Source organism: Nostoc sp., from assembly GCF_036918015.1.
GTDB lineage: Bacteria > Cyanobacteriota > Cyanobacteriia > Cyanobacteriales > Nostocaceae > Nostoc.
Genome location: NZ_JBALEO010000102.1, coordinates 1 through 57,671 on the forward strand (window position 1 = coordinate 1; position 57,671 = coordinate 57,671).

A 57,671-nucleotide genomic window follows, 5' to 3' on the forward strand; every position below is an offset into this window, starting at 1 on the left:
AAAAACTCGAATATTAAAAGTGAACTATAAACTGGATACTCATTTCTGAAGCATATCATGAGTTAAAATCTCATTTTTTAGTTCAAATCACAATGACTTTGGCATATCCTTTCTCAAAGCGATCGATAAACTCTTGGGAAGGTGGTGCTTCTGTCTGCGCTTGTTCTACCAAACGAATCACACGCTGAATCAAACTGCTTTGGGCTGGTTTGTGTACTTTAATCTGCAATGCACCATAACCATTGAGTGTACCGGCAAATACTTCTTCGCCCACTGTTTTCTCTACAGGTAAAGACTCGCCTGTAATTGCAGCTTGATTGAGGGTGCTGTAACCAGATAAAATTATCCCATCAGTAGGAATTAGCTCTCCAGGTTTGACGACAATCTCATCGCCCACTTTTAGCTGACTGATCGGAATTTCCTCTTCCCTCCCCTGAAGCAAAACCCTTGCTGTATCTGGTGTCAAACTCATCAAACTGCGGATACTCCGCTCAGTTCGCTGCATTGCATAGCCTTCTAATGCGCCACTGATGGCAAAGATCAGAATCAAAATTGCTCCATCAATAATTAGATGATATTCTCTTCGCCATAAGCCGAGACTAGCAGCACCAATAGCGGCGACAATCATCAGCAAATCTACATCGAGTTCTTTTTCTTTGAAGAGAGTAGTCAATCCCTCCCGCGCACTTTCGTAACCACCAATTACATAAGCAGCAGGTAACAGCAGCAACGCCAATCCCAAAGCGCCGAGATGCAAGGCGAACCATCCGAAAAATAGCAGTAAGCCACACAAAAGGGCTGCTACAGTATCTGCGTGTTCTCTAGTGAATTGGTTAAAACGTTGGGGGTAGAGCATGAGAGGTGAATTAACAAGGACTCTCTTACGCTAAACCTTGACATTAATGTTAATGTCAAGGTTTATAATGATTTTGAAACGCAGAGGGGAGGCAGCGCGTTGCGGGGGTTCCCCCCGTTGTAGCGACTGCCGTCGCGCTGAGGGAAGCGCAAAGGTACGCAGAGTTAGTTATGGGAGCATTTTTCAAAAGCGGGATGTGGGTAAATGGGACGATTTAACTGTTAGCTTTAAAATTGCACTAGTAGGAAAAAATCTATGCTAAAGCGAATATATATTGATAACTTTCGCGGGTTGGTAAATTTTGAGATGAACTTTGACTCGATTAACCTGTTTCTTGGCGGTAATGGAGCAGGTAAATCAACAGTTTTTGAAGTTTTACGGAAAATTCAAATTTTTATAAGTGGTGACGAAAAAGTAGAAGGAATTTTTAAATCTGCTGACTGTACTCGCTGGCAGACTTTACAAATTCAGCGTTTTGAGCTAGAAATTGCTGGAAATGGTGGTAGTTATAAATATGAATTTGCTATTAAACATAATCAAGATAAGAGTCATGTTGAATATGAGCGCCTCTGGTTTAATAACCAAGCTTTACTGAAGTCTGAGGGGGGCGAAGTTAAAATTTTTCAAGATGATCATGAAGAAGTAATGAAAACCTCATTACCTTCACGATTACAATTAGTCGGATCTTTACTATACTTATTTACGGTAGACAGTGACAGTACAAAATTAGCCTGGTTCACAAAACGTATACAGCGATTTATTATCGTACAAATTATTCCTAGTCTTATGCTTGATGGTAGTGAGAAGGAAGAAATTCATCTAACTTCGAGAATGGAAAATTTTGTTTCTTGGTATCGCTACATTTCCCAAGATCAGGGTAAAGTTGCTGAACTGATGAATGTTTTAAAAGATGTACTAGATGGGTTTGTAAGTTTTAAGTTTGAACAGTTCAGTGAAAACTATCGGACTCTAAAATTAAGATTTTCAACAGATAAAGATAGGACAAAGATTATTGATTATCGCTTTAGTGAATTATCCGATGGTCAAAAAGTGATAATTGCTCTGTACACCATTCTCTATTGCACTGAATCTGAAGATTATACACTTTGCATTGATGAGCCAGAAAGTTTTTTAGCTCTGCCGGAAATTCAACCTTGGCTAATTCAACTTTATGATTTCTGTATTGATGGGAAAATACAAGCTTTACTAATTTCACATCATCCTGTATTAATTAATTATCTTCTAGCTTCACCAATAGGTTATTGGTTTGAGCGTCAAAGTAATGCACCTGCACGAGTAAAACTAATTAGTAATGAAGAAACTCAAAATTCTGGATTACCAATTTCAGAACTGATTGCACGGGGCTGGCTGTATGACCCAGAATAGAGTACAGATAGTAATTTTGTGTGAGGATCTACAACAGCAAGTTTTTGCATACCATTTTTTAAAAAAGCGAGGCTTTAATATAGATCCAAAAAACCTCACAATTAGGACTTCTCCAAAAGGTAAAGGTGCAGGAGAGCAGTTTGTTAGAAACCATTATGCAGCAGAGGTTAAAGCATACCGGAGAAAAAACTATCGTTCAGGAATGCTAGTAGTGTTGATTGATGCAGATACTACGACAGTAAGGGCAACACTGAGAGAATTAGATAATGCACTGATAGAAAATTCACAGGAACTTCGGAAGCCTGATGAGAAAATAGCAATCTTTGTGCCAAAAAGAAATATCGAAACTTGGATACATTATTTACTAACAGGAGAAGTTGTTGAAGAAGAAGGAGAAAAATCCAAATATCCAAAATTCCCTAACAATGAGGCAATTTGTAAACCCGGTGTTGAAGAATTAGCAAACCAGTGTTCTCAAGGGAGTTTAGATGAAAATGCGCCACCATCTCTTCAGGCTGCTTGTGAAGAGTTACAAAGAATTTTGCTCTTGTTGGAGTAAATCATGAATGCTGGTTGCTTAACTATTAAAGAACTCACTGATGCGGTAGGCGGCGGTTTGACTCCGCGAATGGTGCGACATTATCATCAATTGGGACTATTACCGCAACCAGTGCGATCGCGCAGCAATTACCGTCTCTACACCCAAAAAGATGTTCTCCGGTTGCAACGAATTGTCGCGCTGAAGCAGCAAGGGTTTCAGCTAAATCATATCCGCAATATTTTGGAGGTGGAACCAGAAGCCGATACAACGGTTAACCTCATGGGACAACTCCAGCAGCAATATCGCGCGGTGATGCAACAAATTTCTCAACTGCGACAAACTGCATCAGCATTAGAAGGATTATTGGGGCGCGATCGCCATTGTCAAATTATCCAGGCGGAAGTTTTGGCGCAACTGAAGTTACTTGATGTTGAAACCCAAGCGGGATTGGGAGGATTGGAAAATCTCTGGAGTGGTTTGGATGCCGAAATTCATACCCATTCAGAAGCTTTTACCGAATCGCTACAACGCTTATTACCTGATTTATCTCACCGTTCGGAAATTGAACAACACTTAATCTCTCAGTTGGTTTTGGCTTGTGGCGATGTCAGTTTAGTATCCTTTATTAAATTGAGCCGAGATGCGATCGCAGCTAGTCGAGAAGCTTTATCTTCAAGTTGTCAAATTGTTGTCGATACTCAAACGGTTGCTGCTGCTTTGGATCAAACCCGATTACTTCACTTGGGATGCCGCACCGAAACCTTAATTGATAACCCCCATATTACTACCGCCACTGAAGCAGAACTCGCCTTTTGGCAACATCAAGAATGGCGAACAAAATTGCTGCAAGTAAGTAATGGTTGTGTGCTGGTAGTTGGTTATGCTCCCTCAGTACTTCTGGAAGCTTGTGAAGCGATTGCTAATCAAAAAATTCAGCCTGCATTAGTAATTGGAATGCCCATTGGCTTTAGTCATGCTCCCGCAGCCAAGCGACAACTGATGCAACAAGGTATACCTTATATTACAGTTGAAGGCACTTTGGGAGGTGGCGCATTAGCTGCAACTGCCCTAAATGCTTTGGTTGAGTCACTGATTGATAAGCCAGATTGTCATTGTTATCTTCATAACTCATAACTCATAACTCATAACTCAGCACTCAGACTCACCACTACTGAAAATAATATTGTTAAATAATATTGAATTTGCTACACTTTACCAGTTTTAGTAATTCAATAATTCATAATTGTGGCCATAAACTACCAACTTGGTATAAGTTGCAATATAACTTAGAAAAATTTATAGTAAACAGACTTTGGCAATTAGAGTATAAATTATCATGCTATCTAAGCTACAGCGAAGTATAAATCAGCATAAGTGCTTTGAAGCAATTAGAACTAAAGATAACTCAGATGTATAATTAGCCCGTCTCCTCCATTATCTTTATAAAGATCGCGATTTAGGACTGGCAGGCTTTCTATTTTTTACTTTAATTAAGGGGCTTATGTGGCAACAAGAAAAAAAAGATACTTCGATAGTCAGACTGTTATTATGGGTTGCCTTAGCTACAACCCCGATGGCAGCATCTCTGGTGGTATCAGCACCGATGCTGGCACAATCTACACCTGAAGCTACCTCTTCGCCACTGCCACAAACAGTGCGGAATGAACCGATAGTGCGGATTGACGGTTCCAGTAGCTTGAGTGCAATCAACCAAAGCCTGAAAGAAAGTTTTGAAAAACAGTTTGTTGGTAAAAAGGTTGAAGTTGCTGCTAACGGCACTGATAAAGCGCTGAAAGATTTGCTAGATGGCAAAATTGATATAGTCGCAATGGGGCGCGGGTTGACGCCAGCAGAAAAAGCTCAAGGACTAGAGCAAGTTCGTTTGCAGCGTGAGAAGATTGCGATCGTGGTTGGTGCAGACAATCCTTTCAAAGGAAGTTTGACTAGTAGGCAATTCGCCCGGATTTTTCGGGGGCAAATTACAAATTGGTCGCAACTGGGAGCGCCTTCAGCCAAGATTCGATTAATCGATCGCCCGAACACGAGCGAAACTCGCAATACTTTTCGTACTTATCCAGCCTTCAAAAATGCTGAATTTGCTACAGGGGCTAATGCTACCCAAGTAAGTGACGAAAACACCGCAGAAATCATCAAACAACTGGGCAAAGACGGCATCAGCTATGTGTTAGCTAATCAGGTGTCAAAGTTGAAAGGTGTGCGAGTTCTGCAATTACATCAAGCCTTGCCAGCTGATGCGAGATATCCCTTCTCGCAACCTTTAGTTTACGTTTACAAAAAAGATCAGAGTTTAACCACAGTAGATTTTCTTGGCTTTACCCTAGCACCCGCAGGACAGCAGGCTATAGAAAAAGGTAGAACTGCCGAAGCCGAGGCGATCGCAGCCAGCGTATTACAACCTGCTGTTGCAGCTTCTCCAGGTGTCCAAACGACACCAGCGCCTACGCCTTCCCCTAATGCCACTAGTTCTGTATTTGCCGAACAGCCCTTTGTGGCCGCTCCTCCACAAAGCGCTCCAATTGTAAATAAAGAAACACCATTGTGGTTGCTGCTACCTGTCTTTTTTATAACTGTGGGTGGCTCTGTACTATGGTGGATTCTGAAAAAACCCCCATTGCCCACCGAGAGAATAGACAATTTACCAGAATCAAATCCTCATCCACCCAATGGAGAAACGGCGGCGCTCGATGCCAGCACAACTTCCTCCCTGAATGGAACGACGCTGGAGGAGCAGGCAGTACCGCACTTCCAAGAGCAAGAAACCCCCGATCGCACTCCTTTCAACATCTACGCTCAAACAGAATCCGATCTGAACCAAAATGCTACTCAGGGGACAGGAAATTTAGTACAAGAGACAAGTAATGGTACTTCTAACCTCTATGAAGGCGCGACATCGGGCGTAGCGAATGGCTCAGAAAATAACAACTTAGGAGCCGCAGCTTTAGGTGGTGCGGCTATAGCAACAGGTATCGGGGCGGCTACCTGGTCTACCTTTAACAACAAAGAAACAGAACCAAATGCAATTGATGAGACAGTCGAGCTAAATAATTATACGGAGACATATACTCCTGATGCTGATGAAGTTGCATGGGATATAGAAGCTCCGGCAGCTGTAGTCAATACTTCATATCCTTACCCAGGTAATATTCCAGAAGAGGTGTCTGATGCGGAACTGCCTTCATCTGAGGTGACAGCCCCACTCCCAGAATTACCAGATGTGCCACAAGCAACATCTGATTTTGGATATTGGGACACAGCAATTAGTGAAGATGAGGCAGACGAGGAACTTCAGGCAGAATTGAACTGGCTAGAGAGTATCACCTCAAATGAAGATACAGCCTCAGTAGATGAATTGCCCTTAGCGGAATCTGACCAAGTGACAGCCGATGAGGAAGCATCCGCGACAGATACATCTTCACTGCTCGATTTACCGGAATTTCCAGAAGATTTATTGAGTAAAGATGCATTGAATGTGGTAGCGGACGCAGCCGAACCCACTTTAGCTTTGCCAGAGTCAGAACTTCCCACCGAGCCGACTGTTGGGGAAGCTAACTCCACAGATTTGGCCGCAGCCGCAGCTTTAGCAGCGGGCGCAGGAGTTGGCGCTTGGGCTAGCACTTTCGGAGCGGATGCTTCAAATGAGACGATCGCAGCCGAAACAACTAATGGTTTGGTTGATGTAGATGAAGAAAGTAGTATTGTACTCACACCACATACTTATACATCGGCTCATGTCTCTTGGGAGATTTCCGCAGCCAAGAAAGCAGAACTGTGGCAACAAGGCGGTACTCAATTGGTAGTGCGGCTGTCTGATGTGACTGGCATTGATTTGAGTTATCAAACTCCGCAGCTAGTAAAGCAGTATGAATGTGCAGAGACAGCACACGATCGCGTTGTAGAAATTCCCCAGGGCGATCGCGACTACATCGCTGAAATTGGCTATATCGCTTATGGCGAACACTGGTTATTCATCGCTCGTTCTGCAATTGTGCGTGTCTTCAGTCCTGTGAATCCAGATCCGATAGTTGATGATGTGGCAATGGCAGCCGAAACAGCTATTGGTTTGGTAGATGCAGATGAAGAAAGCAGTATTGTCCTCACACCAGATACTGATGGATCGGCTCATGTCTCTTGGGAGATTTCCGAAGCCAAGAAAGCAGCACTGCGGCAACAAGGCGGCTCTCAATTGCTCGTGCGGCTGTATGATGTGACTGGCATTGACTTGAGTTATCAAACTCCGCAGCTAGTAAAGCTGTATGAATCTGAGGAAACAGAAAACGACGGATTGGTGGACATTCCCCTCGGCGATCGCGACTACATAGCTGAAATTGGCTATCTGGCTGATGGCGAACGCTGGTTATTTATCGCCCGTTCTGCGATCGTTCGTGTCTTCAATCCTGTGAATCCAGATCCGGTAGTTGATGATGTCGCAATCGCGGATAAAACAGATGTTGATTTGGTAGATGTCCAACAAGAGAGCAGTATTGTCCTCACACCCCGCACTTTCCAATGGGCTGAAGTCTCTTGGGAGATTTCCGAAGCTAAGAAAGCAGCACTGCGACAACAGGGCGGCTCTCAATTGGTAGTGCGGCTGTCTGATGTGACTGGCATAGATTTGAGTTATCAAAATCCTCAGCTTGTCCAGCAGTATGAATGTGAAGAGACAGCACATGATCGCTTTGTGGAAATTCCCATCAGCGATCGCGACTACATAGCTGAAGTTGGCTATGTCGCTGATGGCGATTGCTGGTTATTCATAGCCCGTTCTGCGATCGTTCGTGTCTTTAGTCCAGTGCCTACAGAGCCGACAACAGATTCCACTGTTGAAAATGTACCATTAGTCAGCGAAACAGCTGTTGGCTTGGCAGGTGTAGAAGCAGAAACTGCCCCAGAAGAGAGCAGCATTATCCTCACACCCCGGACTCCCAAGTGGGCTTATGTCTCTTGGCACATCTCCAAAGCTCAATCTGAAGCACTACGACAACAAGGCGGTTCCCAATTAGTAGTGCGACTCTATGATGTCACCGGCATTGACTTGAGTTATCAAAGTCCCCAACTTGTCCAGCAGTATGAATCTGAAGAAGTAGCACGCGATCGCTTTGTGGCGATTCCCGTGAGCGATCGCGATTACATGGTTGAAATTGGCTATATTGCTGATGGCGATGGTTGGTTACTTATAGCCCGTTCCGCTAACGTCCGGGTATTCAGTCGTCCCTACGGAGATTTCTGGTTTGTGGCTGATGCTGAGTTAATTATTCACGGAGCAACTCAACCAAATACAAACGTAAACATTGGTGGTCATGCCATCAAAGTTAAACCCGATGGTACTTTCCACCTACGTCTTCCCTTTTCAGATGGTTTAATGGACTATCTCATCACGGTAGCTGCTGATGGGGAATCCACAAGAACTATTCATAAGAAGTTCTCTCAGGAAACTTCCGAAAGCTAATATTACCCTGAGTTATCCCCTCTAACCTGATTCTCCCTTTTTAGGGAGTGTAGGAAGGGGGGATTTTATTATGCCAAGTTTCGTTTTCATCCCTGTTATATCATGTCCGCCAAATTACCCATAATAAAAGAACCCCACCCCGCCAAAGCTGTGCTTTGTCTCCCCTGCCCCTAATCCCCAGAGGGGGCCCCGAGTTCCCCGCAGGCGGGGAGGGGTTGGGGGTGGGGTTCTTCGGGTTTAATAAGTAATCAAGCGGACATAATATAGGAATCCGGTTTGATTTCTGAAAAAAATTAAGTATTTGTAGGGTGCGTTATGACTTTAGTCTAACGCACCAAACCCTTGAAAATGGTGCGTTACGCTTCGCGATAACACACCCTACGTGTTGTTCAAAAATCAAATAGTAATCCTATATTAGGGGAAGTAATTATAATACGATTCCATTAAGGTTTTTTGATGAAAATTATAGATCGCAAAAATGTGATAAATCATCACAAAGACACGATTCATCGCATATTGTAGAGACGGCGATTCATCGCGTCTGTATTTTAAAGACAACGATTCATCGCGTCTCTTGCTTTGGAAAAATTTCTTGAGCTAGACATTTCCTAAATGCTAACGTCTACAAGGTGACACAGGATTTGGAGCGTTTTTTTTAACTATGAAGCATAGACACAAAGTAGCTTTTAGCTTAACATCGCTGATCGGTCTTAATTTAATCTCTAGCTTAGTCGCATTTGATGAGGCGAACGCTGCGCCACCGAGAACCCCAGACAAAAGTGTAAATTGCGAGATTTTAGTTGTGGGTGGTGGACTTTCTGGTGTAGCTACAGCTTACGAGGGCTTGCTAGCAGGGCGAACAGTTTGTCTCACAGAAATTACCGACTGGCTAGGAGGACAAATTTCTGCTCAAGGGACATCTGCGTTAGATGAACGCCCAACTCAACGATCTCTCAAATTCTATTCTCGCGGCTACCTAGAATTGCGAAACCGCATTGGGCGGAAATACGGTAAGCTTAACCCCGGTAACTGCTGGGTAAGTGAATCGTGTTTTCTTCCCCACGATGCTCACACAATTTTGACCCAGATGCTTAAAGATGCCGAAAAGCAGGGCAAAGGGAAGTTGCAATGGTTTCCCAACACAGTAATTAAGGATTTGGAAATCGCTGCTGATGGCAAAATAATTAATAGTGCGATCGCAATTCAATCTCAACCACCAAAAGGCGCACCACCTCTCAATACTTTTACGTTATCTCAAAGTATTGAAGATTCCTATCGCTACGAAAACTCATCTCGGTTTACTAAAACTATTGTCCGTTTCATCCCCAAAGCAACGGAAGAGAATGCTCCTAAATGGTATGTCGTAGACGCTAGCGAAACCGGAGAAATTATCGCCCTTGCTGATGTCCCTTACCGATTAGGCATTGATGCCCGTTCTTACCTAGAACCTTCTGCTTCCAGTGCCAATAATGACCCCTATTGCCCCCAAGGCTTTACCTACACCTTTGCAATGGAGGCCACTAAGGAACCGCAACCGCAGACAATGCCTGCATTTTATCCACAATATGCGCCATATTTCAGCTATGAATTAACGCGACTGGCTAACTTTGATTTAGTTTTTAGCTATCGTCGCATTTGGAGTCCAAACAAAGGAAAACCAGCAAAATTTGGCGGTGTAAGTTTTACTGCGGCTGCACCAGGGGATATCTCGATGCAAAACTGGACTTGGGGTAACGACTACCGCCCCGGAACAGCCCAGGATAACCTAGTTTACACTCGTCAACAGTTACAAAGTACTGGACAGTTAGAACCAGGGGGTTGGATGGGAGGACTGCGGACAGAAGCCCTCCGCAGCGCTGAGGAAAATGCCTTATCTTTCTATTACTGGTTGGTAGCTGGCACTACAGATTCTCAACTAGGGGATGGTGTCAAGAAGCCGCAAACTAATAACCGCTTTGTTTCCGGTTTAAATTCACCAATGGGGACAGTGCATGGTTTATCAAAATATCCCTATATGCGAGAAGGAAGGCGGATTATTGGCCGCCCCAGTTGGGGACAAACCGGAGGTTTTGGTATCTGGGAAATTGATATTTCCCGCCGAGATTATAATGACGAGTATTACTCCAAGACTCTCCCAGCAGATATGTATCGTCGCCTACGAGCAGCAGTTGCAGGTTTAGAAGCAATATCAGTAATTGACGGTAAAGTTCCACCAGACAAAGCAATGCGACGGACTCGTTCTACCGTTTTCCCCGATGCTGTGGGTATTGGTCACTACGCCATAGATTTCCATCCTTGCATGGTGAATAGTCCCCCAGAAGCACCTGGTAACACAGAACGTCCAGGCGAAAGACGTGGCGCTGGTCAAGCTTATCCCTTTCAAATTGCTTTGAGAGCGATGATTCCCCAGAAAATTGATAATTTACTCGTAGGTGGCAAAAGTATTGCGACTAGTCATATTGCTGCTGCTGCCTATCGAGTACACTCCTTTGAATGGTCGGCTGGCGCAGCTGCGGGAACTATTGCTAGTTTTGCACTTAAAAATGCGATCGCACCTTACCAACTTGTTGATGATTTACCTAAACAAGAGCCACAACTAGAAGCACTCAAGCGGCTTTTGCAACAAAATGGCAACCCTACCGCCTTCCCAGATACATCTATTTTTAACGAAAACTGGGATAATTGGAAATAGATTGTCATTTGTCATTTGTCATTGGTCATTTGTCATTGGTCATTGGTCATTTGTCATTTGTCATTGGTCATTGGTCATTTGTCATTTGTCATTTGTCATTTGTCATTTGTCACTTGTACTGAGCGTAGCCGTTGGCGCAGCCTCTCCAAGAGTTGTATTGGTCATTGGTCATTGGTCATATCAAGTCCGGCTAATCACTTATGATTACCAAATCTGTGCAAAACAAAAGCCTCTTCCCCCAGCAAGAACTGCGGTCTAAATGATAAGTCTTTAGCCGGACACGATATCATTAGTCATTGGTTAAGGATAAGGACAACGGACAAATGACAACGGACAAATGACAACGGACAAATGACAACTAAACAATGAACTAAACTAATTACTTGTAGTGTAGTTTTGTAAAATTATCTTGACCAATTGTTTTATGGTTATGACACTTTCAGCAGATGTTTACGGGATGTCCACGGCACCAACTATAGCTCCTGAACGGTCTAATCAAGTTATCCGTAAGACTTATCCGAATTACAAAGTGATTGTATTAAACGATGATTTTAATACATTCCAACACGTGTCTGAATGTTTGATGAAATATATTCCAGGAATGAGTGGCGATCGCGCGTGGGATTTGACTAATCAGGTACACTATGAAGGTCAAGCGATCGTCTGGGTCGGGCCCCAAGAACCTGCGGAACTCTATCACCAGCAACTGCGCCGAGCAGGTTTGACAATGGCACCTCTAGAAGCAGCTTAACCTTAATTATTATGGGCAAACCCTCCGTAGATCCCCTCCGCACGGCTTCTCTACGAGACGCTACGCGAACACAAAAAGCTGCCAGACTGGTTTGGAATCACTCAACACACCTTTCTGGTCTTATCCCTATTTTAGAACGTCTTTGTCAGCAAGATGGCATCCAAACTGTGACGCCGGGAGTGATTGGGCGATCGAAGGGTCACTGTCCAAAAATGCAACTACGCGTCTCAGTACCCATTCGCGGCGGCTATAAAGTCATTGCACGGCAGGGGAAAACGGTACAAGAGGTGTTTATTTTAACGACTTTACCCCAAGATCAACTAGAAGCTGCATTAGCGATCGCTATGAGATGTTAATCGCATACTCCATGCGCACTTGCCCTGAGCGTTCGCGTAGCGTCTCGCAGAGAAGGGATGCCCAATCACTACTCCTCAACCCGATGTACTGCAAATTTGTGTAGCGGCAGACTAACAATACAAGAAAAAGTTAAGAAATATGACAGAGCCGTAGTTATTTTCAAAGTCATGACTACAGATTCCCAGCCAGGTAAAACTATTTTTTCGATGCCAAAAGCTACACAGTAAACTAGCCAGTAACTAAAGCTCATTCTAAACAGAATTCGCTCTGTTTCTTCCATCTCATTTGTTTGCTGCTTACTATTCCACAGTAACAACAGTCCAATAATGCAAGCGACAAAGGAAACAGCAACTACAGATTCGTGACAAAATATATTTAACGAATGCATTTGTGTTTATTCCCACATTTTTTCAGTTGAAACTCAGTCTAAAGGAATATTCCTTGCAGAGATACAAATTATTTACAAACCTCAATAGATTCAATACTGCTGAGTGAAAAATCTCACTTGCAACTCAGCACTCATAACTTCATTAACCTGCAAGACTAGTTGCCAAAATTGAAGCATTTGCAACAATTGCTCCTTCATGTATAAGAAAGGTTTAAGTATTTCCAATAAATGTATAAGCAAGTGCTGGAAAGGCTTAATACTTTGCAACAATTACTCCTCCATGTATAAGAAAGATTTAAGTATTTCCAATAAATGTATAAGCAAGTGCTGGAAAGGCTTAATACTTTGCAACAATTACTCCTCCATATATAAGAAACGTTTAAATGATTGCAACATTTGTTGTAATTCACTTATGAGTTAATCTTACTTAAAAAATCAATCAAAATCTTTTAAGTAAAATTAACCGCCCCCATCCCGCAACCCTTCTCCCAAATCGGGAGAAGGGGAGCCAATTTTAAAGCCCCTCTTCCAAATTGGGCTACGGTGTACACACAAGTCGGAAATAGTAGTCTGTCAAGGAATAATTGACGAGTCCATTCTTTGTAGAGACGGCGATTTATCGCGTCTCTCTAACTCTAACGTGTCTTTTAGACGCGATAAATCGCGTCTCTACATGAGGAGTTTCTGGCTTATCTCAAGCGTATTGGGATAAAACTGGTTACTTGTGTGTACACTGTAGCCAATGCATCGGGGGCATTAAGGGGGGAAAATCCAGGGTTTAGGCTTCATTACCAAGATGTGTGTACACCGTAGCCCAATTTATAAGAGGAATTTAGGGTGAAGGCTTTTGATAAACATAATTTTGAGCCACTTTCCAATAACGTGAGAACCGTTTCAAGTCAATGTAGCCGTCATAGTCAAAAAATGCTTCTACCTCTAACACTTCCACTGCTATAGAACGCTCTATTTGATTACAGATATCATCAAACCGGGAACTGGGACTATTGGCTGTGACAACTAAATTGGCATCATGTTCTTGAGCAAAAGCTAAAATTTCTTGTGCCACATTGCCACGGCGAATAACAACAGGTAACTCTAGCAAACATTCGTAGATAAAAGTCAGACGTTTAAGACTCAATTGCCATTCCTCTATCAAAGCCTCATCCCAAACCCAGATAGCTGGGGCATCAGGGTATTTTTGTAATGCGGGATTATTTGGACTGAGACAATCTCCATGTACCCAAACAATTGGTTTATTCATTTTTTACCTTTCTTTCCCCGTTGCCAACTTTGGCTATTGGCTTGTTTGCTAAATTCACCTTTAGGAAAAAGTCGCTGTTCTAATTCTTCATAACTGCCTTCAAAATCACAATGACCGTAAAGGGGACATTTCTGACAATAAATGCCTTTGGTGTAGCGTTCTAAGTTCTCACGGTTGAAAAAATACGGTTTATGACTAAAAGTGCTGGCAACCCACTGCCATGACATATTATTACTAGCAGGATCTCCATCTAAAAGATGCTCAAGAAACCATTTGGCTCCTGCTTGCCAACGAATACGCCGCCAATGGACAACATAAGCCGCTAACCACATTCGTGCGTGGTTATGTAGATAACCAGTTTCTCTCAAATCATGACTGAAGCTGTCAATGCAAACCCTGCCTGTACTTCCTTCTCTAATATCTCGCGGCAATTCGGGTGCATATTCGCCCACAGTATAACCAGTTTTGTACTCTTCCTGGTCTTTCCAGATTTCATCCCCTAACTTTATATACAACCGTTGCCAGTAGTCGCGCCAACCTAATTCGTTAATTAGTTTCGTAGCATCATCTTGGTGTTGTACCCGTTCAAGGACGTAATCTCGAATTTCTCGCAAACTCAAAACGCCATAGCGGATGTAAGGTGAAAGACGCGTGACTGCACCTGTGAAGAAATTACGTGTTTGGGCATAGCGAACTGGGTCGATTTTTTGCAGCGCTGTTTGTGCCGCTTTGCGTCCCCCCAGAGTTTCGCTGATGTGGTTATCACGTTCTGCTGCACTTGGGAATTGTTCGCGCAGGTAGGCTACCAACTCATCGCGGTTGGTAAATTCGCGTTGCATATCTTTAGGCATTATCAGCAAATATGAATGGTTACGTGCGTAGGCATCGCTCAATATATGTACTGTACAATTCTAAAGCGATATCTACGACAGGCTACGCCTACACAATCTCTCACACCCCATCATGAGCAACATTCCCCAAGTCGGACAACCAGCACCAGATTTTTCCACACCTAACCAAAATGGTAATGCAGTCACTCTCGACGACTTCAGCAGTCAGTGGGTTGTCCTCTACTTCTACCCCAAAGATGACACACCCGGTTGTACCACCGAAGCAAAAGATTTCACCGAGTTGTATCAAGACTTTAGCGCACTGGGAGCAAAAATCTTAGGCGTAAGTCCAGATTCAGGTAAATCCCATTGTAAATTTATCAGCAAACATAACTTGTCAATCACCCTTTTAAGTGACCCAGAACATATTTTGACAGAAGTCTACGGTGCTTGGCGCTTAAAAAAATTTATGGGCAAAGAATATATGGGTGTTGTTCGCTCAACCTTTCTAATTTCACCTGATAAAATTATTGTCTATACTTGGCCTAATGTGAAAACCAAAGGTCACGCTCAAGCAGTTTTAACTAAATTACGAGAATTAGCAGCCACGTAAGGCGGCTGGATGCTAGAAACTGCTAGCGTAATAATTAAAGTCAGGAATTAGACTTTTTGCAAGTTGAAATAAACATGATTCAAGTCATCCAAGCCCAAAATGTTACTCTTGCCTACTTAAAGAAAAAATTTGCTCTGTATAAATCTGAAGATGAGCAATTTTTTACAGAGTGGTTTGACTACATCCCTGAAGTTTCCGAATTAGAAAAGCAATATTTAGACAGAGTTAAAAATAACTATCTTAACGTCCTTGAAAATGCTCCTCTTTTAGAAGAAGCAGTAAAATTGGTAGTATTATCTCCGTTGCTAGATTTAGCTGGTTTTTATCGTCCTCCTTTTTATATTGCTACTGAAGAAAGTGTAGAAATCAGTGAAGATTTTATCATTGATAATGAAGTAACGACCGAAGATAATAAAGGAATTATTAAAGGTAAAATTGATGTCTTAGTTCTCCAAGATCAGCTATGGTTACTGATAATTGAATCTAAAAGGTCTAGTTTTTCCTTGGCAAAGGCGATTCCTCAAGCACTAACTTATATGCTGGCAAATCCTCAGCCTAAGCATCCTGCATATTCCTTGGTAATGAATGGAGAAGATTTCCAATTTATTAAATTGATAAAACAAGATAAACCAATATATGCTTTATCTGATAGATTTACTTTATATAGACGCGAAAATGAATTATATAAAGTTTTGAATATATTAAAAAAAATAGGTCAACTTTTAAGTTAATTATCTTTGCTATTTCTATCTAGGTTAATACTAGAACAGTGTCATAATAGTTATATTGTATCTTGTAAATAAATTATGGTTCAATTTATCCAAGCACAAAATGTCGGGCTTGCCTATTTGGAAGAAAGATTTAGCCTACAGCTAGCCGAAGATGAAGCATTCTTCACAGAATGGTTTGAAAATTTACCGGAAATTACAGATTTAGAAAAGCAAGATTTAGACAGAATAAAACTTCATTTTCTCCGTTTAGTCAAGCGTCCTCCTTTGTCAGAAGAAACGGTGAAATTAGTAGTTCTATCTCCTTTACTCAATTTAGCTGGATTTTATGATGAGCCTTTTTATATGAGAGGCGAGGAATCAATAGAAATTTCTGCGGAAGATGAAGGAGAAATCATTAGAGGTAGAATTGATGTTTTAGTTATTCAAGAACAATTCTGGTTGTTAGTAATTGAATCTAAAAGGTCTAGCTTTTCTCTTTTAGAAGCCATACCTCAAGCACTTGTTTATATGTTGGCTAATCCTAATCAAGACAAACCTGCTTTTGGATTAGTAACAAATGGTAGTCATTTCATTTTTATAAAACTGACTCAACAAAATATACCAAAGTATGCATTGTCTGATGAATTTACGCTGTTGAGGAGAAAAAATGAACTGTATCAGGTTCTCAGTGTATTAAAAAATTTGAGTCAAAGTTTGAGTTAATAATTATGTCTATTCGTCCTATCTACCTTGATTGTCACGCTACTACACCCGTAGATGAACGGGTACTAGCAGCAATGATCCCCTACTTCACAGAAAAATTTGGCAACCCAGCAAGTATTAGTCATGTTTATGGTTGGGAAGCAGAAGCTGCTATTAAGCAAACGCGAGAAGTTTTAGCAGCAGCAATCAATGCCACACCAGAAGAAATTGTGTTTACGAGTGGGGCAACAGAAGCAAATAATTTAGCTATTAAAGGTGTTGCCGAAACTTATTTTAAAAAAGGTCAGCATATTATTACTGTTACTACTGAACATAATGCAGTCATTGATCCTTGTAATTATTTAAAAAGTCTCGGTTTTGAAATTACTATTCTCCCTGTCCAAAAAGATGGATTGATTGATTTAACTGAGTTAAAAAAAGCTTTCCGTCCTGAGACAATTTTAGTATCGGTGATGGCTGCAAATAACGAAATTGGCGTGTTGCAGCCTTTGGCAGAAATTGGAGAAATGTGCCATGAACACCAAATCATTTTCCATACAGATGCCGCCCAAGCTATTGGTAAAATTCCTTTAGATGTGCAAGCGATGAAAATTGACTTGATGTCGCTAACAGCACATAAAGTATATGGGCCCAAAGGCATTGGAGCGCTATACGTCCGCAGACGCGATCGCAGAGTACAACTGGCTCCCCAGCAGCACGGCGGCGGACATGAGCGGGGAATGCGTTCTGGTACATTGTATACACCGCAAATTGTCGGCTTTGGCAAAGCTGTAGAAATCGCTTTGGCTGAACAAGCAATAGAAACCCAACGCCTCACCCAATTAAGACAAAGATTATGGGAACAGCTATCGCAAGTTGAAGGAATTCATCTCAACGGACATCCCGAACAGCGATTGGCGGGAAACTTGAGTATCAGTGTTGAGGGAGTGGATGGAGCCGCGCTTTTGCTAGGATTGCAGCCAGTAATGGCCATATCTTCTGGTTCTGCTTGCTCGTCGGCACATACTGCACCTTCCTATGTTCTCACAGCATTGGGACACCCCCAACAGCTAGCTTATGCCTCAATCAGGTTTGGCATTGGCAGGTTTAATACAGAAGAGGAGATTGATATTGCAGCGAAACACGCGATCGCTACTATTCAAAGTTTACAAAATAAACGGTAAGAAACCTTGTAGAGATGTCGCATTGCTAAGTCTCTGAGATTTTAGTAAACTTCTGAAAACGCTCCTCAATACCAGCGTTGCCTTGTAAGCCGCCTGTGTGTACTAGCAACAAGCGATCGCCTTTACAAAAAAATCCCTGCTGTAGTAAATCCATCACTCCGTAAAACATTTTGGCGGTATATACGTAATCGAGGGGTACGCCATGTTCCTGTGTGAACTGTTTGCTGAACAGTAGTAACTCATCGTTCACCTTTGCATAGCCGCCAAAATGATAATCACATACCAATTCCCAAGAAGCGGGAGAATTATATGGTGTGGGTAAATCAGAGGCGAGGTAGTTTGTCAATAAACTTTCAATTTCTTGGGCGAGAAATGCGCCATTTTTCAATACGGGAAATGCGATCGCTCTTTGTCTTTCATGCAGCGAAAGCGCAATCCCCGCTAGTGTGGTGGCTGTACCGCAGGCTACGCATATATGATTAAAGGCGTAGGCGTAGCCAGCCGTAGGCATCGCATCACCAATAATTATCTCTGTGCAGCCGCGCACACCATTTAAATTACTCCCGCCTTCGGGAATGATAAACACCTCGCCGAAACGTTGTCGCAGATATTCTTCTAACGCTGGTGTGTTGCGCTGTCGATACATTTCGCGGTTCAGATACACAAGCTGCATACCCCGTTGTACAGCAAAACTCAGCGTTGCGTTTAATGGTAGCCTCTCCTCTCCACGAATTACGCCGATGGTGCGAAAACCAAAAAGATTACCAGCCGCCGCAGTTGCATAGATGTGATTGGAATAAGCGCCGCCAAAGGTTAGCAGCGTTGTGAAATTTTTCTCCTTGGCCTCTAAAAGATTGTATTTCAGCTTAAACCACTTATTGCCGTTAACCCACGGGTGCATGAGATCGAGGCGCAGCACATACAGTTCAACACCAGCGTGACGGGCGATTTCGCTGTTGATTTGTTGTAGAGGAGGAGTAATAAAGGTTAACGACATCTGTCAAGATTCTAACTTAGAATTTGCATTTTCTCACGTTCATTATCGAATATAAAAGTAATGATAAACATTGAGTAATTCAATGGTAAGTCAAGCTAAATGATGGATAAATCTTTCTAATGATTAGCTTTAGAAATTGACATTTTACTAATTGAGAATTTCAGGTAAATATAAGAAACATAACACTCGCTCCAGATAATATTCTTTTGGAGAAAAAAATGGTTGCACTCACACAGCTTACTCAAGTTATTTCCAATCCTGGACGTTTGACGATTGAAACTGTTGAAATTGCTCCTCAAACGACTGCTATACGTTGTCTCGATTGGGATAGAGAACGTTTTGATATCGAGTTTGGTTTACGGAATGGTACAACCTATAATTCTTTTTTAATTCAAGGAGAAAAAATTGCCTTAGTTGACACATCTCACCGCAAGTTTGAGCAATTATATCTTGAGGTAGTGACGGGATTAATCGATCCAACTAAGATAGATTACTTGATTATTAGCCATACAGAACCAGACCACAGTGGCTTAGTGAAAGATATTTTACAATTAGCTCCTTCCATTACTGTTGTTGGTGCAAAGGTAGCTATTCAATTTTTAGAAAATATGGTTCACCAGCCTTTTAAATCAATGCAGGTGAAAAGTGGAGAGCGATTAGATTTAGGCAACGGACACGAACTAGAATTTATCTCTGCACCTAACTTACACTGGCCTGACACAATTTTGACATACAACCATAAAACTTCCACTCTCTACACCTGTGATGTGTTTGGGATGCACTACTGTGATGACCACACTTATGATGAAAATATCACCTTACTTGAGGAGGATTTTAAATATTACTATGATTGTCTCATGGGGCCTAATGCCCGGTCTGTCTTAGCGGCTTTAAAGCGGATTGAAAAGTTAGAAATAGGAATAGTTGCTACAGGACATGGCCCTTTATTACAAAACTATATTTCCGAATGGCTTGGACGGTATCAAAACTGGAGTTTAGAACAAGCAAAAACAGAGACTTTAGTGGCTCTATTTTATGTTGAAGATTATGGGCATAGCGAACATTTAGTCCGTAACATTGCACATGGATGCGCAAAAACAGGCGTGGCAATAGAATTAGTAGACTTCAATAGTGCCGAGCCTCAAGAAGTTCGAGAATTAGTTGCACAAGCCTCTGGTTTAATAATTGCAATGCCAGCCCAATCTTCAGTAATAGCTCAAGCGGCTTTAAGTACTATTTTAGCTGCTGTTCATAAGAAACAAGCAATTGGTTTATTAGAGTCGGGAGGAGGAGAAGATGAACCAATTTATCCCTTACGCAATAAGTTTCAAGAATTGGGATTAACTGAAGTTTTTCCACCTATTTTAGTTAAGGAAATTCCTACCCAAGCAACGGAACAACTTTGTGATGAAGCGGGGACAGATATGGGTCAATGGTTAACCCGCGATCGCACCATTAAACAAATAAAATCTATCAATACCGAGCTAGAAAAAGCTTTGGGGCGGATTACCACAGGATTGTATATTATCACCGCCAAAAAAGGAGAAATTCAGAGTGCAATGCTGGCTTCGTGGGTGACACAAGCCAGTCTTGAGCCTTTGGGAGTTGCGATCGCAGTATCCAAAGATCGGGCAATTGAATCCTTGATGCACGTTGGCGATCGCTTTGTTTTAAATGTTTTAGAAGAAGGCAAATATCAAGGATTAATGAAACATTTCCTCAAGCGTTTTGCTCCTGGTGCAGATAGATTTGCGGGAGTAAAAACATATCCAGCTAAAAATGAATCGCCCGTTTTAGCTGAAGCTCTAGCTTACATGGAATGTGAAATTACTAGCCGCATGGATTGTGGAGATCATTGGGTAATTTATAGTACAGTCCAAACTGGAAGAGTCGCTAAACTAAACGCACTTACCGCCGCCCATCACCGCAAAATTGGCAATCATTATTAAATTGTCATTTGTCATTTGTCACTTGTACTGAGTTTCGACTTCGCTCAACTACCGCGTAGCCGTTGGCGCAGCCTCTCGTAGAGAAGTATTGGTCATTTGTTATTTCTCGTTAGGCTCCTCTGCTCTCTACAGACGCGATGAATCGCGTCTCTACCCACTCTTGTACAGACGCGATGAATCGCGTCTCCCAAAAAACTATGTATAAATCTGCTGAAAATATCCCGATTACGATGTACGAAATCAATCGAGGGCGCGTTGTGCGAACCTTGGAATTTATCCAAGATGTGATTGTGATTTGTTTGTGTATCGGTTTATTTAGCTTCATGGTGCTTCAGGTGAGGGATATGTTTCTCTCCTTACTTCCGCCTCTAGATTTTCATGCTGTTACTGCCGATATTCTCTTTTTACTTATCTTAGTTGAGCTATTCCGATTGTTGATTATTTACTTACAGGAACATCGAGTATCTATTGGGGTAGCTGTTGAAGTTTCCATCGTTTCTGCCTTGCGGGAAGTCATTGTTAAAGGTGTTCTAGAAACAAGTTGGAGTCAAGTTTTAGCAACTTGTGCTTTTTTATTAGTGCTGGGAGTACTACTATTTCTCCGAGTTTGGCTACCCCCTACTTTTGAAGGTATCGACCCAGAACAAGAAGTATCTAAACGCTATAGAAGCAGAGCCAAGTCTGAACTAACACAAACCAATGGTCATTAAAAATAGGGAGTGGGTAGAGACGCGATTAATCGTGTCTGAATCTTCTGCCATGCCCAATGCCCCATGCCCATATTAAGAGAGGTTATTATGTCTGCTGCCACATTAATGCCCAACCATAGCAGAGATGTACAAGTTGCTGAAATTGGTAAAAATACTCTGATTTTGCGATCGCGAACTTGGGACAGATTAAAATTTGAGGTGGAATATTCCCGTCAACGGGGAACTACAGCGAATTCTTATCTGATTCAAGCTGATAAAAAGGCTTTAATTGACCCTCCCGGCGAATCTTTTACCGAAATTTACCTTGAGCAACTAGCACAACGTCTAGATTTCATCTCCCTCGATTACATTGTTCTCAGTCATGTCAACCCGAACCGCAGAGCAACCTTGCAAGTATTGCTCTCTCTGGTTCCTCAAGCCACTCTCATTTGTTCTCGCCCCGCCGCCAATGCTCTCAAAGCTGCCTTTCCCGAATTTGAATCACCTATTCAAGCGATGCGATCGCAGGATACTCTAAATTTAGGACAAGGACATCTTCTATCATTTATTACTGTACCAACTCCTCGGTGGGCGGATGGACTTTGTACCTACGATGCCGCTACAAAAATACTCTACACAGACAAACTTTTCGGCGCTCATATTTGCGAAGATACTTTATTTGATGAAGATTGGAAGGGATTAGATGCGGAACGTCGCTACTATTTTGAATGTCTCCATGCGCCCCAAGCGAAACAAGTTGAAGTAGCCTTAGATAAAATATCGCTTTTGGGAGCCAGATGTTATGCCCCAGCACACGGGCCAGTTGTGCGTTACAGCCTGAGTCGTTTTACCTATGATTACCGTCAATGGTGCCAAGGACAAAAATCTCAAGAATTGAGTGTCGCTTTGCTTTATGCTTCTGCTTATGGAAATACAGCAATTATGGCGAATGCGATCGCTCAAGGTTTGATTCAAAATGGAGTTAATGTAGAATCAATCAACTGTGAACTAGCCGATTCTGCGGAGATTAACCGCATTGTAGAATCCTGCGATGGCTTGATTATCGGCTCACCCACATTAGGCGGCCATGCACCGACTCAAGTTCAAACTGCTTTAGGAATCGTCCTCTCGGTAGCGGCTAAAACTAAGTTAGCTGGGGTGTTTGGTTCTTATGGCTGGAGTGGCGAGGCAATAGATTTAATCGAAAGCAAGCTCAAAGATGCAAATTATCAACTAGGGTTTGAAACAATTCGGGTGCGTTTCAGTCCGACTCCTGAGATTCTTCAGCAGTGTCAAGAAGCCGGTGCTTTTTTTGCCCAAAACTTGAAGAAAACTAAAAAACTGCGGACTTCGCGCCAGGTTATGACAGAAACCCATGTAGATCGTACCGAACAAGCAGTGGGGCGGATCGTTGGTTCTCTTTGTGTTGTGACAACTCGTGATGAAGAAACTCACAAAGGGGTTTTAACTTCTTGGGTATCTCAGGCAACTTTTAACCCACCAGGAATTATGATTGCGATCGCTAACGAGCAAAATGCAGATTTAATGCATCATCCTGGCGATAAATTTGTGCTGAATATCCTTAAAGAAGGAAGAAATGTCCGCCGCTACTTTTCTCGTCATAGCACTTTAGGGGATAATCCCTTTGCGAATCTTGCTACAAAAACTGCTCTGAATGGTTGTCTGATTTTGAATGAGGCATTAGCCTATTTAGAATGTACAGTGCAAAATCAGCTTGAATGTGGCGATCGATGGTTAATTTATGCCGTCATCGATCGCGGTGAAGTGTTAGAAAATGATGGTGTCACAGCATTGGAACATCGGAAATCTGGCAGCTATTATTAATCTGACTGTTCACTGTTGGCTAAAAAACCTCTTTTTTTTGTAAAGCTACGGTATACACACAAGTCTTTTAGAGTTGCAATGGCATTGTTTTAGCTAACAATGCCATTGTTTCGTCTGAAAATAAACTCATTATTGATTGCACGAATGAGCGGATTATATATTTTAATATTATCAAAAATCTATTTTTTAATAATATTATTTGATAATATAAATATTATTTGTATTATATAGTAAAAACTTTAAAAATGTTTATTTCTGTAAAAAATACATGGTAAAGTAGCACTTATCAAAACTATAGTGTATCTATAGGATTACTATTTGATTTTTGAACAACACGTAGGGTGTGTTATCGCGAAGCGTAACGCACCATTTTAAAGGCTTTGGTGCGTTAGACTAAAGTCATAACGCACCCTACAAATACTTAATTTTTTTCAGAAATCAAACCGGATTCCTATATAAAGTTTAAGTAGTTTAAAAATTACAAAAAGCATTTTTTCAAATAATGAAGTCCTTACTCATGACTAAGTAATTGTTAAAATTGCAATTTTGAGCTTGATAAAAGCTGTAATTATACTCAGCAAATGCATCGACTGAGATATTACTATCTGAACTCTGTACAAAGTAATTTTGTGCGGCATAAGTTCGCATATTTAATCGACAAACTCTCAACAAAAAGAGTATTTAATTCTTGAGAGATTGTTTTTGCTGGTTAGCTTTAATTTGTGAATAATTAGTATTCACAAAAAACGTGGTGTTTGATTTTGTGTGTGAGGAATGGGTATGAATTACTACAAGTTAATGTGTACGAAAAGAGTCAGTTGGCTATGCCTACTTACTGCTTTAATTTCACTGGGTGCATCTCCAGCAAATGCTCAACTCAGTGCAGACAATCCTGTAAACAATTTTCAGAGCGCAGACAAAGACAACAGTAGCGGAGTTTCAACTAATTCTAATTTTCAAGAATCGAATGCGATCGCTCAAGTAAATTCTGTATCTCAATTATCTGATGTTAAGACAACAGATTGGGCATTTCAAGCACTGCAATCGGTAGTGGAACGTTACGGTTGCATTGTCGGATATCCTGACAGTACTTATAAAGGGAATCGTGCCTTAAGCCGTTATGAATTTGCTGCGGGATTGAATGCTTGCTTGGATAGAATCAACGAACTGATTGCTACTAGCACTGGTGATTTAGTTAAAAAAGAAGATTTAACTACTCTCCAAAAACTTCAAGAACAATTTGCATCTGAACTTGCAACATTGCGTGGTCGAGTAGATGCCTTAGAAACTCACACAGCTACCTTAGAAAAGCAACAGTTTTCTACCACAACTAAACTTAATGGCGAAGCGATTTTTTCTTTGTCCACAGCGACAGGTGGAGAACCAGGTAGCCAAGATGCTAAATTAGCCTTCAATAATCGCGTCCGGCTCAATCTTACCAGCAGCTTTAACGGCAGTGATTTGTTGATTGTTGGACTCCAAGCTTACAACTTCAGATCGAGCGGTTCATTTTATGAAAGAGGAACCATTCAAGGCCAATTACTGCCGAATTCAAGTTCTTTTGGCGCAGGCTCAACCAAGTTAAGTTTTGAACCTCAATTTTCTGGTTTTAACCCTCAGACATTACAACCCGACGGCGGAGCAAACTCAGTTAGTCTTTACAAGCTAGCTTATGTCTTACCGTTGTCTCAGAAATTGGTTGTCTTTGCTGGAACCAATGCAGAGATTACAGATGTTTTTCCTGCCATTACTCCCTACGCCAGCGATAGCCAAGGTGCAATCTCTCGATTTGCAGGTTATAACGCTGCTGTCAGAATTACAGGAGGCACTTCTGGTACGGGTTTATTAGCGGGTGCTGGTTTCTTGTGGAATCCTTCAAAACAAGTCGGACTTGGAGTTATCTATGGTAGTGGTTCGGCTCCAATATCAGAAGATCGCGGTCTTTTGAACACACCTTTGGGAGCAGGTGTCTTTAACGGTACACAAGCAATTGCTGCCCAGCTAACCCTCAAACCAATCTCAACTATTGATATCGGCATCAACTATGCACACAGCTACCACACAATTAACATTCTAGGTACAGGCTTGGGTAGCGCTGATATTGCTTCTATTCGATTTACTCCCAATGCAGCACAACTAGCGAGGTTTGGTGGTGACGCGACACTAGCAACTCTTGATGAGCCAATCAATGTAAATTCTGTGGGTGCAACGGTAACGTGGCGGTTTGCACCGAAAACATCCTTGTCGCTATCAGGTGCATTGCTTTTTGCTAATCTCTCGAATGTAGATGCCTCTACAACCTTTAGTAGCTGGTCGGCTGGGTTGCATTTTAGAGATATATTCCATGAAGGGAACACCGCCGCCGTCATTTTTGGACAGCCACTTTACCGAGAATCTGTAGCGGGAATTGCTTCTCGTCCAGAAGACGCGACTCCCTATCATTTAGAAACGTTTTATAATTATCGGGTTAATGACAATATCTCCATTACCCCTGGTGTATATTTCATCTTTAGCCCGGAAGGGTTTAGTGCTAATGACACAGCAATTGTAGGCGCACTTCGCACTACTTTTACTTTCTAGAAGACTGGAGTCACATTGAAAATATTTTGAGGCTTGTCGAACATTAGAGTGTTCCAAAAAATAAATGATCCAAAACCCGTCATTGAGAGCGAAGCGAAGCAATCGCAAAGACTGGGATTGCTTCGCTTCGTACCCTTCGGGAACGCCAAGGGCGAACGCAATGACAATTGGGCATTTTTTTACTTGGATTACTCTTATTGTTCGATGAGCTTGGTTAAAGCCGTCCGTCAACGTCACCGACGAACGGCTGCTGATGCCTTAACTTGACTTGACACCAACGGCAGGATACCCACCCTGATACTCTAACTTGCTACTGCTTCAGCAGGAGCTGCCTCAGCAGCAGTTATGGGTAAATAAACACTAACTTTTTTACGAGTTTTGCCCTTTCTCTCAAACATTACAACACCGTCGATTAAGGCAAACAAAGTGTCATCGCTACCAATACCGACGTTGTTACCAGGGTGGAATTTGGTGCCGCGTTGACGCACGAGAATGTTTCCTGCACGTACAACTTGACCGCCATAACGTTTGACACCCAGACGTTGGGCATTAGAATCACGACCGTTGCGTGTACTACCTGTTCCTTTCTTATGAGCCATAATTTCCTCTTGTGTATCTTCTTCTTATTATTCAGCAGCGGTTTCAACTTCTTCGGCAGGACTGTTATCTATAATGGGGGTTTCCTTCTCCGGTTCTCCTTGGGCAGCAAACACTGCACCGTTGAGGGTGATGGAGTCAATCATAAGTCTGGTAATTTCCTGACGATGCCCCCGTTTTTTGCGGGTTTTCTTTTTCGGCTTCATTTTGTATACCAGGACTTTACGACCTCTGTAATGTCGCATTACAGTCCCTTCTACAGTTGCCCCCGTCACTAATGGCTGTCCAATGGTGACTTCGCCATCGTGCTGCACGAGTAATACGGCATCTATTGTAACTTTTTCATCTGGTTCGATCGCCAGCAGTTCAATGTCGTAAAACCGCCCTGGCTCTACTCGTATTTGTTTGCCGCCAGTTTCAATAATCGCGTAGGTCATGGAATTGTCCTTGAGGTTGCCGTACAGGTAGCTGGTTTTTATCTCCTGTAGAGATGCTTTTGCCAGCCTTTGTAATATGTCTACCTGATCCGAGCAGGAATTAGACAGACAATCTAACATACTATTTTATTCATAGGCGTCAAGTCAAGCTTTAATAGGATTTTTCGGGTTTGGCATTGCTGTCTGGTCAACCTGAAGATGAAAAATCAGTTAATTACTCTGTGCGATCGCTCATTTTCCAAGAGTGGGGAGGAATTAGCCAATAGTCGTCATGAGCATCGCTCACCCGCAGTAATGTAAATTGTATTTACAAGAAAGCAGACTTAATTATTGTTAGATAAAAATTGCTACTATCTTAGGGCTGATTTTACAAGAAATTAACGTTAATATTAGTTTTAAAGTTATATTTTTTTATCAAAATCAACACATTTTTCTTCTTTGTTTTAAGATGAAATATAAGGAATCTCATTTATAAATTCTTTACAAAAGTTAGTGAATCCTCAAGAGTTAAACTATCACATTCAAACCTGATATTTCAAACAGGAGATTGATTGTCATGACACAGCAAAATGCTGCCCGACTTTTTCAAGCTATAAAACAAGATCAAGCGTTACAGCAAAGACTCAAAGCAACAGCCGATCCAGACGCCTTTATCAAAATTGCTCAAGAGCGTGGCTATGATTTCACGGACAGAGAACTGGATAGTGAGATTAGCAAATTATCTGAAGAAGATTTAGCCGCCATTGTCAATCCAGGATGGGGGACTAGACGCCACATTTATCCTAGATAATTTCTGTTCTAGGAAACCGAAAGTGTAAGAATAACTGAATTGACAAGTTTTGCTACTCAAGGGGATACCGTTGCATCATTTCATTTAGGGGTATTCTTGTTAAATACAAAACTCAGATCCCTGACTTCTTAGAGAAGTTGGGGATTTTATTGTTCGCGAATGATTAAGTAGGGCTGTTATGTAGCGATCGTCATCTGTCTTTCTGCTGTGACATTATCTACGGAATATCTGAAGAGAGTTAAAAATCCTTTCTCTACTCTCCATCTCGCCACCAGCTTAACTGATGAGTTAGGATGACTATATTTTAATCAGGTGATATGAAAAGAATAGAAGTTGAGCAAAGAACTATTTTAATTGGTTTAGCTGGTAGCCACGGCTATGGTTTAAATCGCCCTGATTCCGACTTTGATTATCGGGGAGTATTTATTGCACCTAAAAGGTACTACTTGGGATTTGATCGGATAGAACAAAAAGATACTGGTTGGGATGAACCGGGGATATTTCCATTCGTTGATGGTAACAAAGACACAGTTATATATGAATTAAGAAAAATTCTCCAATTATTAGCTGGCGCGAACCCCAATGTTTTAGAATTACTCTGGTTAAATAATTATCCTTTTTTAAGCGCAGTCGGACAGCATTTAATTAATCATAAACAGTTATTTTTGAGCAAGAAGGTAAAACATACTTACACTGGTTATGCCTTTGCCCAAATCAAAAAGATGGAAACTCATCGTAAGTGGTTGTTAAAACCACCGCAAAAAAAACCGATACCATCTGACTTCGCTATAGAAGATGAAGCACCTCTTAGCAAAGATGAGTTAAATGCTTTTCTGGAGTATCTTTATAACTTAATCAGAGGACGGATTGAGTTTTTAGAAGAAGCGGAACAATTATATCAGTTGCTGACAGCAGATATTGATTTTAAAGGAGTGTTAAAACAATATACTTTACCTGATGAAACTTTGGAATATACCCAAAAGTTAACCAATAGCCGTAAAGATTTTATTCGTCTGCTTCAGAAAAGCCAAAGCTATCAAATTGCTTTAAGAGAATGGAAGGCTTACTTATCTTGGCAGGAAAATAGAAATCCGGCTAGGGCAGAAATGGAAAGAAAGTCGGGTTTTGACCTCAAACATGGAATGCACTGCATTAGATTATTACGCAGTGGAGTAGAAATATTGCGGCGAGGTGAAGTGATTGTAGATAGGAGAATAGCTGGTGATGTTGAAGATTTAAAAGCTATTTTAAAAGGTGAGTATTCTTATGAACAGGTGATGAAAATAGCAGAAGATTTGGTCGCCGAAATGGAAGTTGTTTGCGAACAATCTGCCCTACCTCATAAACCTGATTTGGAGCAAATTAATGAGTTGTGTATGGAATTGGTGGAAATGCAGAATTGGCATTAATAGCCCGTGTTTCTCATGTCTCATTAAATATTTTTGAGTAGCGGATGAGTCGCGGTTAATCATCAAAAATCTGGGCATTCGCCCTTAGTAGCTTCTGGGTGAACGTAATAGCGAAGTACCGTATTTACATCGTCTCCGATCCAGTAGGCAACTCTGTCGGGGGAGTTACCAGACGCGATCGCCCAAGTTGCAAAAGTGTGCCTGGTAGCGTAAGGGTTTAAGTAGGGGATTTTTTCCTGATTTGATAACTTCCTCACTACTCCGGTCTGGTTTTTCCCGTCTCGGTTCCAGGCATGGCTCAACGCCGAACTAGTCATTGAACAGCCTCTTTTTAATTAGGAGTCCCGTTTCCTTTAGATTCCCTAGCAAGCATAAAAAGTTCGATGAAAATATACTGAAGTATGTAAGGTATGCAACTTTTTGCACACTAAAGTACATGCCCCTATATATAGGTGATAGCACTCTAACGCAGAGACAGCACCACTATGAAACCAACTTGATACACAAAATAGTAAAAAAGTCAAGTTTGGTATAAATTATATTAAAAATTTTCTAGCAAGTTCTTAGGAATTATCAGAGAGAGGTTTTATAAATGAGTTATAACCAAAAATTATATTAATAAGTCTGACATATAATTTTTCTGTATTCCAGCTATCCGTTGTAATTCTGTCTCATAAGATAGATTGGTTTTATCCCGTGAGAGAAAACTGAGAGAAAATTATGTACATTAACTAATTATTTGTCAATTTAACAAAATATTGTCACAATATTATAAATACCTAAAACCCTGGCATAACAAGGATTATGTCAGGGTTTCTCCTATTTAAGAGAGTTATACCCATCTAAGTTGGTATTCACTAATTAGATGTCAAATACCAGATATTTCACAATTTAATTGTCATTTCCCAAAAACCTGGAAAAATCATGAGTTTTCATAAATTAACAAATTATTTGTCACTTTAATAGTATAGTACAACTATGTTTTGATAAAACACTGTATGGAAAATGCAGAATCTTCTACAACCTCTACGACTTGGGCAAGCTCCGCAGATGTTAACGCTGAAGCAAACGTTATAGTTTCTAAACTTTCAGATGAAGCTTTGCTGAAAATGAAGGTGATTCAAAATCTTTTAGAAAATAGCGATCGCACTACATATACTCAAAAGCTCAAAGAAGCGGCAGAGAAGCTTGGTAAATCAGTACGTACAGTGCGACGGCTGGTAGATAAATGGGAACAGGAAGGTTTGGCTGGACTGGCGCAAAATCAACGGATGGATAAAGGGAAACATCGAGTTGATGAAGACTGGCAAGAGTTTGTATTGAAAACTTATAAGGAGGGTAATAAGGGAAGTAAAAGGATGACTCGCCAGCAGGTATTTATTAGAGTGAAGGCGAGAGCAGACGAACTGGGAGTTAAGCATCCTTCCCACATGACGGTTTACCGAATTTTGCAGCCGTTAATAGATAAAATTGAGCAAGCTAAAAGTATTCGCAGTCCGGGTTGGCGTGGTTCGCGGCTATCAGTTAAAACTCGTGATGGAAAAGACTTACAAATAGAACACAGTAACCAAGTTTGGCAATGCGACCATACCCTTGTTGATGTTTTATTAGTAGACCAGCATGGCAAAATTCTAAGTCGTCCTTGGTTAACAACGGTTATTGATAGCTATTCGCGCTGCATTATAGGGATTAACTTGGGCTACTATGCACCAAGTTCTCAAGTTGTAGCTTTGGCGTTACGTCATGCAATTTTGCCCAAGCAATATGGTTCAGAATATGGACTTAATGAAGAATGGGGTACTTCTGGTTTGCCGCAACACTTTTATACGGATGGGGGTAAAGATTTTCGTTCCAACCATTTACAGCAAATAGGAGTGCAGTTAGGATTTGTTTGTCATTTGCGCGATCGCCCATCTGAAGGTGGTAGTGTTGAGCGTCCGTTTAAAACTCTAAATACAGAATTATTCTCAACTTTACAGGGATATACAGGTTCAAACGTTCAAGAGCGACCAGAGGAAGCGGAGAAAGAAGCTTGCTTAACGTTGCGGCAGTTAGAGCAAATGTTGGTGCGTTACATCGTTGATAACTATAACCAGCGACTTGATGCTCGAATGGGCGACCAGACAAGATTTCAACGCTGGGAATCTGGTTTAATTGCAGCACCCGATTTACTTTCCGAGAGGGATTTGGATATTTGCTTAATGAAGCAAACACGGCGACAAATTCAACGCGGGGGATATCTGCAATTTGAAAACTTGATGTATAGAGGTGAACTCTTAGCGGGTTATGCGGGGGAAAGTGTTGTGTTGCGATATGACCCCAGAGACATCACAACGATTTTGGTTTATCGCATAGAAGGGGATAAAGAGGTATTTATTGCTCGTGCTTATGCTCAAGATTTGGAGACAGAAGAATTATCTCTAGATGAAGCAAAAGCTAGTAGCCGTAAGGTCAGAGAAGCGGGTAAAGCTGTGAGCAATCGCTCAATTTTGGCTGAAGTTAGGGAACGCGAAACATTCCAAACTCAAAAGAAAACCAAAAAAGAGCGTCAGAAAGTAGAACAGGTTGAGGTCAAAAAATCTAAACAACTTATACCTGTTGAGCCAGAGTCATCAGTAGAGGCGGTATCTATTGATAGCGAACCTGAGATGCCGGAAGTTTTTGATTACGAACAAATGCGTGAAGATTACGGATTTTAGAAAATGACTTCAAAAGAAGCCCAAGCAGTCGCCCAACAATTGGGTGATATTCCCGTTAATAGTGAACAATTACAGGCGGAGATTCAACGATTAAATCGTAAAGGTTTTGTCCCACTTGAACAAGTGCAAATTCTCCATGATTGGTTGGAAGGAAAGCGGCAATCAAGACAATCTGGACGTGTGGTAGGTGAGTCGAGAACGGGAAAAACAATGGGTTGTGATGCCTATAGGCTTAGGAATAAACCCTCTCAAGTTGCAGGAAAACCCCCAACTGTACCTGTGGCTTATATCCAAATTCCCCAGGAGTGCGGTGCTAAGGAATTCTTTGGGGTAATTATGGAGCATTTGAAATATCAAGTAACTAAAGGAACAGTGGCAGAAATTCGAGATAGAACACTGCGGGTTCTTAAAGGTTGCGGGGTAGAAATGTTGATTATTGATGAAGCTGACCGCTTTAAGCCGAAAACTTTTGCGGAAGTGCGTGATATTTTTGACAGGTTGGAAATAGCAGTGATTTTGGTAGGAACTGACCGCTTAGATGCAGTGATTAAGCGCGATGAGCAGGTTTACAACCGTTTTCGGTCTTGTCACCGTTTTGGAAAGATGTCAGGGGAAGATTTTAAGCGAACGGTAGATATTTGGGAGAAACAAATACTGAAATTGCCAGTTGCTTCCAACCTTTCGAGTAAGACGATGTTGAAGACGTTAGGAGAAGCAACTGGAGGTTATATCGGTTTGATGGATATGATTCTCCGAGAGACTGCAATTCGGGCTTTAAAAAAAGGACTGCAAAAAATTGACTTGGAAACTTTGAAGGAAGTAGCTGCTGAGTACAAGTGATGGAAGTGGAAAATATTAAGCCTTGGCTGTTTAGAGTTCAACCATATCAAGGAGAAAGCCTGAGTCACTTTTTAGGACGTTTTCGACGGGCAAATGATTTAACCCCTACTGGGTTAGGTAAAGCCGCAGGACTTGGGGGTGCGATCGCACGTTGGGAAAAGTTTCGGTTTAATCCCCCTCCTTCTCAGCAGCAGTTGGAAGCATTGGCTGTTGTAGTGGGGGTTGATGTCGATAGGTTAGTGCAGATGTTACCACCTGCTGGGGTGGGAATGAAAATGGAGCCGATTCGGTTATGCGCTGCTTGTTATATTAATTCACCATGTCACAAGATTGAATGGCAGTTGAAGGTAATACAGGGGTGCGATCGCCACAAGTTAAACTTGCTTTCAGAATGCCCAAACTGTGGGGCAAGGTTTAAGGTTCCAGCATTGTGGGTGGATGGATGGTGTCAACGATGTTTTCTGCCATTTGCAGAAATGGCAGAATTTCAGAAAGCTATAACTAATGAATAAACAATTATTTAGGTAGTTTTTTATAATACGAAACGACTTCCATTTTCAGCTAGCCACTGCTTGCGTAATACAAAGTCTGGCAGAACACGCTCTATATATCTCCAAAATTGTGTATTGTGATGCGATTCATGTAAATGCACTAATTCATGAACGATAATATATTCAATAATTCGCGGTGGTAGGAGGATAGTTAACCAATGAAAATAAAGATTTTCTTGACTACCACATGACCCCCAACGGAAACCCAAGTCTCGGATTTTTATTATGCTGGGAGCTACCCCAAGTCTGGTAGAGAACAGGTTAAGCCGACGCTGTAACCACAGTTCAGCGTGTTGTGTGTACCAATGAATAAAATGCTCCCTAGCATGGTTATGTTCGTTAGACCTCAGCATAAATCGACCTTGGTAAAGGCGTAGAGGAGTTGCTAATTTTGGTGGTACTAGCAACAGTCGGTAACTCCGACCTAGATAATAAAATCCTTCACCGTTGACAAACTCTTTCTCAAACCGATTTTGGCAGAGTAATTCTTTTTCTGCTAATTTTGTATAAATCCAAAAGCGCTTCTGTTGGGCAATTTGCTCAATTATTTCCAGGGGACAGTCAGAGGGAGCATTAAGGATTAATTCTCCACCCCGGTCAATGGTAATGCCTACAGTTTTGCGCTTGTCACTGCGGTGCAAAACAAAGTATAAGTCATCAATTACCAGAGACTCACTCATGTGGTTAATCTTGCATGGAGGGCTTTGGCTAATTCTACGATGCGATCGCTTACTGCTTGCTGTCGAGAGAAGGATATCACATCGTTGTCATCTAAGAAGCGGACAATCCACCCCCGCAAGACGTTTTGAGCGTGGGCATTTCTCCAGAAATCCACTATCCGAATTTCCTGACGGATATGTTCCACCATTTCCACTGTAATTGCTGCCAGTTTGTCAAGTTCTGGCTTGAGCAATTCCTGGTCTAAGCCAATTTCTTCTACTAGGATGCCTAAAAATGGTGCTTGGGTCTTGGGGTCAAGCTGAGTTTCATCCTCTGGACGACCTTGCCGCAAATCTTGAGTAAATTGGCGTAGTGCTTCCACCAATTCTGCCCATTTATCCTGAAACTTTTCTAGGATGTCTTCTAGCCGTTCGCTTAATTTTTTGTAGTAGGCTGGGTCTTCCTGAAAGTTTTTGCTGATATGGTAGCGGGCAGCGTGTTCCATCTCGGATGCTTTGGCACGGTCTGAAGTTCGAGCGCTGACAGCACTCTCAAAGTCAGTATCCATAATTGAGATTGGCGGGACTTGAGGATCTATGCCACTGGCTACGATGTACTCATCTATAAGTTGCCGCACTTTATTTCCTGCGCCATAAAGATTGAGTTGGAAATCACGATAAAGGTTAGCGGCAGCTTTGTTGATGTAACCGAGAATTTTCGCGTCCCGTATGTAAGGTAATGCTTCTGGACGGGGCATGACAATATCTAAGCTTTCCAAAAACTGCTTCAGCTTCACTACAAATTCAGCGCGGATTTTCATGTCTCGCAGCAAATCAATGCAAGCATTGACATCAGCAATATCATGAATATTCTGTCCTTGGAAAACTGCAAGCACGCGCTGATGCCGATCGCCTAACTTAGGTAATTCATCCTTAAGGCTGATTAAAGCACCTTGGATATCCTCAGCACTATAAACTGCCAGGGCTTTTTTAAGATGTCGCGCAACGCCGTAGTAGTCTACAACAAAGCCACAGGATTTAGAGGAGTAGGTGCGGTTGACACGGGCGATCGCTTGTAATAATTCATGTCCTTGCATTGAGCGATCCAAATACAAAACTTGCTCAATTGGGGCATCAAACCCAGTTAGCAGCATACTTTTGACAATGAGAAAAGCAAGACCATCTTGTTTGCTTGAATCAGTATGCACCAATGGTTTTTTAAAACGGTTGATGTACTCTTCTACTTTGGCTTTGTCACTCCACTGCTTCCAAGCTGGATTATCGTTGTGTCCACTGGAAATTACAGTTGCAAACTCTAATTGTTTGATTTGCTCTATTCGAGAATAGATACGTGTTAAAAACTCAGTTTCGAGATTTTGCGATTGTTGAGAAGGGTTAAAATTCTCTAACTGAGCCACCAGTTTTTGATGTGCAGCAACAAAGGCTTCTTGATAACGCACTGCTGCCAGACGACTGCTAGCAACGATTTGGGCTTTGAATCCATTGGGTAATACGGTATCAACATAATGGCGCAGCATATCCTCTGCCTTAGCAGCTATTAGCTTTGGAGCTTCCAAAACATTGCCTTCTGTGGCATATTTAGCACGGATTGCTGCTAATTCTTCAGGAGTGCGATCGCAAAACATATCCTCGAAGAGTTGATCTAGCGATCGCCCATCTGCTACCTCTGCTTCAGCAGTGCGTCCTTCGTAAAGAATAGGCACAGTTGCGCCATCTGCCTCTGATTGTTGAATGGTGTAGCTGTCAATAAATTCACCAAAAATTTCGTTAGTACGCTTGCGATCGCCTACCAAAATCGGAGTCCCTGTAAAGCCAATCTTGGCACAATTAGGCAGCGCTCTCATCAAATTGGCGTGTAGCTGACTAGCTTGGGTGCGATGGGCTTCATCTACCAAAACTAGAATATCTTCAGAATCGTTCAGGATGGGAAATTGCTCAGTTTCGGTTACTAGACGGCGTATATTTGGATTGATGTTGTAGCTAGAAGAATTTTCTGCGGCTTTGCGATCGCTAGGATTTCGTTTATTGGATATGTATTGTAATACCGCTTTACTATCGTCGGCGCTATCCTCATCTCGCTGTTGATATTTCTGAATTGTGGCAAAGATTAAATCTGGACTAGATTGACGCAGCAGTTCCTTTAATTCCTCGGTGTTGCTTGCTCTTAGGACTGTTTCATTGGTAAGACTGGCAGTATTGCTAAGTTGTTTTTCTAGATCCACTCTGTCTGTTACTACAACCACTTTCAAACGACGTAAAGCTGCTAAAGTCCTCAGTTTTCGTACCAAGAACACCATTGTCAAGCTTTTGCCTGAGCCTTGGGTGTGCCAGATAATACCCCCTCGTTGGTCGTTTTCACCATTTTGACGGCGAGTTTGACCGTTTTGTAAGCGGCGAACTGCTTCCTGTACGGCTCTAAACTGCTGGTAGCGACCTACAATTTTGATATTTTTACCACCCGATTGCTGAAACAGAGTAAAGTTGCGAATAATATCAAGTAAGTGGGCTGGACGCAGCATTCCTGCGACTAAGATTTGCTGGCTGCTTAGTTTTGTCTCACCCAATGATGCTGCAACTTCAGCCATTGGCACGGGACTGGTGTCTTTCCATTCGAGGTAACGTTCATAGGATGCGCCAATTGTGCCAACTCTGGCTGCATGGAAAAATGTGGCAATCAAGAATTGATTGTAATGAAATAGTCTTTCTGCCCCTTCATCATCTGCAATTTCTTCGCGTTGGTTGGAGTAGCGCCGCAACTGAGTAATCCCTTCTGCCATTGGTTCTGTTGCGGAGGGGCTTTTGCACTCAATTACTACTAGCGGGATGCCATTTACGAATAAAACAATATCAGGAACAATATAAGTGCGGCCACCTGGAACATCTACGCGAAATTGGTTGATAATTAGGAAATCATTGTGTTCAGGATGGTCAAAATCAATAAAGCGAACTGTCTGATCTCTACCACCATCGCGTTGCGGATCACCTTCTACTACAGTTCCTTTAAGTAGCAAATCTGTGGCTATCTGATTTGCTTCCATCAGTTTGGCTGTTCCCAAGCGTTCTAGAGTACCGATGGCTGTGTTGATTCGACCATCGTCGAGCCAGGGTTGTCCATGATCATCAAGGTTTACTTGGTAGATGGCTTTGTGCAGTCTTTCCGTTAATAGTACATCTCGGAAGCTTTGCCTTTCAGTGAGGTAAGGAACATCAATGTCACCTGCGAGATGGTGCCAACCCATAACTTTGAGTTGGTTAACTAGAGGAATTTCAACCTGGCTGTACTCTGTAGGGGTGCAATTCATTGCTTACCTTCCTATCTATTAGCATTAGTGTCTGAAAGGAAGTCTGGAAACTGCAAATCTATTTGTTCCTTTAAAGCGGTAATAGATGTGACTCTCTTAAAATAATCCTTATCAATCATTTTACGCACTGATAACCAACCTAGTTTTACCGATTCAGCTAAGTGGAGAGTTTGACGAAATAGTTGCTGAAATATTTCAGGTATTCCTAAAGCTGAATGTATCCTCTCATTATCACAAAATGCTTGCAATACCATTAGCATTTGCTCAGTAGTAAGTAAAGGTGCTACTAAAAGCAAATTTTCTCCATTAGCTTGAGCTACTCCATACGAAGAATTTATAAATATCTCAACAACGGACTGTATATAATCTTTTACAATTGGTAGTATTTCATTAAGTGATAATTCGTTTTGAAAGTTTTGAAGCAAGGCTTCAGGAGAAAGCTGTTTTACTCTTTCCAAGGCAATCATTCTCAATTCCTTGACATTTATTGCATCAAGCAATACTGCTATAACCGCAGCATTATCAACATTTTCAATAAATCTTCGAGTTTTTGTTTGATGCGCTTCACTTAAAAATTCCCAAGCTTTTATATGACGTAGATAACTGACGAACTTTGCCCAGTTTTGGTCACTGATTCCATCAGCAATTTTTGATAACTCAGTTTTAAGAATATCTTCTGATTCTTCAAAGTACATCTTTGATGTTGCTTGGAGTGCGGCAACCTGACGATTACGTTCTGCTTTTGGTCGGTCAGTAAGTAGTAAATCTTTTGTCAATCCAATTAGTACTCCACGAACCAAAGGTCTACGAGCGCGATCTAAAGGGCCACCGCGTAAAGTTATGACTGCCTCATCTACATCGATTGGAAAAAGTTCAGCACTAATCTGATCCCATATAGTTTTTAAAGCAGCTCTGCCTTGAACTGGAGGATGTTGTAAAAGATAGATAACAGCATTGCGTAAATGATAACGTGCTAATTCAGCAGAAGCTTGAAATGTTTCTTCCAGAGACTGCATTGAAGGATGAGCACATCTATTTCTGTCTTCTAGTAATCTTTTTAAGTCAGAGTATTCTAGAGGAGAAATAAACTCATATTCTCTTAAGGCTAGGTCAGGAACACTTTTTTCAAATGCAAGGATTTTAATGAGGTTATTAATATTGTCTTGATTAGCACGTAATTCTTCAAATTCTTCTAATTTTTGCTTGGCATTACTATGCCCAGTTTGTTCAAGTTGGCGCAGTTTATGAATAAAGTCATAAACTACTGCGTTCCAGGTTGATACAATGCAAGAGCGAAAAGCTCCTGCTCGGTAGCAAGTAACGGCTTCTTGAATATATTCTTTTGTGGACTTATCACGGCAACGAAGCACTAACTCGTCCAAATCAGCTAAACGCTCACTCATTTAAATTTATTTCCTTTTAAATGTTCATGCAGTAATTTTCTGAGAGGTGTCCACTCGAACTCGTCCAGTTAACAGATCATCCATTAGTCCTTTTTTTTGGAGTTTGAGTTTGTTAAGGTAGTCTTCTTCTGCCCGGATGTGGATATTCTGTGCATCAATAATATCTGCTATTTTCTTCTGTTCTTGTATTTTTGGTTTTGCTACAATGTTTCTAGTAATTCGTTCAGGTGAGGTATGTCGTACTGTTGTACCTGTTGCATTACTAATAATGTTTTCACGAACTCTATTACTATTCATAACAAGCATCAAAAACTCCTTGTTCCATAGATTAGGAGATTTAAGAACTATTTTGCCAATTCGTTGATTGTGTAAAACTTTAAATGGCAAATCAAGCAGTACTACTCGACCTAAAATTAGCGTTTTGGGAGAAAGATCAGTCATTACGGTTAACAGATCACCATTTTTTAAAAAGGTGCTATTTGGAATAGTTCCTTGGTAATACTTGATATTATTTTTGTCAAAATAAAGTCCCCCTTCTCTATGAAAATTACCAGGGACTAAAAGGACTTCTCCTGGTGGACTGTCAGCAAAATATTCACCTTTAAAAGCATACCCATGAAGTATCTCAATTTCTTGAGAAAGAATAGTAATTTCCCAATCTTTCGGAATCCTTCCCAATGGTGAATCTTGGAACTGTTCAGGATGTGCGATCGCATCCCGGAATTCCCCATTTTTATCAAGTCCGCGAGTTAGCAAATCGTTAAGCAGTCCGGCTTTGATGTGTTTTAGCTTGGCAATGAGGGAAGAAGTGTGTGCGATCGCCGAGTCAATGCTGTCAAGAATTTCAGCAATATAGTGTTGTTCAGACTCTGATGGTACGGGTATGGTTAGTTCTACCATATCCCGTTGAAAGATATGAGGAATTGAGCTACCTGAAACTTTATCTGCAACCAGTTTCTGAAAGTTATCACCAGTTAAATAGTGATAGACATATCGTGGCACTAAAGGTGAGCGTACCCGAATAAGCATCATTGTCGAGTTAATGGTTGCCAAGCCAGGTAACTTATCAATAATGGCAACACGACCAATAGTTCCATCTTTAGTAAGAATAATATCGCCTTCCTCAAGAGCAATTTCTCTAGACTCAAGGTAGCGACGCATTGATATGTGATCGCAATCAGACCAGTTTACCTGTCCTGCTATAATGTGATTACCAGCAATCAAGTATGCCCCATCGTGAGTGTATTCAGATGCTTTAAGTCCTCGCCAACCAATACGACCTTTTATGTAAGCATACTTACCAAGTTTTTCCTCTTGCCAAACTGGTTTACTCAGCATAGCCCAATCCTACTAAAAATTTTTCCACCCGCTTGGCAGCCTCATCTCTCTTCGCCTTGATATCTCGCAAAGTTACCCTATACTTATCCCACCAATTCTCAAGCGCAGCAATCACCTGCTGACGATGGGCATTAACATAACGATTTAATTGATTCTCTAAATCATCCTTAGCAATATCTAACACTAATCGCTGACATTGTTCCATAATCAAATGCTGTCTTGCAGTCTCTAAACGCTTCACTAAATCTTCCTTTAGCTTAGTTAAAATCTTCTTTAACTGCATCAATTCTTGTTTAAGCTTCTTAATCTCAGTCTCACTTAATTTATCCTCATCTTCTAACTCTGCTTCCTCACTTTCATCATCACTCTTCTTAGCTGCTGCTAATTGACTTTCTAAATCTGTCTTTTTCGCCTCGTAACCTGCCAACTCCTGTAAATAGTCTGGTAGTAATCGCACCACTAATTTATGACTTAAAGGGTCAGAAATATTGCCGTTTTTATCATCACTACTCAAATCTGTCGTAATTGTCGCTACCCAACCTTCTATCAAGCCATCAAAATTTTGAGCAGCAATCGTTTTGAGGTCATACTGAATTTCATCCCACCAACTAGCAATCACTCCATTCACCTGAAATTCATCCAAAAACAGAAGCATCTGTTCCTGTATTGCCTCTTTTCGTAAAGCCTCAGCCTTTGCTTCTATTTGATTTTCTACTACCCCCTTAAAGTTTTGATTGGCAGCAGTTGCAAAAGTGTTTTGGTTATTATCAAACCATTCAGTCATTGTTCCTGCGACTTGGTAAGTTTCCAAAATCTTTATAGGACGAAGTGCTTCAGTAAAAGATGTGAGAAAATCAGCACGAATTTCCATCACATCCTTTTTTTCTGGCAACTTCAACAGCCTGTCTTCGTGAGTTTCCCACCAATTAAGAAAAGCATTCTTTAACCTTTTTTCCTGCTCTACTATGCCAGGGTTTGATTCCAAAATCTCCTTAATTTGATTTCGTTCCGACAGTGTAGACACAAAATCAAAATAATTTTGATTCCGTTCCACAAACAAAGTACCAGGGTCAAAACCATGAGCAATAAACGGTTCCTGTTTAGCTTCTACCTCAGCTTTGGGGATACCTCCTAAAAGATGCGCTCTTACATCATGGGGTTCTGGAGGTGGAGCATTGTCAGCATAGCGGCGAATATTGCAGTTGTAATCATTAGTGGCTAAATATTCCTTAGTCACCACTGCTGCATAACCAGGTACATTCACAAACGCTTCAAAAGTCGAGACAATTTTTTCAATATGCTCCGGCTTCAGGAAATTCTGTGCCCGCCCTGCCTGATATTCTGCATCAGCATTAATAAACAGAACCTTACCTCGACGTGACTCAGGCTTTGCATCTTTTGAGCCTCGCATCACCAAAATACAAGCTGGAATACCAGTACCATAAAACAAATTCGGTGGTAAACCAATCACCGCTTCTAGCAAGTCATCTTCAATAAATCCTTGACGAATCTCCTTTTCTACCCCACCTCGAAACAATACTCCATGAGGCATGACTGTCGCCATCATTCCTTGAGGTCGCAACACCGCTACCATGTGCTGCACAAACATCAAATCCCCTTTTTTGCCATTTTCAGGACAGAAGCCATAACGGAAACGCCCCTCGAATTTTAACTCTCTCCTAGAATAGTTTTGACTAAATGGTGGATTACTGATTACACGATCAAAACGCATCAATTCCCCACCTTCTATATGCAGTGGGTTAGCAAGCGTGTCATCATTCTCAATAAAAGCATCGGGAATACCATGCAAAATCATGTTCATTTTGCAAATTGCCCAAACGCCACCGTTAGCTTCCTGACCGTAAAGACTCAAATCTTTGGCATTTGCATTTCTTTGCGACTCCTCTAAATACTCTTTAGAGAGAATTAGCATACCGCCTGAACCTACACAAGGGTCATAGATTCGCATTTTCTGTTGTGGTTTGAGCAATCGCACCATTAATCGTGCCACATCGCGGGGTGTATAAAATTCACCCCCTTTCTTGCCTGCGGAGTCAGCAAAATGTCTAATCAGATACTCATAAGCCGCACCCAGCAAATCAGGAAATTCAAAATCCTCATTGCGGAGACGATATTTACCAAAATGCCGAATTAAATCCCGTAATTTCTGATCAGGAACTCTGGTTTTACCCATCGTCTTGTTAAAGTCAATATGGCTAACAACGCCTTCTAAAATTGGGTTTTCAGTTTCCAACGCACCCAAGGCTTTATTCAAGCCATTACCAACATCATTATGTAATTCTTTTTCGATATAAGACCAACGCGCCCGATCTGGGACAAAAAAAGTCTCGGCATAATAAGCAGGTGACTCAGCACGTTGCTCTGCTTCTGCTAAAGTGCGTCCCTTAGCTATATTTGCTTTGATAACCTGCTCGCGTTGCTCCTCAAACACATCAGAACAACGTTTCAAAAAGAGCATTCCGAAAAGATACTCTTTGTAATCAGAAGCGTCCATTTTTCCACGCAAAATATCAGCTGCTGCAAACAAATGACGTTCAAGTTGAGGTAGTGTTATTTTTCTCATAAATACATATACATAGTTAATATACTCAAGACACCTACCCCAAAACCAAATACTATTGCAAAAAAATAATTCTATTTAATTATTCCTAATAATCATGTTAGCATCGTAGTGGCAAAAAGTCAATATTGCTAACATTTTTTTACTAAAATTTAAGTCAAAATATTATTATTTTTTTAATTAAAATATGATGCAAAATTATAGTTTTCCTTGTCAAATATTAAGGTTTTATAAAATGCTTAAAAATTAAACATAGACAAGTAATTTTACATATAGTTTCAAGAATAAGATTAATTATTTTTTCAATAAAAATAGTCATTATTAATGAACATTTAATCTATATAAAATATGCGTTTGTCGATTATTAGGAGCGAATCACTATGTAAAATTGAATAGCGATTAGCTAATTAATAATGGTTAAGCTCATCGTCAAATATATCGAAAAAATAATTAGCAAAATAAGGATATAATGTTTAACTCTTTTGGATAACAGCTTTAAGCTTATCTAAAAGAGATAATGCACGGAGCGATCGCATCTTCAAAGTCTTACAATTAAACTTTTGCCAAAGATAATTTATGGGAAGTCAGCCACCTGAAACTAATATCAATTCATTTCCCGATGAACTAATACATACCCTCAATCATTTGTAAAAATTCTTTCACAACTTCATTTGGCTGCTTCTCACACTTTTTAGAGTCAAAACGTTCCACCACTCGTATTCCATGAAACCGGAACAAGCGTTCTCGTTCTTGTTCCTCTACTCGTCTTGAAGGCGTGTGCCAAGGCCCGTCAACTTCGAGAATACCCCACTTACCTTGGTGGCAAACTATAAAATCTGGTTCTAGATTCCGTCTACCTTCTGGTGAATTGAGCCGGGCTAGACTATTTGGCATGAACAGCACTCCTGCGCGATCTAATGCCTTTGCAATTTCTATTTCAGATTTTGAGCGATAGCGCAGTCCTTCCCAGGTGTAAAGCCGCCATTTTGGATTGAACAAAATCCCTTGATTGCTGATCTCCTTGTCAGGAGACTGTAAAACCTCTGGCATTTTGGCTCCATCAAGCACTACTCCTTCCAGGTTGACTCCATCTAGTTTTGTCTGAGACAGGTCAACTCCTCTCAAGCTTGCACCTACTAACTTGGCGTTACTCAAATCTGCCCCACGAAGAATTGTATAACTGAGGTCGGCATTACTTAAGTTCGCTTTTATTAAAAAAGTAATAAATAGAATTGCACTATTTAGATCCGCTGAATCTAAATTTGCTTGATGCAATCTCGCCAAACTTAAATCCGCTGCAACTAAACAAGCATTTTGTAATTTAGCCTTCTCTAATCTAGTTTGGCAGAGATAGGCGTTACTCAAGTCAGCCTCACGCAGGTCAACTCCACGCAAATCTGTTTTAACAAGACAAGCTCGTTTCAAATTCGCACCATAGAGATTGACTCCTCTCAAATCTTCTCCTTGAAGATTAGCTTGTGATAAGTTCTCTCCACGGAAATTTTTTCTGCCATCTAACAACTCGCTCATAAATTCATCTGCATCCATTGGTAGTGGCATTGGAGAACCTTTATTTAGACAACACACCAACCTTCAGTAATTAGTTATGTAACATAAATATGTTAATTTTGCATATTATTGCAACGGCTGTAGCCTCCCAACATGGGAGGTTCAATCTACTCGGTTAGGTACAAAGCATTTCTCACACGCCTGCGCGAGGCGCGACTTGAAGCTGGACTCACTCAAATAGAAGTTGCACAAAAGCTGAATCAGCCCCAGTCCTATGTTTCAAGGTGTGAATCAGGAGAGAGGAGAGTTGACGTAGTAGAGTTAACAGACTTTGCAATGATTTACAAAAAACCCTTAACCTATTTCGTTGACTTTACAACTGAAAACGAAAATCACTTAAAGGTAACGTAATCAGTATCTAGTCAAAAATATTCAGCTCATTTCACTTATGCAAAAAGGCAACCACTTAATCATTTTGTGAGTCATTTAGATCGCTTGTCTCTTGTAATCCTTAATGGCACGGGATTTCTGGTCAAGTCTGACAAGTCGAAGCAGTTGACTTAATTTTCTCCAGTTAATAGACGCGATTCCACACGACGATAAATTAGGTCAAGCCATACAGGAATCACTGGTAGACCATCACTTAGGTTTAAGATCGCCCGTTCTCGGTTAAACTCTACAAGCTCAAGCGATTGCGTTTCCCAATTCCACAACAACATAAAACGCCCACCTTGACCTGAGTTTAATAACTCAGGTTCTTGTTCTTTGATCTGTCTGAGGGTTCGACTGGCTAAGTCAAAATTTAACCCCATAGACAGCCAATATGCCATTGCTGCCAGTTCTATTAAGTTAGACCGCGAATAGTAAATGCTTCGCCCAATTCCCGTATCACCAATCACGGGGACAACTACTTCTTTCTCTCGCCAATACTGCAACTGCCGAAGGGTGCAGCCTGTAATCTCAGCAGCTTGTTTGCTTGTAAAAAATTCTTCCTGCATGAGATTTATCTTACAGAAGCAAGTTATTATACATATATGTTTTTATTGAACTTATTTGTTCAACTGTGGCATGAGCCAAATTACGATTCAGTGTCGTTTAGTAGCCAACGTTAATACTCGCCAACAGCTATGGCAGTTAATGGCAGATAAAAACACGCCACTAATTAACGAACTATTGCTTCATATTTCTGAACATCCAGACTTTGGGACATGGCGGCATCAAGGTAGATTCCCGATTAGTACGGTTAAGCAAGTGTGTGAAATGCTCAAAGCAGACCCGCGCTTCATTGGTCAGCCTGCACGGTTTTACACAAGTGCAACTACATTGGTTAACTACATCTATAAATCATGGTTCGCGTTGATGAAGCGATCGCAGTACCAACTAGAAGGTAAAATTCGCTGGTTGGAAATGCTCAACAGTGATGTTGAATTGGTAGAAAGCAGTGGTGTCAGCTTAGATAGTCTTCGCATTAAAGCTGCTGAAATTTTGACTCAACTTGTTATCCTCGATAATGCTGAAACTCAATCAAAGAATGAAAAAAAAGCTAAAAAGCGCAAAAAATCTCAAAATTCAGTTAGCGACGCTTTATCAAAGAACTTATTTGAGGCTTACGGCAATGCAGAAGACAACTTGACTCGTTGTACTATCAGCTATCTGCTCAAAAATGGTTGCAAAATCAACGATAAAGAGGAAGACGCTAAAAAATTTGCTCAACGTCGCCGTAAACTTGAAATTCAGATTGAACGCCTCAGAGAACAGCTAGAAACACGAATTCCCAAAGGTCGAGATTTAACCGATGCCAAATGGTTAGAAACTATTGTCGTTGCAACTCATAACGTTCCAAAAAATGAAGCCGAGGCGAAATCTTGGCAAGACGGCCTTTTAAGGCAATCTAGCAAAGTACCTTTCCCAGTGGCTTACGAAACCAACGAAGATATGACTTGGTTTAAAAATCAGTTTGGGCGCATCTGTGTAAAATTCAACGGTTTGAGTGAGCATAGCTTTCAAGTCTATTGTGACTCTCGCCAACTCCACTGGTTTCAACGCTTCCTAGAAGATCAACAAATTAAGAAAAATAGTAAAAACCAACACTCTAGCAGCCTGTTCACCCTCCGTAGTGGGCGTCTTGCTTGGCAAGAAGAAGAAGGCAAAGGCGATCCTTGGAAGGCTAACCACTTAACCCTCTACTGTTCTGTGGATACCCGCCTATGGACGACTGAAGGAACCAATCAAGTAAGAGAAGAGAAAGCCGAAGAAATCACTAAAACAATCACCAATACAAAAGCCAAAGGCAACCTCAATGAGAAACAGCAAGCTCACATAAAACGAAAAAACTCTACCTTAGACAGAATTAATAACCCTTTTCCTCGCCCCACTAAACCTTTATATAAAGGACAATCTCATATTCTTGTTGGTGTTAGCCTCGGTTTAGAAAAGCCTGCAACAGTAGCAATAGTAGACGGGACTACAGGTAAAGTCCTTACCTATCGCAGCATTAGACAACTACTTGGTGATAACTACAAACTGCTAAATCGACAGCGACAGCAAAAGCACTCTTTATCCCATCAACGCCAAGTAGCTCAAACGCTTGCTGCACCAAATCAGTTTGGAGAATCGGAGTTAGGGGAATATATAGACAGACTACTGGCGAAAGAGATTATTGCGATCGCTCAAACTTACTCCGCTGTAAGTATTGTCCTACCAAAATTAGGGGATATGCGAGAACAAGTTCAAAGCGAGATTCAGTCCAAAGCCGAGCAAAAATCAGAATTACTAGAAGTCCAAAAACAGTATGCCAAACAATATCGAGTTAGCGTCCATCAATGGAGCTACGGTAGATTAATTTCTATTGTTCAAAGTCAAGCCGCTAAAATCGGAATTGTCATAGAGGAGGCAAAACAGCCGATTCGAGGTAGTCCACAGGAGAAAGCGAAAGAATTAGCGATCTCCGCTTACCATTCCCGCAAAATAAACTGATTGACAAAACACCGAACCTTGACAATAAAATAAGGAAATTCAACAGCGCCGCAGTTCATGCTTGTTACAAGCCTCTGTGCTGTGTAAATTTGGGTTAGTTTGACTGCTGTTAAACAGTCTTGCTTTCTGACCCTGGTAGCTGCCCACCTTGATGCTGCTATCCCTTGTGGATAGGAATTAGGTGCGCCCCCAGTAATAGAGGTGCGGGTTTACCGCAGTGGTGGCTACTGAATCACCTCCGACCAAGGAGGAACCCACCTTAATTATTTTTTGGCATGGCAAAGCGGGGGTGATTTCCCTGGGACTCCTGCCAAAACTTTAAATCGCTTGTTTAATAAGGTTTATAGCCTTTAATGTGTCAGTTGATTTACTTTTTTAAGTATTAACTGACGGGTGATTTTGGGAGACGTGACAAAAATGCCTTCATAACTATTGGTAAATCAAGGGTTTGAAGCGCAGTGTTTCAACACCCCTCCCAGCTAGAGGCGGGTTGAAAGTTAGTGTTTTTATCGGATACTTTCGTTTTTGCGATAGTTTCAACACCCCTCCCAGCTAGAGACGGGTTGAAAGACAAAATCTTCACTGAAACAATGGGCAACTTAGTTTCAACACCCCTCCCAGCTAGAGGCGGCTTGAAAGCTAACATACTGCCACCAGTCGTTACCTTGCCCATCACGGTTTCAACACCCCTTCTAGCTTGAGACGGGTTGAAAAAAGTCATTCACAATCGGATTGGGAAGTGAAGACCGATTTCAACAACCCTTCAGATAGAGACGGGTTAAAAGATTAATATCTTATTTTTCAGATTAGCTACAAAAGGTTTGTTAAAAAGGGTGGGTTGAAAGGACTCTTAATCTATTGGTCGTAAATGTTTTGGACAAAAAAATATTTTCTAACAAGGTGAGATTAAACGCGCAGTACGTTATAGATTCTTCCTGCAATCGCCAACTGTGGGTATCTTGCAAAAGCATTCTAGGCGGTTTCTTTTAAAGTATCGCAATCACCTAAAAGTGAGATATAGGTTGAATAATATTATAGGAAAGTTACATCCTAGTTCTCTAAAGTACCATTAATTTCTCAAAGAGGACATTAATCTGTTAACAATGACATTAATTAGTGAAAAGTGACAATAATCTGTTAACAGTGACAAATAATTAGTTAATGTACATGAAGGGCTAGAAAGAGTGGGTGACGAGGGAATCGAACCCGCAACCAATAGATTAAGAGTCTACTGCTCTACCGTTGAGCTAGTCACCCACACGAATAACAATCGTAGCACAACTTCTGACAATTTAGCTAGTGCTATGCCCAAAAAAGGAATTAAAAGGGGAATTTGACAGTGAAGGTGGTTTTACCTGCTGCACTCTCTACATAAATTGAGCCGCCTAAATGTCTGACCATTTTCTGCACTAATGCCAATTCCAGCCCCGTGCCGCTATGTTTCCAAGGATCGTGTTTGGAAAGGTGATAGAAAGGTTCAAAAATCCGTGAAAGTTCATTACTGGTAAGCTCTATTCCCGAATTGGTAATATTAAGCTCGACTGTATCCCCGATCAACTGAGCAGAGACTGCGATCGCTTCCCCGGTTGGGGTGTACTTACAGGCATGGTTGAGCAGTTCGGTGACAATCCGCTCCAAATCAGTGATATCTGTCTCCAAAGGGGGCAGCGCCCGATCAACAGTCAGGTTTAACTGCTGTCGCTGGCAGTTGGTGAGGTCTCGAAAAGACTCGATAATTGGGTGAAGCCAGCTTTGAAAGTCAATGGCAATCAAGGTTGGGGGATCGGGTTCGGCTTCGAGATATGTGAGTGTGAGTAGATCGTTAATTAACTTGCTTTCTCGCCCACACTCGTTATGCAGAATCTGCAAGAGTTGCGGGACTATTTCTATCTCTGATATTTCTGCTGGTGTGAGGACACTTTCGAGAGTTTGGACTGCAAGGCTAATGCTTGTTATGGGTGTCCGCAGTTCTTGGGATAGGGTTCTGAGAAATTGGTTTTTGAGCCGATCGCTTTTTTCTAGTTCTTTTACCTGTGCCTGGTTTTGTTTGTAAAGCTGGGCTTGACGAATGGCGATCGCACATTCATTTGCAACCTGTTGCATTAGCTCAATTTCAAATTCGTCAAAAGCCTCTTGTGATGGTCTTGTCAACCAAATATTTCCTAAAATCCCTTGAGTATCAAAAATTGGACAAGCCATTTGGGACATAACTCGCAACTTTGGTTCCCATCCCGGTACAATTTCCAAAAATTGCAATGGTTGTTTTTGCAACAGCGGTTGATAAACTTCAAGATGGTCTGCAATCTGTTTGGTTAATCCTTGACACTGGGGCAAATTAATGCTGTATTCGTAAGTAATAGTAACTAGAGTTTGGCAGGTGCTGTAGAGTTCAATTTGGCAACGATCAAGGTTCAGTAACTTTGCTAATTCCTGGGTAAGCGTCTGCAACACCTGAGTTTGATCCAGACTGTCGCGGATTTGTTCTGTCATACGTCGCACCAAGGCTTCAAAGTTTCGCACCTGCTGCAACTGACTTATGTGTTTCCGTTTCTCTAACTCCATCTTGGCTTTGAGATCCTGGAGTTGCTGATGAAGTTCTGCCTGTTGGACTGCAATACCGATTTGAGTTGCCAACTGCTTGAGTAAGTCAGTTTCTGTTTGCTGCCATTGACGCGATTCACGGCAATGCTGGGCAATCAATAGTCCCCACATATCTTGCTCTTGGAAAATCGGCACGACGAGATTGGCTCTTATCTGCAAAGATGTCAGGAAATCTATATGGCAAGGATGCAAGCCGGCTGCATAAATATCTTCGACAACTTGAATGCAACCTTGCCCGTGGTGTTCTGGATGTTTGCCATTCAAGCAGGGATCGGTGATGTTTTTGCCCAACAGGGGATCGCTGGTAGCTACAGTTGATTCGGCAATGATTAATCCACTGCCATCAGCCTCGAAACGATAAATCAACACGCGATCGCAATTCAAAAACTGCCGCACTTCAATTGTTGTCTGATGCAGAATTGTCTCTAATTCTACAGATTGGTGAATCCGTCCAGCGATCGCTTCTAGCAGTTGCTCTCGTTCAATCTGGAGTCCAACTACTTGCTCTGCTTGCTTCACAGAGGTAATATTACTACTAGTACCAATCAATCGATAAACCTTGGAGTTAGCATCCTTTAGTGGCGTGAGAGTCGTACTCCACCAAGTGGGAACTCCCTGGAATTGCAAACATTGTTCGTAAGAAATAGTTGTGCCAAATTGCACGCAGTCCACATAATGTTGACGTACCTTTGCAGCATCAATAGTAGAGAGGATATCCTCTGGCTTTTTGCCCCGGAGATCGTCTGAGCGAATCCCTATCCACCGTTCATGAGTGGGATTAAGGGCCACATATTGAAAATCTCCATCCTCCAAAACATCAACTACAAATATTGATGCCTGTACAGAATCATACATGCTGAGTAGAAACTGCTCGCTACTACTTTTTTCATCTACTTCTGTGCCGAAAAGAATTTGAGGTGGTGATAATTTTGTCAACTCCATAGTTGATTCTACTGGATTTATATTCATGCGAGAGTCCCACTCTTGTATTACTGACTCTTCTAGGCGCTCTCTTGTCGTTAAGCTTGTAGTAGATGCACTTTAGCGCCTATAGCAAAGTATTGTCAGCTGTTGCTCATCGAAATTTTGATCTTTCTCTACTTCTTGTCAGAAATCTAGGAAAGCTAATAGGAGTCAGCTTAACAAAATCCTGCTTTTTGAAGGTGAAAATACATTTGCAGGTTAGGGCAAACTTACTGAAATTTTTTAACGGTTTTTCAAGATTGTTGCATATATCTAAGTGCAAACTTCAGTATACATGAATTAAAGTTATAATTCTTAATAAAAATGCGATCGCTCGCGTCTGTGGCAACTTATAATCGCAATTTGTGAGCATTGATTCCTGTGAGGATACCAACTAGCAGCCAAGTAAAGCCTAATCCGATGACTTCACCTAAAAATAACTGGGTTAAGTGACGCCAGATCATCCCGACAGCAGAACCCACAGGGACAGCAACCGCCCAACTTGCCGCAGAGACAAATATCCATCGCCATGCTACAGGCTGGGGAATTGCTAACCATTGTGCTAATCCAATCCCCAAGCCGCCAAAAGCTCCATAAACCGCCCCTGACAAGATTCTCACGGGAAGAATCTGAGTGCTAGGTACAATCCAACCCACAGCACCAATACCGATCGCAGTAATAATACTCCAACCCAAAAGACTTGACAAAATCCACCTGATACAAAATATAGGTTGTTTGAGAAGACAACCTTGAGGAAGTGCGATCGCAAATCCGCCGATAGCGGCCTCTACCACGCCAATATCTGGCTTTTCGCCGACTTCAATTAAGAGTAAACTCAATAAAAATCCGCCAAAAGTAGCTAAAGTCCACAGCAACGTAAAGCCAAATCTAGTATTGTTAGGCGCGAATGGCATCAAAGTTTCTTTGTTTGTAATAGTCTGACAGTTTTTGCATTAAACATCTCAAAAAAACCTTTGCGCCGCTGTTGGGGTGATTCCGGTACGATGTAACCCCACAGACTCTCCCAGTAGAAAAAGGAGATACCGTCAAAATTGCGATCGCGCACTACCTGAACCTGTTCTCTAACTTGTGCCATTTTCACCGGATTACCTACCGTTCCCGTTGATATCCCAATACCTACAGGAATTAGACTTTGAGCCAATTTTATCGATGGTAGTTCTAGTTGAGCGATAAAAGACTTTTTGTCATTTCGATACACCTGCAAAATTAACTCATTAACTAAACCTTTTTTTACCCAATTTTCCCAATCTTGCAAATAGTATTTATAAGCAAAAGCTTGATAGTTGGGAGACAGAGATATTTTGATTTTGGGCTTAACTGCCTTCACAGCTTGATAGATTTCTGCCATAAAATCAGTAATTTTATCTGCCCGCCACCGCATCCACTCTGGGTTAAAAGGGTCATTAGGGGGACTTTTGCCTTGATGTTCTTGCTGATAGAGTTGTATAGTGAAGCGATCGTAGCCGAACTGTACAGGCATTCCAAAATGGTCGTCAAGCTGAATACCATCCACATCGTAATCCCTGACTACTTCTAAAATTAACCCTTGGATAAACTCTTGTACTTGTGGATGTAAGGGATTCAACCAAGCTTGTTTAGTTATTAAAAGATTATCGATTTCTTCTGGTGGGGCATCTCGAATAGAATTTATACCTTCTTGCCCAATTGTCAACCAGTCAGGATAACGCCTTGCTAATTGTGAATAATGCGGCGTCATGAACCCGTATTCAAACCAGGGAATTACTCTCAAATCTTTATTTTTGGCAAGTGTTACTATCTTTGCTAAAACATCCTGTCCACCGTGCATGAAGTTAAGCAAAGGTTGAGTTTCTGAACCTGTAGTTATCTTGGCTACAGTACTCTTGTAAAAAGTATGTCCTCGGTTCCAAACTACAGGATAAATCGTATTAAAGTTGAGAGTCGATAATTGATTTATGGCACGGTTAATACCCCAAGGCACAAATAGTACACCACTAGCAACATTAGTAAGCCAAACGCCGCGAATTTCTGTAGTTAAAGGACTGGTTTTTTGGGAATAAACTGGCAGTGAAGAGGGTAAAAAACCTGTTAAAGCGACTACTAATCCCAAACACAGCAAGTAAGCAACACAACGGCGAGTAACCCGATTCATTTGTAAGTGTGACCTAGTGCGATCGGAATATATATATAACTACAAAATAAAGTTGCAATCCTCCGGATCATGTAAACAAATGATGATTAAGAATTCAGAATTCAGAATTCAGGATAGTTGAAATAATACGGAGATATTTTGGTCATGAATATACTTAACGATACCAAAACCTAATAATTTATGACTCCAAACTCCAAACTCCAAACTCCTGAATTCTGACTCCTGAATTCTGACTCCTGAATTCTGACTCCTGAATTCTTTCTTCTTAAAATCTTTCCACACCTTCAAATTGCTTGAGTGCCGATGCATTTGCTGCTTCACCACAAGTCCGTGGTGTAGGGAATATCTTTTCAGGATTTGCTAAACCTTTAGGATTAAAAACTTGCCGTACCCATTGCATAGTTTCTAAATCAACTTGGCTAAACATCTGTGGCATATAGCACCTTTTCTCTGCACCGATGCCATGTTCACCAGAAATACTACCACCGACTTGGACACAAAGTTTAAGAATTTTCCCACCCATTTCTTCTACTTGTTCTAATGCACCAGACACAGAATTATCATAAAGAATTAGCGGATGAAGATTGCCATCCCCAGCATGAAACACATTAGCAACACGATAACCATATTGTTTACTTAATGCCTCAATCTCATGTAAAACATAAGGCAACTGAGTCCGAGGAATTACACCATCTTGTACATAATAATCTGGACTTAAATGCCCCGCCGCAGCAAAAGCCGCTTTACGTCCTTTCCATAATTTCAACCGGGTTTCTGGATCAGTAGCAGAAGTGACATTTCGCGCACCATTCTTTTTACAAATTTCGGTAACTCGCTGCTTATTACCTGCAACTTCCACTTCTAAACCGTCAATTTCTATTAGCAAAATAGCAGTAGCATCGCGGGGATAACAATTAGTTGCGACAACATCTTCAACTGCATTGATGCTGAAGTTGTCCATCATTTCCATACCACCAGGAATAATGCCGGCGCTGATGATGTCAGAAACCGTTGCCCCGGCAGCTTCAATGCTAGTAAAATCTGCCAATAGTACACAAATTGATTCTGCACTTTTGAGAATTTTTAAAGTAATTTCTGTAGCAATTCCTAAAGTGCCTTCAGAACCAACAAAAACACCTGTTAAATCATAACCAGGCATTTCTGGGATTTGTCCGCCTAAATCGATAATTTCCCCTTCTGGCGTGACAATTTTTAATCCTAAAACGTGGTTAGTAGTAACACCGTATTTAAGACAATGTACGCCACCAGAATTTTCGGCAATGTTGCCCCCAATAGAGCAAATAATTTGACTGGAAGGGTCAGGTGCGTAGTAAAATCCAGCACCACTAACGGCTTGTGTTACCCAACTATTAATCACCCCTGGTTGTACAACTGTCCGTTGATTTTCTAAATCAATGCTGAGGATTTGCCGCATTAATGAGGTAACAATTAAAACAGAGTCTTCTACTGGTAAAGCGCCGCCAGATAGACCAGTGCCAGAACCGCGTGCGATGAAGGGTATAGAATATTGGTTGCATATCTTCACCACTTGGGCAACTTGTTCTGTAGTTCTGGGTAACACCACCACAGCAGGACGTTGGCGATAACCAGTTAAACCATCGCATTCATAGGTAATAAGTTCTTCGCGGCGTTGCACCACACCATTTTTGCCAAGGACAGCCTCGAATGCTTTGAGAATGGGTTTCCAGTTGTATTGTTTCTTATCTTGGGTAAGCATAGATTTTTACATTTAAAGGTAGATGTTGCAGGCTGGTTGATATAGCTGTAATTACTATTGTTGCAAGAATAGCAGTCAAGAGTGAATAAAAGGCGATCGCTCTGGTCTTCTGCATTCAGTTTAAGGTTGAGGAGGCGATCGCATCGCTTGTATTTACTTGGTTTATAGTTTGAATTGAGGTGCGTTACTATCGCAAGGTATATACGTAACTAGCATTTATAGTTTCACCGATTAATAAATAAATATTCCCATTTTGTTGATGTAGCGGTCTTGCTGACCAACCTTGACATTTGCTAATCCTTCTGAAAAGTCATCAGCACTATCAAACTTTGGTTGAATAACCAACTCTCCAATCTTGTCTATGTAACCCCACTTGTCGCCAATCATCACTGCTGCTAGCCCTTCAGAAAACTTAAAAGCTACATCAAACTGGGGTTCAATTACTACTCGCCCATTCTTGTCAATATAGCCATGCATATAGTTAAACTTTTCACCCATGTTTACTGCTGCAAGACCTTCGGAAAAATTTCCATGCGGTATGTTTTGTTCCTCAAACTGAGTTTGAATAACTAATTGTCCCAGCCTATTGATATAACCCCATTTGTCATTAATTTTGACCAGTGCCAACCCTTCGCAAAAGCCCCAAGAGTCATCAAACTGGGGTGAAATCACTAATTGCCCAATTTTATCGATATAGCCCCACTTATTATTAATCTGGACTTCTGCTAACCCTTCGGAAAATTTCCCAGTCTGATCAAATTGGGGTGAGATGACTAGCTCCCCACTTTTGTCTATATAGCCCCATTTACCAGATATTTTGACTTCTGCTAATCCTTCAGAGAATCCTAAAGTCTCATCAAATTTGGGTGAGATAACTAGTTGCCCACTTTTGTCTATATAGCCACATTTTCCAGCTATCCAGACTTCTGCCAGTCCTTCATAAAAGTGCCCAGCAAATTTAAATTGTGGTGAGATAACTAGCTCCCCGTTATTGTTGACATAACCATAGCTAAACTCGCTGCCAATCTTTACTAACGCTAACCCTTGATAAAATTGCCAAGCTTTATCAAATTGGGGTTGAATAACTACCTTTCCTGTCTTATTAATATAGCCATACTTTTCGCCAATCTTAATTGGTTTTGGTAAGGTATCAGGAGATAGTGCAAGCTTTAAACCAGAGTGGTTTAAAGCTTGTATTGCTTCATTGGCATCTTTATAACGTTGGTGGACATCACGTCGCATCATTTTTGTCAAAAAGTCCGCTAGCCCATCACTAACTTGAGCATAGTCGCGCCATATTAATTCCAGAGTCTTAGATTTTGGTAGTTGTTGTGGGGGTAATCCAGTTAAAGCTTCGATTGCTGTAACTCCCAAAGCATAGATATCACTACATAGCAGAGGATGCCCTTCCCATTGCTCATTCGGCATATAACCACGAGTACCAATGGCCATCGTGGTGCTAATTTTTCCTTGACTATTAATTCCTGAAGTGCTGATTTCTTTAATTGCCCCGAAGTCAATCAGGACAAGTTTATTATCTGAATACCGCCGCATCAAATTTAATGGCTTGATATCTCGATGAATCACATTCTGTTCGTGGACAAAAGTTAGCACCTCTAAAATATCTTGTAAAAGTTGAATCACATCAGCTTCACTCCACGGTTTTCCTGAAGTGATTTCATTACTCAGATCATGCCCATCAATGTATTCTTGGATTAGATAAAATTCTTTATATTCATCTAAAAAGTCATAGAGTTGTGGAATTTGGAGGTGTTCCTTACCCAATGTGAATAGAATTGCTGCTTCTTTTTTGAACCTTTCTACAGTATCTATATCTGGAGTTTGGGGTTTGCTCAACCGCTTGATAACGCACTTATACTTAGGAGTAACAGGTAAATCCTGCGGGTATTCAGCTAGATAGGTTTCCCCAAATCCACCCGCTCCTAATTTTTGGATAATTTTGTAACGCTGTCGCAGTATGTATCCAATCATTATGCTAATGCTACAGAACTTTATCTGTAGATTTTGACACAACCTAACCGTTATTGTAGGTAAACGACTACGCACTCTCTCATCCCCAATCAACTAACCTAGAAATAACGCTCTCAAATACTGGATAAAATCATGGTTCAGCAAGTTCTAATCAATGATGATGATTACTATGTGCCAGATGCCAACCAGCTAGTCACTGAAGATGATACACCTGTGGACAATTTTGCTTCTGAAAAACAACAACGCCTCTTAGTTGGTTCTCTTTACAGTTCTCTACAGCAGCAAAGTTTGTTAGCAGCAGCGAATGTTGGCATCTACCATACAGACGGTCAACCTGCAATTGTACCCGACGTTTTTCTCAGCTTCGATGTTCAAATGCCTGAAAATTGGTGGGAAAAACAAAATCGTTGTTATATGGTTTGGCGTTTTGGCAAACCTCCAGAAGTTGTCCTCGAAATTGTCTCTAATAAAGAAGGTGATGAACTGGGCAAAAAGCTGGAAATTTATGAACACATGCGGGCTAGTTACTACATCGTATATGACCCAAACCAGCAATTAGGAGAAAAAGTCCTGCGCGTTTATGAGCTTAGAGGAAGGCGCTATTTTGAAACTTCAGAAAATTGGTTAGAACAGGTTGGTTTAGGCGTGACTTTGTGGGAAGGTAAATTTGAAGATAGACAAGATACTTGGTTACGCTGGTGCTACCAAGATGGTAATGTTTTATTGACTGGAGATGAACGCGCCGAACAGGAACGACAACGCGCCGAACAAGCAGAACAACGCACCCAATTACTAGCAGATAGGCTACGGGCTATGGGCGTAGATCCCGACACCCTATAGGATACTTACTGTAAAGACGCAAAAAATTTTTGTGTCTTTGCATGAATGAGCAAAAAAGTTTTCATCAACTTGTGCAATTTATAAACTGATTTACTCGCTGCCAAACCTTCTCTAATAAATCAGGGTCATCTGAAGCAAACCATTCAATTTGTGGATATGCTCGAAACCAAGTGCGTTGTCGCTTGGCAAATTGTCGGGTATGCAAAACTGTTAATTCTTTCGCTTCATCTAAGGAAATATCCCCAGCCAAATATTGCTTAATTTCTTGATATCCCAAAGTGTTCAACAAAGACAAATCAGCGCCATATTTTTGACAAAGATTCTCCACCTCAGCAACCAAACCATTTGCTATCATTTGTTCAGTACGCTGTTTAATCCGAGCATCCAATTTTTCAACATCGCAATCTAAACCAATTTGCAAAATCGGATAATTTGGTGGATTCTCCCCTTGCTGTTGCGAAATTGGATATCCAGT

General features: G+C 41.3%; 45 protein-coding genes, 1 tRNA gene and 1 pseudogene (1 of these 47 running past the window's edge). 24 read left to right on the forward strand and 23 right to left on the reverse strand.

Features of this window, described 5'->3' with window-relative positions; genetic code table 11:
• Positions 1-85 precede the first annotated feature (85 nt).
• Positions 86-856 (reverse strand): annotated as a pseudogene (locus V7K61_RS33135) (HAD-IC family P-type ATPase); the annotation flags it as partial.
• A gap of 255 nt (positions 857-1,111) precedes the next feature.
• Between V7K61_RS33135 and V7K61_RS33140 the strand changes: the two are divergent.
• The 7 genes from V7K61_RS33140 to V7K61_RS33170 all read left to right on the forward strand — a co-directional run bounded on the left by V7K61_RS33140 (position 1,112) and on the right by V7K61_RS33170 (position 12,049).
• The gene (locus V7K61_RS33140; RefSeq protein WP_335060334.1) at positions 1,112-2,242 is read left to right on the forward strand and encodes an AAA family ATPase; all 1,131 of its coding nucleotides are present in this window, start codon (positions 1,112-1,114) and stop codon (positions 2,240-2,242) included.
• Entirely contained in the window at positions 2,229-2,801 is a 573-nt protein-coding gene (locus tag V7K61_RS33145) for a hypothetical protein (RefSeq protein WP_335060336.1), read from the forward strand. Before V7K61_RS33140 ends, V7K61_RS33145 begins: the two co-directional genes overlap by 14 nt.
• 3 nt (positions 2,802-2,804) lie before the next feature.
• Positions 2,805-3,917: a precorrin-8X methylmutase gene (locus V7K61_RS33150; RefSeq protein WP_335060338.1), complete on the forward strand. Its 1,113-nt coding sequence runs from the start codon at positions 2,805-2,807 to the stop codon at positions 3,915-3,917.
• A gap of 367 nt (positions 3,918-4,284) precedes the next feature.
• Positions 4,285-8,250 (forward strand): DUF4912 domain-containing protein, encoded by a 3,966-nt coding sequence (locus V7K61_RS33155; protein WP_335060340.1) that lies wholly within the window; start codon positions 4,285-4,287, stop codon positions 8,248-8,250.
• A gap of 661 nt (positions 8,251-8,911) precedes the next feature.
• Positions 8,912-10,942: an FAD-dependent oxidoreductase gene (locus tag V7K61_RS33160; protein ID WP_335060342.1), complete on the forward strand. Its 2,031-nt coding sequence runs from the start codon at positions 8,912-8,914 to the stop codon at positions 10,940-10,942.
• Positions 10,943-11,366: 424 nt separating this feature from the next.
• A complete protein-coding gene (gene clpS, locus V7K61_RS33165) occupies positions 11,367-11,693 on the forward strand; it encodes an ATP-dependent Clp protease adapter ClpS (protein WP_094348337.1) in 327 nt (108 codons plus the stop codon).
• A gap of 11 nt (positions 11,694-11,704) precedes the next feature.
• Complete coding sequence (locus V7K61_RS33170; RefSeq protein WP_289798576.1) at positions 11,705-12,049, forward strand: DUF2103 domain-containing protein; 345 nt, start codon at positions 11,705-11,707, stop codon at positions 12,047-12,049.
• A 68-nt stretch (positions 12,050-12,117) separates the two neighbouring features.
• On the opposite strand, the gene V7K61_RS33175 is transcribed toward V7K61_RS33170, so the two are convergent.
• The 3 genes from V7K61_RS33175 to V7K61_RS33185 form a co-directional block, all read right to left on the reverse strand.
• Positions 12,118-12,438: a hypothetical protein gene (locus V7K61_RS33175; RefSeq protein WP_094348335.1), complete on the reverse strand. Its 321-nt coding sequence runs from the start codon at positions 12,436-12,438 to the stop codon at positions 12,118-12,120.
• An 832-nt stretch (positions 12,439-13,270) separates the two neighbouring features.
• Complete coding sequence (locus tag V7K61_RS33180; protein ID WP_335060344.1) at positions 13,271-13,699, reverse strand: hypothetical protein; 429 nt, start codon at positions 13,697-13,699, stop codon at positions 13,271-13,273.
• Positions 13,696-14,550, reverse strand: coding sequence for an FAD-binding domain-containing protein (locus V7K61_RS33185; protein WP_335060444.1), 855 nt, complete (start codon positions 14,548-14,550; stop codon positions 13,696-13,698). The genes V7K61_RS33180 and V7K61_RS33185 overlap by 4 nt, the downstream gene beginning before the upstream one ends.
• A 112-nt stretch (positions 14,551-14,662) precedes the next feature.
• On the opposite strand from V7K61_RS33185, the gene bcp reads away from it, so the two are divergent.
• From bcp to V7K61_RS33205, 4 genes are all read left to right on the forward strand, one after another.
• Positions 14,663-15,142 (forward strand): thioredoxin-dependent thiol peroxidase, encoded by a 480-nt coding sequence (gene bcp / locus V7K61_RS33190; protein WP_335060346.1) that lies wholly within the window; start codon positions 14,663-14,665, stop codon positions 15,140-15,142.
• A 74-nt stretch (positions 15,143-15,216) separates the two neighbouring features.
• Positions 15,217-15,873: a type I restriction endonuclease gene (locus tag V7K61_RS33195; protein ID WP_335060348.1), complete on the forward strand. Its 657-nt coding sequence runs from the start codon at positions 15,217-15,219 to the stop codon at positions 15,871-15,873.
• 75 nt (positions 15,874-15,948) lie between these two features.
• On the forward strand, positions 15,949-16,575 hold the full coding sequence (locus tag V7K61_RS33200; protein ID WP_335060350.1) for a type I restriction endonuclease: 627 nt from the start codon (positions 15,949-15,951) through the stop codon (positions 16,573-16,575).
• A 5-nt stretch (positions 16,576-16,580) separates the two neighbouring features.
• Positions 16,581-17,738, forward strand: coding sequence for a cysteine desulfurase family protein (locus tag V7K61_RS33205; RefSeq protein ID WP_335060352.1), 1,158 nt, complete (start codon positions 16,581-16,583; stop codon positions 17,736-17,738).
• Positions 17,739-17,763: 25 nt separating this feature from the next.
• Here the strand turns inward: V7K61_RS33205 and V7K61_RS33210 are convergent, their stop codons facing one another.
• Positions 17,764-18,735 carry a 1-aminocyclopropane-1-carboxylate deaminase/D-cysteine desulfhydrase gene (locus V7K61_RS33210; protein ID WP_335060354.1) on the reverse strand — a complete coding sequence of 324 codons (972 nt, stop codon included), beginning with the start codon at positions 18,733-18,735 and terminating at the stop codon, positions 17,764-17,766.
• A gap of 218 nt (positions 18,736-18,953) precedes the next feature.
• Between V7K61_RS33210 and V7K61_RS33215 the strand changes: the two genes are divergently transcribed.
• From V7K61_RS33215 to V7K61_RS33235, 5 genes are all read left to right on the forward strand, one after another.
• On the forward strand, positions 18,954-20,684 hold the full coding sequence (locus V7K61_RS33215; protein WP_335060356.1) for a diflavin flavoprotein: 1,731 nt from the start codon (positions 18,954-18,956) through the stop codon (positions 20,682-20,684).
• Between the two features lie 197 nt (positions 20,685-20,881).
• Positions 20,882-21,394: a phosphate-starvation-inducible PsiE family protein gene (locus V7K61_RS33220; protein ID WP_335060446.1), complete on the forward strand. Its 513-nt coding sequence runs from the start codon at positions 20,882-20,884 to the stop codon at positions 21,392-21,394.
• Between the two features lie 87 nt (positions 21,395-21,481).
• Positions 21,482-23,218: a diflavin flavoprotein gene (locus V7K61_RS33225; RefSeq protein ID WP_335060358.1), complete on the forward strand. Its 1,737-nt coding sequence runs from the start codon at positions 21,482-21,484 to the stop codon at positions 23,216-23,218.
• Between the two features lie 780 nt (positions 23,219-23,998).
• Entirely contained in the window at positions 23,999-25,798 is a 1,800-nt protein-coding gene (locus V7K61_RS33230; RefSeq protein ID WP_335060360.1) for an iron uptake porin, read from the forward strand.
• Positions 25,799-25,846: 48 nt separating this feature from the next.
• Complete coding sequence (locus V7K61_RS33235) at positions 25,847-26,065, forward strand: hypothetical protein (RefSeq protein ID WP_335060363.1); 219 nt, start codon at positions 25,847-25,849, stop codon at positions 26,063-26,065.
• Between the two features lie 35 nt (positions 26,066-26,100).
• Here the strand turns inward: V7K61_RS33235 and rpmA are convergent, their stop codons facing one another.
• A complete protein-coding gene (gene rpmA, locus V7K61_RS33240) occupies positions 26,101-26,397 on the reverse strand; it encodes a 50S ribosomal protein L27 (protein ID WP_099099325.1) in 297 nt (98 codons plus the stop codon).
• 27 nt (positions 26,398-26,424) lie between these two features.
• Positions 26,425-26,832: a 50S ribosomal protein L21 gene (gene rplU, locus V7K61_RS33245; protein WP_335060448.1), complete on the reverse strand. Its 408-nt coding sequence runs from the start codon at positions 26,830-26,832 to the stop codon at positions 26,425-26,427.
• Positions 26,833-27,388: 556 nt separating this feature from the next.
• On the opposite strand from rplU, the gene V7K61_RS33250 reads away from it, so the two are divergent.
• Positions 27,389-27,622, forward strand: a complete 234-nt coding sequence (locus V7K61_RS33250) for a Nif11-like leader peptide family natural product precursor (protein ID WP_335060365.1) — start codon at positions 27,389-27,391, stop codon at positions 27,620-27,622.
• Positions 27,623-27,939: 317 nt separating this feature from the next.
• On the forward strand, positions 27,940-29,031 hold the full coding sequence (locus V7K61_RS33255) for a nucleotidyltransferase domain-containing protein (protein WP_335060367.1): 1,092 nt from the start codon (positions 27,940-27,942) through the stop codon (positions 29,029-29,031).
• Positions 29,032-29,093: 62 nt separating this feature from the next.
• On the opposite strand, the gene V7K61_RS33260 is transcribed toward V7K61_RS33255, so the two are convergent.
• Positions 29,094-29,348, reverse strand: a complete 255-nt coding sequence (locus V7K61_RS33260) for a hypothetical protein (RefSeq protein ID WP_335060369.1) — start codon at positions 29,346-29,348, stop codon at positions 29,094-29,096.
• A 681-nt stretch (positions 29,349-30,029) separates the two neighbouring features.
• Here V7K61_RS33260 and V7K61_RS33265 point away from each other — a divergent pair.
• Genes V7K61_RS33265 through V7K61_RS33275 form a run of 3 tightly spaced genes read left to right on the forward strand, consistent with a single transcriptional unit; the run spans position 30,030 to position 33,082 of the window.
• On the forward strand, positions 30,030-31,730 hold the full coding sequence (locus tag V7K61_RS33265; protein WP_335060371.1) for a Mu transposase C-terminal domain-containing protein: 1,701 nt from the start codon (positions 30,030-30,032) through the stop codon (positions 31,728-31,730).
• A gap of 3 nt (positions 31,731-31,733) precedes the next feature.
• A complete protein-coding gene (locus V7K61_RS33270; protein ID WP_335060373.1) occupies positions 31,734-32,570 on the forward strand; it encodes a TniB family NTP-binding protein in 837 nt (278 codons plus the stop codon).
• The gene (locus V7K61_RS33275; protein WP_335060375.1) at positions 32,570-33,082 is read left to right on the forward strand and encodes a TniQ family protein; all 513 of its coding nucleotides are present in this window, start codon (positions 32,570-32,572) and stop codon (positions 33,080-33,082) included. Before V7K61_RS33270 ends, V7K61_RS33275 begins: the two co-directional genes overlap by 1 nt.
• Positions 33,083-33,102: 20 nt before the next feature.
• Here V7K61_RS33275 and V7K61_RS33280 read toward each other — a convergent pair whose 3' ends face one another.
• The 6 genes from V7K61_RS33280 to V7K61_RS33305 all read right to left on the reverse strand — a co-directional run bounded on the left by V7K61_RS33280 (position 33,103) and on the right by V7K61_RS33305 (position 43,985).
• A complete protein-coding gene (locus V7K61_RS33280) occupies positions 33,103-33,801 on the reverse strand; it encodes a M48 family metallopeptidase (protein WP_335060377.1) in 699 nt (232 codons plus the stop codon).
• Complete coding sequence (locus V7K61_RS33285; protein ID WP_335060379.1) at positions 33,798-37,103, reverse strand: type I restriction endonuclease subunit R; 3,306 nt, start codon at positions 37,101-37,103, stop codon at positions 33,798-33,800. Before V7K61_RS33285 ends, V7K61_RS33280 begins: the two co-directional genes overlap by 4 nt.
• An 11-nt stretch (positions 37,104-37,114) precedes the next feature.
• On the reverse strand, positions 37,115-38,506 hold the full coding sequence (locus tag V7K61_RS33290) for a hypothetical protein (RefSeq protein WP_335060381.1): 1,392 nt from the start codon (positions 38,504-38,506) through the stop codon (positions 37,115-37,117).
• Positions 38,507-38,530: 24 nt separating this feature from the next.
• A complete protein-coding gene (locus tag V7K61_RS33295) occupies positions 38,531-39,844 on the reverse strand; it encodes a restriction endonuclease subunit S (protein ID WP_335060383.1) in 1,314 nt (437 codons plus the stop codon).
• Positions 39,834-42,428 (reverse strand): N-6 DNA methylase, encoded by a 2,595-nt coding sequence (locus tag V7K61_RS33300; RefSeq protein ID WP_335060385.1) that lies wholly within the window; start codon positions 42,426-42,428, stop codon positions 39,834-39,836. Before V7K61_RS33300 ends, V7K61_RS33295 begins: the two co-directional genes overlap by 11 nt.
• A 621-nt stretch (positions 42,429-43,049) precedes the next feature.
• Complete coding sequence (locus tag V7K61_RS33305) at positions 43,050-43,985, reverse strand: pentapeptide repeat-containing protein (protein WP_335060387.1); 936 nt, start codon at positions 43,983-43,985, stop codon at positions 43,050-43,052.
• Between the two features lie 102 nt (positions 43,986-44,087).
• Here V7K61_RS33305 and V7K61_RS33310 point away from each other — a divergent pair, with 102 nt between their 5' ends.
• Positions 44,088-44,345, forward strand: coding sequence for a helix-turn-helix domain-containing protein (locus V7K61_RS33310; protein WP_190920051.1), 258 nt, complete (start codon positions 44,088-44,090; stop codon positions 44,343-44,345).
• Positions 44,346-44,494: 149 nt separating this feature from the next.
• Here the strand turns inward: V7K61_RS33310 and V7K61_RS33315 are convergent, their stop codons facing one another.
• The gene (locus V7K61_RS33315; protein ID WP_335060389.1) at positions 44,495-44,932 is read right to left on the reverse strand and encodes a MerR family transcriptional regulator; all 438 of its coding nucleotides are present in this window, start codon (positions 44,930-44,932) and stop codon (positions 44,495-44,497) included.
• A gap of 70 nt (positions 44,933-45,002) precedes the next feature.
• Between V7K61_RS33315 and cas12k the strand changes: the two genes are divergently transcribed.
• On the forward strand, positions 45,003-46,910 hold the full coding sequence (gene cas12k / locus V7K61_RS33320) for a type V CRISPR-associated protein Cas12k (protein WP_335060392.1): 1,908 nt from the start codon (positions 45,003-45,005) through the stop codon (positions 46,908-46,910).
• A 463-nt stretch (positions 46,911-47,373) separates the two neighbouring features.
• On the opposite strand, the gene V7K61_RS33325 is transcribed toward cas12k, so the two are convergent.
• From V7K61_RS33325 to V7K61_RS33355, 7 genes are all read right to left on the reverse strand, one after another.
• Positions 47,374-47,631 carry a hypothetical protein gene (locus V7K61_RS33325; RefSeq protein WP_335060394.1) on the reverse strand — a complete coding sequence of 86 codons (258 nt, stop codon included), beginning with the start codon at positions 47,629-47,631 and terminating at the stop codon, positions 47,374-47,376.
• 464 nt (positions 47,632-48,095) lie between these two features.
• Positions 48,096-48,167: transfer RNA gene (locus V7K61_RS33330), tRNA-Lys, on the reverse strand.
• A gap of 63 nt (positions 48,168-48,230) precedes the next feature.
• On the reverse strand, positions 48,231-50,480 hold the full coding sequence (locus V7K61_RS33335) for a PAS domain-containing sensor histidine kinase (RefSeq protein WP_335060396.1): 2,250 nt from the start codon (positions 50,478-50,480) through the stop codon (positions 48,231-48,233).
• A gap of 344 nt (positions 50,481-50,824) precedes the next feature.
• Complete coding sequence (locus tag V7K61_RS33340) at positions 50,825-51,388, reverse strand: hypothetical protein (protein ID WP_335060398.1); 564 nt, start codon at positions 51,386-51,388, stop codon at positions 50,825-50,827.
• A complete protein-coding gene (locus V7K61_RS33345) occupies positions 51,388-52,626 on the reverse strand; it encodes a glycoside hydrolase family 10 protein (protein ID WP_335060400.1) in 1,239 nt (412 codons plus the stop codon). Before V7K61_RS33345 ends, V7K61_RS33340 begins: the two co-directional genes overlap by 1 nt.
• Positions 52,627-52,891: 265 nt before the next feature.
• On the reverse strand, positions 52,892-54,364 hold the full coding sequence (gene glcD / locus V7K61_RS33350) for a glycolate oxidase subunit GlcD (protein ID WP_335060402.1): 1,473 nt from the start codon (positions 54,362-54,364) through the stop codon (positions 52,892-52,894).
• Between the two features lie 231 nt (positions 54,365-54,595).
• Complete coding sequence (locus V7K61_RS33355) at positions 54,596-56,356, reverse strand: WG repeat-containing protein (RefSeq protein WP_335060404.1); 1,761 nt, start codon at positions 56,354-56,356, stop codon at positions 54,596-54,598.
• 132 nt (positions 56,357-56,488) lie between these two features.
• On the opposite strand from V7K61_RS33355, the gene V7K61_RS33360 reads away from it, so the two are divergent.
• The gene (locus V7K61_RS33360; RefSeq protein ID WP_335060406.1) at positions 56,489-57,196 is read left to right on the forward strand and encodes a Uma2 family endonuclease; all 708 of its coding nucleotides are present in this window, start codon (positions 56,489-56,491) and stop codon (positions 57,194-57,196) included.
• Positions 57,197-57,260: 64 nt separating this feature from the next.
• Here the strand turns inward: V7K61_RS33360 and miaA are convergent, their stop codons facing one another.
• Positions 57,261-57,671, reverse strand: partial view of a tRNA (adenosine(37)-N6)-dimethylallyltransferase MiaA gene (gene miaA, locus V7K61_RS33365; RefSeq protein WP_335060408.1) — the final stretch only. Its footprint extends 492 nt past the window's final position; 411 of the gene's 903 nt are visible here — the last part of the coding sequence; the start codon falls outside the window, past its right edge; its stop codon occupies positions 57,261-57,263.

Coding starts and splice junctions, on each gene's coding strand:
- V7K61_RS33140 (WP_335060334.1), top strand. CDS start 1,112: ATGCTAAAGCGAATATATATTGATAACTTTCGCGGGTTGGTAAATTTT.
- V7K61_RS33145 (WP_335060336.1), top strand. CDS start 2,229: ATGACCCAGAATAGAGTACAGATAGTAATTTTGTGTGAGGATCTACAA.
- V7K61_RS33150 (WP_335060338.1), top strand. CDS start 2,805: ATGAATGCTGGTTGCTTAACTATTAAAGAACTCACTGATGCGGTAGGC.
- V7K61_RS33155 (WP_335060340.1), top strand. CDS start 4,285: ATGTGGCAACAAGAAAAAAAAGATACTTCGATAGTCAGACTGTTATTA.
- V7K61_RS33160 (WP_335060342.1), top strand. CDS start 8,912: ATGAAGCATAGACACAAAGTAGCTTTTAGCTTAACATCGCTGATCGGT.
- clpS (WP_094348337.1), top strand. CDS start 11,367: ATGGTTATGACACTTTCAGCAGATGTTTACGGGATGTCCACGGCACCA.
- V7K61_RS33170 (WP_289798576.1), top strand. CDS start 11,705: ATGGGCAAACCCTCCGTAGATCCCCTCCGCACGGCTTCTCTACGAGAC.
- V7K61_RS33175 (WP_094348335.1), bottom strand. CDS start 12,438: ATGCATTCGTTAAATATATTTTGTCACGAATCTGTAGTTGCTGTTTCC.
- V7K61_RS33180 (WP_335060344.1), bottom strand. CDS start 13,699: ATGAATAAACCAATTGTTTGGGTACATGGAGATTGTCTCAGTCCAAAT.
- V7K61_RS33185 (WP_335060444.1), bottom strand. CDS start 14,550: ATGCCTAAAGATATGCAACGCGAATTTACCAACCGCGATGAGTTGGTA.
- bcp (WP_335060346.1), top strand. CDS start 14,663: ATGAGCAACATTCCCCAAGTCGGACAACCAGCACCAGATTTTTCCACA.
- V7K61_RS33195 (WP_335060348.1), top strand. CDS start 15,217: ATGATTCAAGTCATCCAAGCCCAAAATGTTACTCTTGCCTACTTAAAG.
- V7K61_RS33200 (WP_335060350.1), top strand. CDS start 15,949: ATGGTTCAATTTATCCAAGCACAAAATGTCGGGCTTGCCTATTTGGAA.
- V7K61_RS33205 (WP_335060352.1), top strand. CDS start 16,581: ATGTCTATTCGTCCTATCTACCTTGATTGTCACGCTACTACACCCGTA.
- V7K61_RS33210 (WP_335060354.1), bottom strand. CDS start 18,735: ATGTCGTTAACCTTTATTACTCCTCCTCTACAACAAATCAACAGCGAA.
- V7K61_RS33215 (WP_335060356.1), top strand. CDS start 18,954: ATGGTTGCACTCACACAGCTTACTCAAGTTATTTCCAATCCTGGACGT.
- V7K61_RS33220 (WP_335060446.1), top strand. CDS start 20,882: ATGTATAAATCTGCTGAAAATATCCCGATTACGATGTACGAAATCAAT.
- V7K61_RS33225 (WP_335060358.1), top strand. CDS start 21,482: ATGTCTGCTGCCACATTAATGCCCAACCATAGCAGAGATGTACAAGTT.
- V7K61_RS33230 (WP_335060360.1), top strand. CDS start 23,999: ATGAATTACTACAAGTTAATGTGTACGAAAAGAGTCAGTTGGCTATGC.
- rpmA (WP_099099325.1), bottom strand. CDS start 26,397: ATGGCTCATAAGAAAGGAACAGGTAGTACACGCAACGGTCGTGATTCT.
- rplU (WP_335060448.1), bottom strand. CDS start 26,832: ATGACCTACGCGATTATTGAAACTGGCGGCAAACAAATACGAGTAGAG.
- V7K61_RS33250 (WP_335060365.1), top strand. CDS start 27,389: ATGACACAGCAAAATGCTGCCCGACTTTTTCAAGCTATAAAACAAGAT.
- V7K61_RS33255 (WP_335060367.1), top strand. CDS start 27,940: ATGAAAAGAATAGAAGTTGAGCAAAGAACTATTTTAATTGGTTTAGCT.
- V7K61_RS33260 (WP_335060369.1), bottom strand. CDS start 29,348: ATGACTAGTTCGGCGTTGAGCCATGCCTGGAACCGAGACGGGAAAAAC.
- V7K61_RS33265 (WP_335060371.1), top strand. CDS start 30,030: ATGGAAAATGCAGAATCTTCTACAACCTCTACGACTTGGGCAAGCTCC.
- V7K61_RS33270 (WP_335060373.1), top strand. CDS start 31,734: ATGACTTCAAAAGAAGCCCAAGCAGTCGCCCAACAATTGGGTGATATT.
- V7K61_RS33275 (WP_335060375.1), top strand. CDS start 32,570: ATGGAAGTGGAAAATATTAAGCCTTGGCTGTTTAGAGTTCAACCATAT.
- V7K61_RS33280 (WP_335060377.1), bottom strand. CDS start 33,801: ATGAGTGAGTCTCTGGTAATTGATGACTTATACTTTGTTTTGCACCGC.
- V7K61_RS33285 (WP_335060379.1), bottom strand. CDS start 37,103: ATGAATTGCACCCCTACAGAGTACAGCCAGGTTGAAATTCCTCTAGTT.
- V7K61_RS33290 (WP_335060381.1), bottom strand. CDS start 38,506: ATGAGTGAGCGTTTAGCTGATTTGGACGAGTTAGTGCTTCGTTGCCGT.
- V7K61_RS33295 (WP_335060383.1), bottom strand. CDS start 39,844: ATGCTGAGTAAACCAGTTTGGCAAGAGGAAAAACTTGGTAAGTATGCT.
- V7K61_RS33300 (WP_335060385.1), bottom strand. CDS start 42,428: ATGAGAAAAATAACACTACCTCAACTTGAACGTCATTTGTTTGCAGCA.
- V7K61_RS33305 (WP_335060387.1), bottom strand. CDS start 43,985: ATGCCACTACCAATGGATGCAGATGAATTTATGAGCGAGTTGTTAGAT.
- V7K61_RS33310 (WP_190920051.1), top strand. CDS start 44,088: ATGGGAGGTTCAATCTACTCGGTTAGGTACAAAGCATTTCTCACACGC.
- V7K61_RS33315 (WP_335060389.1), bottom strand. CDS start 44,932: ATGCAGGAAGAATTTTTTACAAGCAAACAAGCTGCTGAGATTACAGGC.
- cas12k (WP_335060392.1), top strand. CDS start 45,003: ATGAGCCAAATTACGATTCAGTGTCGTTTAGTAGCCAACGTTAATACT.
- V7K61_RS33325 (WP_335060394.1), bottom strand. CDS start 47,631: ATGACTTTTTTCAACCCGTCTCAAGCTAGAAGGGGTGTTGAAACCGTG.
- V7K61_RS33335 (WP_335060396.1), bottom strand. CDS start 50,480: ATGAATATAAATCCAGTAGAATCAACTATGGAGTTGACAAAATTATCA.
- V7K61_RS33340 (WP_335060398.1), bottom strand. CDS start 51,388: ATGCCATTCGCGCCTAACAATACTAGATTTGGCTTTACGTTGCTGTGG.
- V7K61_RS33345 (WP_335060400.1), bottom strand. CDS start 52,626: ATGAATCGGGTTACTCGCCGTTGTGTTGCTTACTTGCTGTGTTTGGGA.
- glcD (WP_335060402.1), bottom strand. CDS start 54,364: ATGCTTACCCAAGATAAGAAACAATACAACTGGAAACCCATTCTCAAA.
- V7K61_RS33355 (WP_335060404.1), bottom strand. CDS start 56,356: ATGATTGGATACATACTGCGACAGCGTTACAAAATTATCCAAAAATTA.
- V7K61_RS33360 (WP_335060406.1), top strand. CDS start 56,489: ATGGTTCAGCAAGTTCTAATCAATGATGATGATTACTATGTGCCAGAT.